The 55,979-nt window shown below is 62.2% G+C and carries 59 protein-coding genes (2 of these 59 running past the window's edge); 28 read left to right on the top strand and 31 right to left on the bottom strand.

The genetic code is table 11. The annotated features are described in order from the left end of the window. On the top strand, nt 1-1,482 hold the 3' portion of the coding sequence (locus M8997_RS19880; protein ID WP_250019778.1) for an ABC transporter ATP-binding protein. It extends 258 nt beyond the left edge of the window; only the last 1,482 of its 1,740 coding nucleotides appear in the window; the start codon falls outside the window, past its left edge; the stop codon is at nt 1,480-1,482. Between the two features lie 24 nt (nt 1,483-1,506). On the opposite strand, the gene M8997_RS19875 is transcribed toward M8997_RS19880, so the two are convergent. From M8997_RS19875 to M8997_RS19850, 6 genes are all read right to left on the bottom strand, one after another. Continuing rightward, nucleotides 1,507-2,334: an ATP-binding cassette domain-containing protein gene (locus M8997_RS19875; RefSeq protein ID WP_250019819.1), complete on the bottom strand. Its 828-nt coding sequence runs from the start codon at nt 2,332-2,334 to the stop codon at nt 1,507-1,509. Between the two features lie 23 nt (nt 2,335-2,357). Then, entirely contained in the window at nt 2,358-3,206 is an 849-nt protein-coding gene (locus M8997_RS19870) for an energy transducer TonB (protein WP_250019779.1), read from the bottom strand. A 5-nt stretch (nt 3,207-3,211) separates the two neighbouring features. Further along, a complete protein-coding gene (exbD, locus tag M8997_RS19865; RefSeq protein ID WP_250019780.1) occupies nt 3,212-3,661 on the bottom strand; it encodes a TonB system transport protein ExbD in 450 nt (149 codons plus the stop codon). A gap of 9 nt (nt 3,662-3,670) precedes the next feature. Then, complete coding sequence (exbB, locus tag M8997_RS19860) at nt 3,671-4,642, bottom strand: tonB-system energizer ExbB (protein ID WP_250019782.1); 972 nt, start codon at nt 4,640-4,642, stop codon at nt 3,671-3,673. A 193-nt stretch (nt 4,643-4,835) separates the two neighbouring features. Further along, nucleotides 4,836-6,026, bottom strand: coding sequence for an RHE_PE00001 family protein (locus tag M8997_RS19855; RefSeq protein ID WP_250019784.1), 1,191 nt, complete (start codon nt 6,024-6,026; stop codon nt 4,836-4,838). A gap of 70 nt (nt 6,027-6,096) precedes the next feature. Next, nucleotides 6,097-6,837, bottom strand: coding sequence for a L,D-transpeptidase (locus tag M8997_RS19850; RefSeq protein ID WP_250019785.1), 741 nt, complete (start codon nt 6,835-6,837; stop codon nt 6,097-6,099). A gap of 262 nt (nt 6,838-7,099) precedes the next feature. On the opposite strand from M8997_RS19850, the gene M8997_RS19845 reads away from it, so the two are divergent. Beyond that, nucleotides 7,100-7,495, top strand: a complete 396-nt coding sequence (locus tag M8997_RS19845) for a helix-turn-helix domain-containing protein (protein ID WP_250019786.1) — start codon at nt 7,100-7,102, stop codon at nt 7,493-7,495. Here M8997_RS19845 and M8997_RS19840 read toward each other — a convergent pair. The 12 genes from M8997_RS19840 to hutI all read right to left on the bottom strand — a co-directional run bounded on the left by M8997_RS19840 (nt 7,489) and on the right by hutI (nt 20,052). After that, nucleotides 7,489-8,262, bottom strand: coding sequence for a phosphodiesterase (locus M8997_RS19840; protein WP_250019788.1), 774 nt, complete (start codon nt 8,260-8,262; stop codon nt 7,489-7,491). The genes M8997_RS19845 and M8997_RS19840 overlap by 7 nt on opposite strands. After that, complete coding sequence (locus M8997_RS19835) at nt 8,262-9,326, bottom strand: LacI family DNA-binding transcriptional regulator (protein WP_250019789.1); 1,065 nt, start codon at nt 9,324-9,326, stop codon at nt 8,262-8,264. The genes M8997_RS19840 and M8997_RS19835 overlap by 1 nt, the downstream gene beginning before the upstream one ends. A gap of 1 nt (nt 9,327) precedes the next feature. Further along, entirely contained in the window at nt 9,328-10,140 is an 813-nt protein-coding gene (locus M8997_RS19830; RefSeq protein ID WP_250019790.1) for an ABC transporter permease, read from the bottom strand. Continuing rightward, the gene (locus tag M8997_RS19825) at nt 10,137-10,958 is read right to left on the bottom strand and encodes an ABC transporter permease (RefSeq protein WP_250019792.1); all 822 of its coding nucleotides are present in this window, start codon (nt 10,956-10,958) and stop codon (nt 10,137-10,139) included. The genes M8997_RS19830 and M8997_RS19825 overlap by 4 nt, the downstream gene beginning before the upstream one ends. A gap of 59 nt (nt 10,959-11,017) precedes the next feature. Next, complete coding sequence (locus M8997_RS19820; RefSeq protein ID WP_250019793.1) at nt 11,018-12,154, bottom strand: extracellular solute-binding protein; 1,137 nt, start codon at nt 12,152-12,154, stop codon at nt 11,018-11,020. 46 nt (nt 12,155-12,200) lie between these two features. Beyond that, on the bottom strand, nt 12,201-13,331 hold the full coding sequence (locus M8997_RS19815) for an ABC transporter ATP-binding protein (RefSeq protein WP_250019794.1): 1,131 nt from the start codon (nt 13,329-13,331) through the stop codon (nt 12,201-12,203). Between the two features lie 110 nt (nt 13,332-13,441). Continuing rightward, a complete protein-coding gene (locus M8997_RS19810; RefSeq protein WP_250019820.1) occupies nt 13,442-14,188 on the bottom strand; it encodes a UTRA domain-containing protein in 747 nt (248 codons plus the stop codon). Between the two features lie 18 nt (nt 14,189-14,206). Next, on the bottom strand, nt 14,207-14,794 hold the full coding sequence (locus M8997_RS19805) for a HutD family protein (protein ID WP_250019795.1): 588 nt from the start codon (nt 14,792-14,794) through the stop codon (nt 14,207-14,209). Next, on the bottom strand, nt 14,794-16,464 hold the full coding sequence (gene hutU / locus M8997_RS19800; RefSeq protein ID WP_250019796.1) for a urocanate hydratase: 1,671 nt from the start codon (nt 16,462-16,464) through the stop codon (nt 14,794-14,796). Before hutU ends, M8997_RS19805 begins: the two co-directional genes overlap by 1 nt. After that, on the bottom strand, nt 16,464-17,267 hold the full coding sequence (hutG, locus tag M8997_RS19795; protein WP_250019797.1) for an N-formylglutamate deformylase: 804 nt from the start codon (nt 17,265-17,267) through the stop codon (nt 16,464-16,466). The genes hutU and hutG overlap by 1 nt, the downstream gene beginning before the upstream one ends. Then, nucleotides 17,264-18,805: a histidine ammonia-lyase gene (gene hutH, locus M8997_RS19790; protein WP_250019798.1), complete on the bottom strand. Its 1,542-nt coding sequence runs from the start codon at nt 18,803-18,805 to the stop codon at nt 17,264-17,266. Before hutH ends, hutG begins: the two co-directional genes overlap by 4 nt. Beyond that, nucleotides 18,802-20,052, bottom strand: coding sequence for an imidazolonepropionase (gene hutI / locus M8997_RS19785; protein ID WP_250019799.1), 1,251 nt, complete (start codon nt 20,050-20,052; stop codon nt 18,802-18,804). Before hutI ends, hutH begins: the two co-directional genes overlap by 4 nt. Nucleotides 20,053-20,138: 86 nt before the next feature. Between hutI and M8997_RS19780 the strand changes: the two genes are divergently transcribed. Then, nucleotides 20,139-21,491: a formimidoylglutamate deiminase gene (locus M8997_RS19780; protein WP_250019800.1), complete on the top strand. Its 1,353-nt coding sequence runs from the start codon at nt 20,139-20,141 to the stop codon at nt 21,489-21,491. A gap of 20 nt (nt 21,492-21,511) precedes the next feature. Here M8997_RS19780 and M8997_RS19775 read toward each other — a convergent pair whose 3' ends face one another. Then, a complete protein-coding gene (locus tag M8997_RS19775) occupies nt 21,512-21,796 on the bottom strand; it encodes a DUF3175 domain-containing protein (protein WP_250019802.1) in 285 nt (94 codons plus the stop codon). 189 nt (nt 21,797-21,985) lie between these two features. Here M8997_RS19775 and M8997_RS19770 point away from each other — a divergent pair, with 189 nt between their 5' ends. Further along, on the top strand, nt 21,986-22,861 hold the full coding sequence (locus M8997_RS19770) for an FkbM family methyltransferase (RefSeq protein ID WP_250019804.1): 876 nt from the start codon (nt 21,986-21,988) through the stop codon (nt 22,859-22,861). 18 nt (nt 22,862-22,879) lie between these two features. Here the strand turns inward: M8997_RS19770 and M8997_RS19765 are convergent, their stop codons facing one another. Together M8997_RS19765 and M8997_RS19760 are read right to left on the bottom strand one after the other, a co-directional pair. Further along, nucleotides 22,880-23,401 carry an SIS domain-containing protein gene (locus tag M8997_RS19765; RefSeq protein WP_250019805.1) on the bottom strand — a complete coding sequence of 174 codons (522 nt, stop codon included), beginning with the start codon at nt 23,399-23,401 and terminating at the stop codon, nt 22,880-22,882. Between the two features lie 18 nt (nt 23,402-23,419). Next, the gene (locus M8997_RS19760) at nt 23,420-24,151 is read right to left on the bottom strand and encodes a GntR family transcriptional regulator (RefSeq protein ID WP_371929616.1); all 732 of its coding nucleotides are present in this window, start codon (nt 24,149-24,151) and stop codon (nt 23,420-23,422) included. A gap of 192 nt (nt 24,152-24,343) precedes the next feature. Between M8997_RS19760 and M8997_RS19755 the strand changes: the two genes are divergently transcribed. Beyond that, on the top strand, nt 24,344-25,357 hold the full coding sequence (locus tag M8997_RS19755; protein ID WP_250019808.1) for an SIS domain-containing protein: 1,014 nt from the start codon (nt 24,344-24,346) through the stop codon (nt 25,355-25,357). Between the two features lie 50 nt (nt 25,358-25,407). Beyond that, nucleotides 25,408-26,220: a PfkB family carbohydrate kinase gene (locus M8997_RS19750; protein WP_250019809.1), complete on the top strand. Its 813-nt coding sequence runs from the start codon at nt 25,408-25,410 to the stop codon at nt 26,218-26,220. A gap of 27 nt (nt 26,221-26,247) precedes the next feature. On the opposite strand, the gene M8997_RS19745 is transcribed toward M8997_RS19750, so the two are convergent. From M8997_RS19745 to M8997_RS19720, 6 genes are all read right to left on the bottom strand, one after another. Further along, nucleotides 26,248-27,000 (bottom strand): amino acid ABC transporter ATP-binding protein, encoded by a 753-nt coding sequence (locus M8997_RS19745; RefSeq protein ID WP_250019810.1) that lies wholly within the window; start codon nt 26,998-27,000, stop codon nt 26,248-26,250. 18 nt (nt 27,001-27,018) lie between these two features. Next, nucleotides 27,019-27,978, bottom strand: a complete 960-nt coding sequence (locus M8997_RS19740; protein ID WP_250019811.1) for an amino acid ABC transporter permease — start codon at nt 27,976-27,978, stop codon at nt 27,019-27,021. Between the two features lie 45 nt (nt 27,979-28,023). Then, nucleotides 28,024-29,307 (bottom strand): FAD-binding oxidoreductase, encoded by a 1,284-nt coding sequence (locus M8997_RS19735; RefSeq protein WP_250019812.1) that lies wholly within the window; start codon nt 29,305-29,307, stop codon nt 28,024-28,026. Between the two features lie 66 nt (nt 29,308-29,373). After that, nucleotides 29,374-30,201, bottom strand: a complete 828-nt coding sequence (locus M8997_RS19730) for a transporter substrate-binding domain-containing protein (protein ID WP_371929612.1) — start codon at nt 30,199-30,201, stop codon at nt 29,374-29,376. A gap of 1,029 nt (nt 30,202-31,230) precedes the next feature. Beyond that, a complete protein-coding gene (gene pepT / locus M8997_RS19725; protein ID WP_250019485.1) occupies nt 31,231-32,469 on the bottom strand; it encodes a peptidase T in 1,239 nt (412 codons plus the stop codon). A 30-nt stretch (nt 32,470-32,499) separates the two neighbouring features. Then, entirely contained in the window at nt 32,500-33,432 is a 933-nt protein-coding gene (locus M8997_RS19720) for a threonine/serine dehydratase (protein WP_250019486.1), read from the bottom strand. A gap of 245 nt (nt 33,433-33,677) precedes the next feature. Between M8997_RS19720 and M8997_RS19715 the strand changes: the two genes are divergently transcribed. The 8 genes from M8997_RS19715 to M8997_RS19680 all read left to right on the top strand — a co-directional run bounded on the left by M8997_RS19715 (nt 33,678) and on the right by M8997_RS19680 (nt 44,193). After that, a complete protein-coding gene (locus M8997_RS19715; RefSeq protein ID WP_250019487.1) occupies nt 33,678-34,670 on the top strand; it encodes a substrate-binding domain-containing protein in 993 nt (330 codons plus the stop codon). Nucleotides 34,671-34,738: 68 nt separating this feature from the next. Then, entirely contained in the window at nt 34,739-35,761 is a 1,023-nt protein-coding gene (locus M8997_RS19710; protein WP_250019488.1) for a galactitol-1-phosphate 5-dehydrogenase, read from the top strand. Between the two features lie 28 nt (nt 35,762-35,789). After that, the gene (locus tag M8997_RS19705) at nt 35,790-37,310 is read left to right on the top strand and encodes a ribulokinase (protein WP_250019489.1); all 1,521 of its coding nucleotides are present in this window, start codon (nt 35,790-35,792) and stop codon (nt 37,308-37,310) included. Beyond that, entirely contained in the window at nt 37,307-38,299 is a 993-nt protein-coding gene (locus M8997_RS19700; protein WP_250019490.1) for a sugar-binding transcriptional regulator, read from the top strand. The genes M8997_RS19705 and M8997_RS19700 overlap by 4 nt, the downstream gene beginning before the upstream one ends. Then, on the top strand, nt 38,292-39,782 hold the full coding sequence (locus M8997_RS19695) for a sugar ABC transporter ATP-binding protein (protein WP_250019491.1): 1,491 nt from the start codon (nt 38,292-38,294) through the stop codon (nt 39,780-39,782). Before M8997_RS19700 ends, M8997_RS19695 begins: the two co-directional genes overlap by 8 nt. Next, nucleotides 39,775-40,782, top strand: a complete 1,008-nt coding sequence (locus M8997_RS19690; protein ID WP_250019492.1) for an ABC transporter permease — start codon at nt 39,775-39,777, stop codon at nt 40,780-40,782. The genes M8997_RS19695 and M8997_RS19690 overlap by 8 nt, the downstream gene beginning before the upstream one ends. Continuing rightward, entirely contained in the window at nt 40,779-41,783 is a 1,005-nt protein-coding gene (deoC, locus tag M8997_RS19685) for a deoxyribose-phosphate aldolase (RefSeq protein WP_250019493.1), read from the top strand. The genes M8997_RS19690 and deoC overlap by 4 nt, the downstream gene beginning before the upstream one ends. Before the next feature lie 10 nt (nt 41,784-41,793). After that, nucleotides 41,794-44,193, top strand: coding sequence for an aldehyde dehydrogenase family protein (locus M8997_RS19680; RefSeq protein WP_250019494.1), 2,400 nt, complete (start codon nt 41,794-41,796; stop codon nt 44,191-44,193). A 47-nt stretch (nt 44,194-44,240) separates the two neighbouring features. On the opposite strand, the gene M8997_RS19675 is transcribed toward M8997_RS19680, so the two are convergent. Continuing rightward, a complete protein-coding gene (locus tag M8997_RS19675; protein WP_250019495.1) occupies nt 44,241-45,029 on the bottom strand; it encodes an IclR family transcriptional regulator in 789 nt (262 codons plus the stop codon). 96 nt (nt 45,030-45,125) lie between these two features. On the opposite strand from M8997_RS19675, the gene M8997_RS19670 reads away from it, so the two are divergent. From M8997_RS19670 to M8997_RS19620, 11 genes are all read left to right on the top strand, one after another. After that, the gene (locus M8997_RS19670) at nt 45,126-45,893 is read left to right on the top strand and encodes an SDR family NAD(P)-dependent oxidoreductase (RefSeq protein WP_250019496.1); all 768 of its coding nucleotides are present in this window, start codon (nt 45,126-45,128) and stop codon (nt 45,891-45,893) included. Then, entirely contained in the window at nt 45,890-46,807 is a 918-nt protein-coding gene (locus tag M8997_RS19665; RefSeq protein ID WP_250019497.1) for a 2-dehydro-3-deoxygalactonokinase, read from the top strand. Before M8997_RS19670 ends, M8997_RS19665 begins: the two co-directional genes overlap by 4 nt. Beyond that, nucleotides 46,804-47,442, top strand: a complete 639-nt coding sequence (locus M8997_RS19660) for a 2-dehydro-3-deoxy-6-phosphogalactonate aldolase (RefSeq protein WP_250019498.1) — start codon at nt 46,804-46,806, stop codon at nt 47,440-47,442. The genes M8997_RS19665 and M8997_RS19660 overlap by 4 nt, the downstream gene beginning before the upstream one ends. 48 nt (nt 47,443-47,490) lie before the next feature. Next, nucleotides 47,491-48,363, top strand: a complete 873-nt coding sequence (locus M8997_RS19655) for an SMP-30/gluconolactonase/LRE family protein (protein ID WP_250019499.1) — start codon at nt 47,491-47,493, stop codon at nt 48,361-48,363. 146 nt (nt 48,364-48,509) lie between these two features. Beyond that, complete coding sequence (locus M8997_RS19650; RefSeq protein ID WP_250019500.1) at nt 48,510-49,013, top strand: ferritin-like domain-containing protein; 504 nt, start codon at nt 48,510-48,512, stop codon at nt 49,011-49,013. Between the two features lie 132 nt (nt 49,014-49,145). Then, nucleotides 49,146-49,454, top strand: coding sequence for a helix-turn-helix transcriptional regulator (locus M8997_RS19645; RefSeq protein ID WP_250019501.1), 309 nt, complete (start codon nt 49,146-49,148; stop codon nt 49,452-49,454). Then, on the top strand, nt 49,451-49,843 hold the full coding sequence (locus M8997_RS19640) for a VOC family protein (RefSeq protein ID WP_250019502.1): 393 nt from the start codon (nt 49,451-49,453) through the stop codon (nt 49,841-49,843). The genes M8997_RS19645 and M8997_RS19640 overlap by 4 nt, the downstream gene beginning before the upstream one ends. Nucleotides 49,844-49,920: 77 nt before the next feature. Continuing rightward, nucleotides 49,921-50,289: a YbaN family protein gene (locus M8997_RS19635; RefSeq protein WP_250019503.1), complete on the top strand. Its 369-nt coding sequence runs from the start codon at nt 49,921-49,923 to the stop codon at nt 50,287-50,289. A gap of 166 nt (nt 50,290-50,455) precedes the next feature. Next, complete coding sequence (locus tag M8997_RS19630; RefSeq protein ID WP_250019504.1) at nt 50,456-51,472, top strand: ABC transporter substrate-binding protein; 1,017 nt, start codon at nt 50,456-50,458, stop codon at nt 51,470-51,472. 15 nt (nt 51,473-51,487) lie between these two features. Beyond that, the gene (locus M8997_RS19625; RefSeq protein ID WP_250019505.1) at nt 51,488-52,336 is read left to right on the top strand and encodes an ABC transporter ATP-binding protein; all 849 of its coding nucleotides are present in this window, start codon (nt 51,488-51,490) and stop codon (nt 52,334-52,336) included. Further along, a complete protein-coding gene (locus M8997_RS19620; RefSeq protein ID WP_250019506.1) occupies nt 52,333-53,115 on the top strand; it encodes an ABC transporter permease in 783 nt (260 codons plus the stop codon). Before M8997_RS19625 ends, M8997_RS19620 begins: the two co-directional genes overlap by 4 nt. Here the strand turns inward: M8997_RS19620 and M8997_RS19615 are convergent. Further along, nucleotides 53,108-53,692: a LuxR C-terminal-related transcriptional regulator gene (locus M8997_RS19615; protein ID WP_256473403.1), complete on the bottom strand. Its 585-nt coding sequence runs from the start codon at nt 53,690-53,692 to the stop codon at nt 53,108-53,110. The genes M8997_RS19620 and M8997_RS19615 overlap by 8 nt on opposite strands. Before the next feature lie 79 nt (nt 53,693-53,771). On the opposite strand from M8997_RS19615, the gene M8997_RS19610 reads away from it, so the two are divergent. Both M8997_RS19610 and M8997_RS19605 read left to right on the top strand, forming a co-directional pair. After that, entirely contained in the window at nt 53,772-54,494 is a 723-nt protein-coding gene (locus tag M8997_RS19610) for a CoA transferase subunit A (protein WP_256473402.1), read from the top strand. Nucleotide 54,495: 1 nt separating this feature from the next. Next, on the top strand, nt 54,496-55,137 hold the full coding sequence (locus M8997_RS19605; protein ID WP_250019507.1) for a 3-oxoacid CoA-transferase subunit B: 642 nt from the start codon (nt 54,496-54,498) through the stop codon (nt 55,135-55,137). Between the two features lie 4 nt (nt 55,138-55,141). Here M8997_RS19605 and M8997_RS19600 read toward each other — a convergent pair whose 3' ends face one another. Continuing rightward, on the bottom strand, nt 55,142-55,330 hold the full coding sequence (locus M8997_RS19600; RefSeq protein ID WP_250019508.1) for a hypothetical protein: 189 nt from the start codon (nt 55,328-55,330) through the stop codon (nt 55,142-55,144). A gap of 260 nt (nt 55,331-55,590) precedes the next feature. On the opposite strand from M8997_RS19600, the gene M8997_RS19595 reads away from it, so the two are divergent. Further along, a complete protein-coding gene (locus tag M8997_RS19595) occupies nt 55,591-55,857 on the top strand; it encodes a helix-turn-helix domain-containing protein (protein WP_250019509.1) in 267 nt (88 codons plus the stop codon). A gap of 63 nt (nt 55,858-55,920) precedes the next feature. On the opposite strand, the gene M8997_RS19590 is transcribed toward M8997_RS19595, so the two are convergent. Next, nucleotides 55,921-55,979 carry the end of an alpha/beta hydrolase gene (locus M8997_RS19590; RefSeq protein ID WP_250019510.1) on the bottom strand. It continues 769 nt past the right edge of the window, so the window shows 59 of its 828 coding nt (coding positions 770-828); its start codon lies off the right edge, out of view; its stop codon occupies nt 55,921-55,923.

The raw sequence follows: 55,979 nt of genomic DNA, 5'->3' as shown, positions 1-55,979 counted from the left end.
ACCGAGATGCGCCGGAAGAGCTTCGATCATCTGCAGAAGCTCTCCTTCCGCTTCTACGACAACCACAAGACGGGCCACCTCGTCGCGCGGGTAACCAAGGATCTCGAGGAAATCGGCGAGGTCGCCCATCACGGGCCGGAAGACCTGTTCATAGCCGTCATGACTTTCATCGGCGCCTTCTGCCTGATGTACTATGTCAATCCGATGCTTGCGCTCATCACCCTGATCGTCGTGCCGATCATTGTCTGGGGTGCAGGGCGCTATGGCGGCAGGATGACAGCGAACTGGCAGAACCTCTATCGCCGGGTCGGTGATTTCAATGTCCGGATCGAAGAGAATGTCGGCGGCATGCGCGTGGTCCAGGCCTTTGCCAATGAAGAGCACGAGCGCCAGCTGTTTGCACGGGACAATGCCCGCTACCGCGAGACCAAGCTTGCCGCCTACTGGATCATGGCGGCCAGCACGTCGCTCAATTATATGAGCATGCGGCTCATCCAGGTGATCGTGATGATTGCCGGCAGCTATCTCGTCATAACGGGACAAATGTCCAATGGCGGCTTTGTCAGCTTCCTGCTGCTCGTCACCGTGTTCGTGCGTCCGATCGAGAAGATCAACGCAGTCATCGAATCCTATCCCAAGGGCATAGCGGGTTTCCGGCGGTATACGGCGCTTCTCGATACCGAGCCCGACATCGCCGACCGGCCCGATGCCGTGACTGTCTCCAAGCTGCGCGGCGATATCGATTATGCCGGCGTCACCTTCGGCTATTCGCTCGACCGCCCTGCCCTGCGCGATGTCAACCTCAAGATCAAGGCCGGCGAGACGGTGGCTTTCGTCGGCTCGTCCGGCGCCGGCAAGACCACATTATGCTCCCTCCTCCCGCGCTTCTATGAAGTGGACGCCGGAGCCATATACATAGATGGCACCGATATTCGCGATATGACCCTCACCTCCCTGCGGAGCCAGATCGGAGTGGTGCAGCAGGACGTGTTCCTTTTCGGCGGAACCATCCGCGAGAACATCGCCTATGGCCGGTTGGATGCCTCGGATTTCGACATAGCGGAAGCTGCGCGGCGGGCGAGGCTGGACGCGACGATATCCGCAATGCCCGATGGTTTCGACACGGTGATCGGCGAGCGTGGCGTGAAGCTTTCCGGCGGGCAGAAGCAGCGGCTGGCGATCGCGCGCATGTTCCTCAAGAACCCGCCCATTCTCATTCTCGACGAGGCGACGTCGGCGCTGGATACCCAGACCGAGCGCGAAATCCAGGCCTCGCTGGCGGAGCTTGCCGAGGGTCGTACGACATTGGTGATCGCGCATCGGCTTGCGACCATCCGCAATGCGGACCGTATCATCGTCGTGGATGAGAGCCGCATACTGGAACAGGGCACCCATACGCAGCTGTTGCAGTCCGGCCGCTTCTACAAGAGGCTGTACGATGCCCAGTTCGGCGAGCATGGCACGCCGTCATTGGCGGGCTAGGGTGTCGGCCCGGCCAGTGTCCGATCAACGAACGAAACTGACCGGAACGCCAGTGGACGGATGTTTGATGACATCCATGTTGATCCCATAGATGGCGGCAAGGCTTTCCGGAGTCATGATCTCGTCGGGCGTACCACGTGCGATCATCTTGCCCGAATGGAGCGCGATGATCTCGTCGCAGTAGCGTGCAGCCATGTTCACATCATGCAGCACCACGACGACGCCCAGCCCCTTTTGCTGGGAAAGGCGATGGACGAGTGACAATATCTCCACCTGATGAGCAACATCCAGCGCGGAAATCGGCTCGTCCAGAAGCAGCCATTCGGCATCCTGCGCGACAAGCATCGCCAACCAGACGCGCTGGCGTTCGCCGCCGGACAGCGTATCGACGAGGCGGTCGGCAAAACCGCGTATATCGGTCAGATCGATGGCTTCCTCGACCTTCTCGCGATCGAGCTTGCTGAACCGGCCGAGTGCGCCGTGCCAGGGATAGCGCCCCAGCGCCACGAGTTCCCGCACCAGCATCCCCTCCGCCTGCGGCGTATATTGCGGCAAATAAGCGACCTTCCGGGCGAAAGCGCGCGCGCCCCAATCGTCGATGGGTTGCCCTTCGAAGATGACCCTGCCGGCACTTGGCGCCTGTTGCCGGGCAAGGATCTTGATCAGCGTCGATTTTCCGGAACCATTGTGACCGATCAAACCGGTGACCTGCCGCGACCGCAACGTCAGCGAAAGCGGACGAAGCAGAACGCGGGCCTCTGCGGAGAAGCTGACATCGCCCAATTCCAACAATGCCCCCGCGGAATTGGATGCGGCCTGCCGATCCGTTGAGCTTAATTCGAGATGATCCATCATCGTCCTTTCAGCCGCGCCGTCTAGTTGATCCGGAACGGTACGGTAAAGCTCTGGCGCGCAACCGACACTTCATCCGGCGCGGAGGGAACCGGCGAGGCATTGCGGACAGTATTGAGAACACTCTGGTCGAGCTGGCTCGAACCCGAACTGCCGACGACGCTGGTAGCGACAATGGAGCCATCGCGCGTCACGACGAAACGGACCGTGACCGTGCCACTGCCATCGGCTCGTGCCCGGCGCGCCTTCCGTCGAAGATAGCTGCTGATGCGATCGCCCCACTTCGCGGCCTGGCGCTCGGCAGCCGCGCTCGATGCGGCCCGTTTTGGCGGCTGTGCAGCCTTCGGCGCTTCGACCTTCGCGATTTCGATCTTCTTTTCGACCCTCTTTTCGACTTTCTTGACGATTTTCTTTTCGGCCGGCTTCTTTTGAGGTTCCGGTTTTTCCGGCTCGGGCCGAACGACCGGCAACGGCACTTCCACCTTCGGCAGTTCCACCAGTTCCTCAGCCTGTTCCGGAAGCGGCTCCACATCTGGTTCAGGCTCGAGCGCGGCCTGTTCTACCGGCTCCACCTGTTCCTCGGGCTCGGGCTCGATCTCTTCCGGCGGAGTGACCTCCTGCTCGGCCACCTCTTCCGGCTCGACCGGCTCGGCGATTTCTTCTACCGGCTTCGCCACGATCGGCGCGGGCATCGGCTCCATGTCGATGATGATGGGCGCCTGTATGTCTCCGGCTGCCTCATCGATATCGGCCTGCTGGATAGCCAGAGCGGCACCGACGTGCAGGCCGGCCACCACGACGCCCGCGGCGGACCAACGCCCGATCTCACGCCAGTCCGTGCCCGAAAATGCAAAGGGGCCTGCGCGCCGCATGGACATTACCCGTTGTTTCCGTTCGATGCCGCCGGTGCGGACTCCAGGCCGACAAGTGCAATCTTGAGATAACCGCTCGACCGGAGGCCATTCATCAGATCCATGAGCGAGCCGTAATCGACAGCCTTGTCAGCACGCAGGAAGATCCGGGTTTCCTTGTTTCCGTTGGTCTGGCGGTCGAGGAAACCGCCCAGCGCATCCGCGGTCAGGACGTCATTGCCGACAGCAATGGATTTGTCTTCCTTCAATGTCACATAGACTGGCTGATCTGGACGCGGGGCGGGCGTCGCCGTCGATGCCGGCAGATCGACATTGATGTCGACCGTGGCAAGTGGTGCGGCAACCATGAAAATGATCAGCAGCACCAGCATGACGTCGATGAACGGCGTCACATTGATCTCGTGGTTTTCCTGCAGATCGTCGTCGGACGAATTTTGCCTTATGCCGCCGGCCATGGGTTTCTCCTATTCCGCCGCTGCGCGAGGCTGCCGCGCTGCGGGCAGATGCGCAAAATCGACGTCGCGGCTGACAAGACGCTCGACGCCGGCAGAGGCGTCCGCCAGGAGCTGGCGATAACCGGTGATCGAACGCGCGAACACATTGTAGATCACGACGGCGGGGATAGCGGCGACGAGGCCGATGGCCGTCGCAAGAAGCGCCTCGGCGATGCCGGGTGCGACAATCGCAAGATTGGTGGTTTGTGACTGCGAGATGCCGATGAAGGAATTCATGATGCCCCATACGGTGCCGAACAGTCCGACGAAGGGTGCGGTCGAGCCGATGGTGGCGAGAACGCCGGTGCCCCTGCCCATGCGGCGCCCGGCCTGCGCTTCGATACGCGAGAGGCGCGACGCCACGCGTTCCTTGAGGCCTTCCGGTCCGACATGCCCGTGAGTGTCGCTGGAGAGGCGGACTTCCTCGCGGGCCGCACTGACGAGCAAGGCGCCGGGTCCACCCTTCCCTTCCAGCGCGCGCTCGGCGTCCTGGAGCGTGCGCGCGCTTCCGATTGCGTTGAGTGCGCGATAGGCCCGCACGCGAGCGCCAGCGAGTTCCAGTGTCTTGGCGAGCCACACGGTCCAGGTTACGAGCGATGCAAAGGCCAATCCCAGCATGACGGCCTTCACCACCCAGTCGGCGGCCATGAACATTCCCCACGGCGACAGATTGTGCGGTAGCGTTCCCGACGCCTGCGACGGCGCAGCGTCAGCGGGAGCCGTAGTCGCGTCCGGCTGGGCCGGTTCTACCGGAGCCGGGGTCGCAGGCTGGACCTGCTGGGGCGTTGTCACCGATGGCTGCGCGAGTGGCGATTGTGTTTCCTGCGCTGAAGCAGGCTGCTGCAGCAGGATCAGCGCAAGGGCAGCGGCGCAGATGAAGCCGAACCTCGAAGTTCGGTTGTCACGGCGGTTTTCGGTCGGTGTTGCGGCTCTTGGTTCCATGTCTGGATATCCCTGTCTTTCCCGTCTGCCTTCAACGAGGCACCGGCTGCACGTACCTGCAGCGGCATTCACGGGCGGGCTTATAATTTATGACTTTAACAATCAAGTATATTCTGAGAAAAATCAACCGCTCAAAGCGCCTAAGGGCTTCTGCACCAGCCGTGCGAACGAGTTCAGCGGACGGAGACCCAGCCTATAGTATGCCCCAGGCGCGGAAGCGGCCTCGCCCGGTGATCTCGCGCATCCCTATCTCGGCAATGAGATTGAGGGCGCCGCGCTGCGATATCTTCAGTTCCTTCGCCACGAGCGCCGCCGATATGATGGGCCGCGCAAGCACGAGGTCGATGAGAGCCGGAAGGCTGGAGGTGGAGCGCCGGTCCTTGAGCTTGCGTTCCAGCTGGACCCTGGCAAGGCTGAGCCGCTCGACTTCCTTGAGGTGAGCAATGCTGGAATCGCGGGCGGCGCCGATGAAGGCGAGCAACCGTGTCATCATATCCCTGGATCGGCGCTCGGCTCTCGGAATGTTTTTCAGCCCGGCATTGAAGGCGCCAAGGTGGATGCGCGTCTTGCCTCTTTCGCGCAACATGGCCGATACCAGCAATGGGCCCAGCCAATGTTGATGCTGCAAGGGTTCGATGGTTTCCCACGCATCCCAAAGGATGGCCGCGGCGAGCAGTGGCGGCAGCGCCCGGGAAACATCGTGAACGCCGAGCCATTGCGTGACGCGGGCGTCCTCGTCCCAGTCGGGATCATAGACGAGCGGGTCGCCTTCCAGCGTGGCGGTGTGGCGGATATCGACGTTCGGCGTGCGCGGCAGGCGTGACCGCGGATGGGCGAGCGTCTCGGCGGACCGCTTCATGACTTCGTCGAAGCGGGCAAGCTCTGTCTCGAATTCGAACTCGGCGGCCGATTTGGCTTCCTCGCTCGCCTGCTCCCCTGCCCTCGCCCCCGGCGTTTCGGCCGGCCTTGCGGGTTCCGATATATACTCGCCATCCCTGCGGCCGCGCAGGCTGGCGAGGCCCTTTGCGCTCAGCGCCCAGGAAGGAGGGTTGGAAGCAATCTGGCGGCGGGCGCGCAGTATGGTGTGCGCGATGGTCAATTCATGTGTCGGCGTGCGAATATCCATCCGCGCATCATGGAGAACGAGGTCCTCGACATGGACGAGTTCGCCGGCGAGCCACATCGCGTTGCATGCCTCGGCGAAATGCGAGCGCTCGATCCAGCCGGTGTTTTCCTTGAGAAGGCCATCCGCGGTCCGGCGGGACGCCTCCCCGGCCTCGGATTTGCGGCTCAGCCGATCATCCAGGCGCGCCAAAGCGTCCTCGGCTTCAACCACCGGTTGGAACAAGGCATTCAACGACAATGCACTAGAATCATAAGTCATTGAATTAAATATAGAGGATGAGGCAAACGGAAGATAGTCTAGCTATAACTTCCGTTGAAGCGGTCGATCGTCAGCCTACAACAACCGTCGCTTTGCCGGGAACCCGACTATAGAGGTCGATAATATCCTGATTGATCAGGCGGACGCAACCGGATGACATCGACTGGCCAATGGACCACCATTCAGGCGAACCGTGAATACGATAACCAGTATCCACGCCATCCTTGAAAATGTAAAGCGCCCTCGCCCCGAGCGGGTTCTGCGGGCCGGGCTCCATGCCGTTCTGGTATTTTACCAGCTCTGGTTTGCGCTGGATCATTTCACGTGGCGGGGTCCAGCGCGGCCATTGCTTTTTGTATTGAATATTGGCGCGGCCGCTCCAGAGGAAGCCATCCTTGCCGATGCCGACGCCATATCGAATGGCATCGCCGCCCGGTTGGACGAGATAGAGAAACCGTTCCTGCAGACGGACCACTATCGTACCTGGCTGCTCGCCCGTCGGGTCGACGACGACCTGCCGTCGGAACTGGGCCGGGATCTTCTGGTAGGGTACCGCCGGCAGCGAATACGGGCCCTCCTGCACCGCCGCATACATGACATCGGGTACAGTGACGTTCCTGTCGACGCTGATCTGCGGGCGGATGCCGTTGGTCGGCATCGGGTCTATGTTCATTTCCGGCAGGCTGAGCGTCGTCTGGGTGCAGCCCGCGCTGCCGAGCAGTGCCAGCGAGCCGGCGCCCCATAGCAATTGCCGCCGCGTGAAATCCGGGGTGGTGTTTGATTTGGCGTTCGACTTCTGGGCTTCGGACAAGGCGGCATCTCGCTGTTTTGCTACGATCCGGAAAGGATAAAAAAATGTGGTTTATAAAGCGTGAATCGCATTTGCCAGTTGACAGCTGTCAACTCTGCCCCAGCCACCGAGTCGTTGACAGGTGTCAACGCGCCCACTTCGCATAGTCCTAAGGTCCAATTTTCCAAGTCGTCCAGTTTGCGTACCGTGCAACCTGGCATTTCATATGAACTTCCGGTGCCGCCTCTGATTGAGCTCAACCGACAATCCTCCTGAGGAGCCCATGTCCAACAGCAATGTTCTCAAGATCGCTGACGCTATCGATACGACAATTCCGCCCGCCCCGAATCCGCTACAGGAGGCCGAGGATTTCATCCAGGCCAATATCACCAAGCCGCTTGCCATATCCGATATCGCCGATGCCGCCGAACTCAGCGTTCGTTCGCTCCAGCGTCTGTTTCGGCGACGCCATGCCTCCTCCCCGCTTCAATATCTGTTGGCGATCCGCATTGCGGCCGCGCGCGACATCATTCTACGCGGAGAGGTTTCAACGGTGCGGGAGATCGCAGCAATGCTGCATTTCAGCAATCCCGGGCGCTTCACCCGGCTGTATCAGCGGAAGTACAAGGAAGTTCCATCCGCCGATCTACGCAGGGTGCGCCACGGCAATGATCAATAGTAAGCTGCCGACCTATCGAGAAAGTCGTGAAAATGCACGATGACATTGTCCTTGTCGATCAGGATGACCGCATAGGCAGGCGGCTCGTGCGTGATGGCGAGATCGCCGCCCGAGAAATCGAGCGCCGTCTGGTGGTTGGTGCTGCGCAATATGCTGATGGGGATGCCGCGCCAACTGCCGCCGACCGGCCGATGCGCGTGTCCGGCAAAAACATGCCTGACATTACCGTGGCGCTTCAGAGCGGCGTGAAGCTCGTCAGCCTCGATGATGCCCATGGTGTCGAGCAGAGGCATGCCGATAGGAAAGGGCGGATGATGGGCGAACAGGTAGACCGGTTCGGCCTTTGCCTCGGCCAATCGCTCATCGAGCCATCGTAGCCTTGCCTGGTCCAGGCGCCCTTCCGGCCTTCCCGGCAGCAGCGTGTCGAGCAGGCACAGAATACCTTCCGGGGTGTGGACGATCTTCTGGACGAAGCCATTTTCCGCTCCCGCTTCCGGAAAGACCTCAAGAAACGCGTCGCGGTCATCATGATTGCCGAGCAGCAGATGATGCGGTGGAACCAGCTTCCGCAATTCGTCTGCCAGGATATGGTAGCTATCCACTGCCCCCGTGTCGCTGAGATCGCCGGTGAAGATCACATGGGCCGCATCCGCATGGCACACATTGATATCGGCGATGCAGGCTCGCAGGCGTTCGAGCGGGTCCAGCCCGCACAGCGTCGCTCCGGCTGCGACCAGATGCAAATCCGTAACCTGTATGATCTTCATCAGGCAGCACCCTCATTTCGCAGCGGCAGGTCCGATACGGGCCGCGTGCTGCTGCGAAGCACCAGTTGCGTCGCCAGGCGCACGTGCATGGGCTTGTGCTCCGGTTCTGCTTCGCGCCGGTCGAGCAGCGCAACTGCCTGCTCGGCCATCTGCCTTGCATCCTGATGGAAGGTGGTCAGTTCATAGGCGCTCCACGACGCCTCGGGTATGTCATCGAAACCGATAACGGCGACATCTTCGGGTATGCGCAGGTTTGCATGGCGTCGCACGTGATCCATGAGGCCGAATGCCACGAGATCATTGACGCAGAACACCGCCTCGGGCCTGTCCGTGCCTGAGAACAACTGCCTGGCGGCCTCCTGCCCTCCCTGATAGTTGGAGTTGGAGCCGTCGCCGCTCATGACGAGCGCCCCATTTTTCTCGGCTTCCTGCCGGAAACCCCTCTCCCGCTCTATCGTCGTCGGCGTGCGTATCGAGGGCGCTGCGAAGGCGAGCTTCCTGTATCCCGCCGCAAGGAAAAGCCGCGCTGCTTCCCGGCCGGCATCCTCATTATCGACGTTCACGTCGTCGGCGCCGGTTTCCGAGCGTCCGAGCACAATGAGCGGCTGGCCATTGCGCCGTGCAAGTTCAACGAAAGACGAGGGTGGTGAGCCGGAAAGGATGATCGTCGCTTCGGCGCGATAGCCGAACAGGGTCTTCTGCGCGGCAGTCAGTTCCTCTTCCGTATGGCCGGTATTGATGACGATAGGGACGCTGCCACGATGGATGAGCGCTTTCGTCAGCGCTGCGACGAGGTGCGAGCGGTAGCCGAGCTCGGGGTCCGTCGCCACGATGCCGACGAGCCTGCTGCGCCGCGCCAGCAGTCCGCGCGCCAGATCGTTGACCTGGTAGCCGAGCGCTTCCGCTGCCGCCAGTATCTTCTCGCGTTTCTTGGCCGAGACGCTGGCGCCGGGCGTAAAAGCCCTGGATACGGCCGAGCGGGAGACGCCGGCTGCCTTGGCGACCTGGACTGCACTTACATAATTGCCGCCGCCCTTGCTGTCTGAGGTCCGTTTGGATTTCATCTCAATGCCCCACTTTGGAAAGAACATCCGCCCGCAAGAATCGCTCGACCACCAACATGAAACCTATCGATGGAATGAGCAACAGCAAGGCGGTTATGGATGCGATCTGGTAATTGCCGCCCGAACTGGCGGTATAGAGGAGGAGGGGGAGGGTCGTCACGTCCGGCGCGCCGACAAAATAGGTCCCTGTGAATTCATCGAGCGATTCGAGAAAAACGAAAATGGCGCTGGCGAGCAATCCCGGCGCGGCGAGGGGGAGGGTAATGTCGCGGAATGCGCGGAACGGCCCGGCGCCGATGGATCGGGCCGCTTCCTCCAGGTCGACGTCCACCGCCGAGAATGCGGCGGTTGCAATCCAGACGGCGTAGACGAGGCCGTGCGTCACATGCACGAGAACAACGCCGGCGATCGTGCCGTTGAGGCCGATCTGGTAGAAGAAGCGGGCGATATTCACATAGACCGGCAGGTTCGGGAAGGCTTGCGGAATGAGGAAAGCCAGCAGGAACAACCCGCGGAAGGGCAGGCGCAATCGCGACAATGCGTATCCGGCCGGGATTGCCAATGCCAGGGAGACCACGACGGTCAGGGATGCGATCACGATGCTCGACCCCAGCGAAACCATCGCATTGCCGCGCGGCGAGAACACCCGCTGCCAGAAACCGAACCCATAGTCGAGCGGCAGCATATGCGGGAAATACCATTTCTCCGCGACCGTCCAGAGCAGGAGGTTGGTGAGGGGGCCGAAGATGATGAACGCCAGCAGCCCGAGCAGCACAGCCCGGGGCAGCCACCAGAGATCGATGCGGGTCGTCATGAGCGCTCCTTGACTGTCTGCCTCAGATAGAGGAACGCCACGCCGGCCGTCATGACGAGCGATATCAGCCCGAGGGCATTGGCGACGCCGTAATCGCCATGGGCGTTGATACGGAATGCGATATCCGCTGTCAGCATCGTCGGTGATTGTGCGTTGATCATCAGCGGTACGGAAAGCACCGACATCATGGTGACGAACGAAAGAATGAGCCCGACGAGGATCGTTGGCGCCACCTGCGGCACGATAATCTCGACCAGAATTCGAAGACGCGACGCGCCGAGGTTTCGGGCTGCCTCTATGGTGCCGCGATCGAGCGAAGCCATGGCCCCGGAAACGAGCAATGTGACGAAGGGCGTCTGCTTCCAGACGAAGGCGATAACGATGCCGCGCCAATCGAGGAAGCCGACGGTCTGGAGCGGGGTCAATAGACCGGCGGAGACCAGTATATTGTTCATGAGACCGTTCTTGGCGAGAAACGTCCGCAGGATCTGCCCGACGACGATGAAGGGTATGAACATCGGCCAACGGTAGAGCCACCGCAGCACGGCGACGGCCAGCGGGTTCTCGCCGAGTGTCAGATAACCGCCGATAGCGATCGAAAAGACGCCGATGAGCAGCGTCGACGCCGAAACGATCAGCGCCGTGAAGATCATGTCGCTGGAATAGAGTTCGAACGACTTGCTGAAATTGCCAAGGCCGAACGCGCCCTCTACCTCGAATGCCCCGATAATGGACGCGAGCAGCGGCACGATGAAGAACACGATTATCATCGCAAGCGCGGGAAGAACGAGGAGGACCGCAAGTAGGCGCTGCTTCATGGGATGCTCCGCTCTCGGCAAAAGGGGAGGCCGACCGTGGCGCGGCCGGCCGCATTTCATTAGTTGGCTACATTCTTTTCATAGGCTTCCAGTATAGCCGAATTATAGGGAGCGATGGGAAAGGGCTTCGCCTTGGTTGCAAGGTCGTCGGGGGAAATATCGACGAACAGCTTATCCCAGCTCGCTTTGTCCAGTTCGGGCTGGACGAATTTGGCGTCGATTCCCGGATACCAGTTGAAGCGTTTGACGATGCCTTCGGCCTGCACCTTGGGGCTCGTCGCCAAGGCCACGAATTTCCGCGCGATCTCCTGGTTCGGGCTCTTGGCTGGAATGACATAGTGCATGGGCTGGCCCGGCATCCCCGGCTCCGGCAGGAAAAGCTTCATTTCCGGCGGCAGTTTTCCGTCGGCCTGCCAGGAATAGAACATGTCCACCCAGACCGGGCCCATTGCGATCTCGCCGCGGCTCAACATGTCGAGCGTGCCGGCATTGCCGGGCGTCAGGGTCGCATTCGTGCTGAATTCCTTCAATTGCGCGAAAGCCTTGTCCCATTTTCGGGTTTCGGCTTCTTCGAACGGTCCGTTCATAAGCTTGTTGGCGTCGCCATCGCCAAAAGCATAGATCCAGCCCATGACGAAGCTGACGCCGGAGGCGCCGCCCTTGATCCCGTTATAGCCGAACTGCTTGGGGTTCTGCCTGGCCCACTCGGCCAGTTCCGCATAGGTCTTCGGCGGGTTCGGGATCAGGGCCGGATTGTAGGCGATTGCCGTCTGGCTCGAGAACATCGGCATGACATAGCCATCGACATTGGTGCCGAGCGCCATCCTGGCCTTGTCGCTCGTCACCATTTCGCCGGACGGTATCTTCGAGCGATAGGCTTCGAGATAACCGGCCTTGACCATCGGGCCGGCGAACTTCTCGTGCACCACGGCCACGTCCGCGTCCCAGTTCTCCACATTGGCCTTTGCCTGTGCGTCGAAGCGCTCCACGATCTTTTGCGAGCCGGCGTCGCCGGGTCCGGTGCCAACGGCACGCACCTTGACGTCGGGATTCTCCTTTTCGAAGAGCGGCCCGAGATAGTCGTTCACATAATCGACCATGTTCTGGTCCCCGGCCGTGAGGACCGTGAGGTCCGCGGCGGCGGCTGGCGACATCGCAAGGCCCAGTAAAATGCCGGTATTGATGAATGTTTTCATTTTCGGTCTCCAGAGCAAGATTGCTGTCTTCTTCTATTACGGAAACTTAGTTGCTGATCGCTTCTGTTTGGCGATCGTTCTCCCCATCGGTACTGGTATTGAAAATAAACAGGGCTGAAGACGGCACATATACTCGCACGTGCTCGTCCTGATTGAATGGCGCTGGCGAATCCACGAGGATTTCCCGCTCGCCGATCCTGACGCCATGGCGGAAGTGTCCGCCGGGATAGCTGACATTCGCAACGGTACCTGTAAGTTCAAGCCCGCCGGCAAGTTCAAGCCCGCCGGCCTGTGCCGGAGGCGACTCGCCCGGCCGAAGCAGGGTAGCCGCCTCGCTCCTGAACCGGATTTCCGCGCGCCCGCTCCTCAGATCCCGATGGTGGGGCATCGCAAGGACTTGCTGTCCGGCCAAATTGATCCGCTGGGGACCCACGCTGACCTCCATGTCGAGGAGGTTCTCCGCGCCCATGAATGCGGCCACGAAAGGCGAAGCAGGGCGGTTATAGACGTCCTCGGGCGTGCCCTGCTGTTCGATCCGGCCGCGGTTCATCACGACGATGCGATCCGCCATCACCATGGCTTCCTCGCGATCATGCGTCACGTGGACGGCGGTGATACCCAGCCGCTTCTGCAGCGCGCGGATTTCATGGCGCACCGTCAGTCGGATCCGGGCGTCGAGATTGGACAAGGGCTCATCCAGCAGCAATATTTCCGGATCGATCGCCAGCGCACGACCAAGCGCGACGCGCTGCCTCTGTCCGCCGGATAGCTGGGCCGGCTTCCGGTCGCCCAGCCCGGATAGGCCGAGCAAGCCTTGCAGTTCGCCGATGCGCGACGTGATCTCCTGCCGACCGCGGCCTTGCAGCTTCAACCCATAGGCCATGTTCTGGGTTACGGTCATATGCGGCCAGAGGGCGTAGGATTGGAATACCAGTGCCATTCCGCGCTTGTCCGGGGGGAGGTGGGTCACGTTTCGGTCAGCGACCCGGATTGCTCCTTTCGCTGGCCTGGCAAAGCCGGCAATGGTCCGCAGCAGGGTGGTCTTGCCGCACCCCGACGAGCCGAGGAGCGCCACGAATTCGCCCTTGCCTATGGCAAGATTCAAGCCGTCCAGTACCGTTGTCGGCCCATAGCCGACACTGATATCCTCGATACTGAGGAAAGCTCCCGCATCCATTTCCGCCCCCACTTGCGCAGCTGTGCATTTTTTCTTGTAATGTCCGTTTATTACACGTCGATGACAAGCGGAAATATCGGCACGGATTTCGGCCGCAGGTGGCGCTATTGCTAGCCCGCGCCTTTCGGGCTGAAATGCGCGACGAGCCGGTATGAATCGCCGGGATAGATCATGCGCACATTGGTGATCGGGCGGTCGTCACGCCAGGTCGAGCGTTCCACCTGAAGGCAGGCGGAACCTTCCTTCAGCAGGAGCTTTGCGGCGAGGTCGGCATCGGCATTGAGCGCGGTAATCCGGTTCTCCGCTTCCGACCATGGTACGTGCGTCCGCAGCCACGTGCCGGGCGGCTCGCTGTCGAAGGCCACAGCCGCAACCTCGGGAACGTTCGAAAGATCGATGAGACGGTCTTCGAAGGAATGCACGCGCTGGCCGGACCAGTGCCTGCAGGCAATCGCCAGTATCGGGCGCGGCCGCTCCACGTCCAGCCGCTTCATGTCCATGCGGGTGCTGGTGCGCTGCCGGTGGGAAAGCACTTCAAGAGTGTAGACCTGGCCCGTTGCCTCGACCTCCGCCCTCACATCGGAAATCTCTATCACGGCGGCTTGCGACAAGGGCCGGGAAACGAAGCTTCCCGCCCTCCGGCGCCTTTCGATCAGCCCGGCCACCGCAAGCGCCGAGAGCGCCTTGTTCACCGTCATCCGGGCGCAATCATATTCGATCATCAATTCCCGCTCGATCGGTATGCGCTTTCCGGGCGGCCATTCGCCAGACATTATCTTGCGTTCGATATCCTGCCTGATACGCGCGGAAAGCTGCCCCTTGGCGCTGTCCGCATCCGTCGCTGGTTCACGCTTCAGGTTTTCCACTGCAGATCCTCAGGCCGACTGCTTGTAAAGCTCGATGAGCAGGGCGTCGCCGGAGCCATGGCAGGCAAGCTCCAATTCCCCGCCTTTCGCGTCATATAGAACCGCGTCGTGTTTTTCGAGCAGTGCCGCATTATGCCCGGTGACCTCGACCGTCACGGCTCCGCCGCTGCAGAACAGGACGACGCAATTTGCGTTTGTCCGAACCGCATGGCGCTCATTGCCGCCGATTTTCGTCACATCGTGGCTCCAGCGGCCGCGGCGGGTCATCACGTTCAAGTCGGTCAGGGCTTCACCCTCGAGGACGGCATCCACGCGGACGTCACCCGGGAAGTCGAAAGGGGGAGAAGCGGGCGACAGACGCACTTTCCGCTGCTCGCCGAAATGAAGCGTCATCGCGGCACCCTCGATGACGGTCAGGGTGCGATCGATCCCGACGAACTCGGAAAAGGCGCCGTCCGACGACACCTGCGCCATGCTGACCCGCCAGTCGAAATCGCTCAAGGCCGCCCCTTCCGGGAACACGATGATCTCGGTCGTGACACCGCCGCCGTTCTTCCACGGCGTCTGCCGATAGGTGCTGGACCGAAATATCCTCATCAGCCGAGTATGCCGGGCAGGTTGAGGCCCTTGTCCCTGGCGCATTCGATCGCGATTTCATAACCGGCATCCGCGTGACGCATCACGCCAGTTGCGGGATCGTTCCAGAGCACGCGGCCGATGCGCTCGGCGGCATCGTCGGTCCCGTCGCAGCAGATGACCATGCCGGAATGCTGGGAATACCCCATGCCGACACCACCGCCGTGATGCAGGGAAACCCATGTCGCGCCGGATGCGGTATTGAGGAGGGCGTTCAGCAATGGCCAGTCGGACACGGCGTCGGAACCGTCGTGCATGGCTTCCGTCTCCCTGTTGGGCGAGGCAACCGAACCCGAATCCAGATGGTCCCGTCCGATCACGATCGGCGCCTTCAATTCGCCATTGCGGACCATCTCGTTGAAGGCAAGGCCCAGGCGGTGCCTGTCGCCGAGACCGACCCAGCAGATACGCGCCGGCAATCCCTGGAACGATATCCGCTCGCGCGCCATGTCCAGCCAATTGTGCAGATGGGTATTCCCCGGCGTCAGTTCGCGGACCTTGGCGTCGGTCTTGTAGATATCCTCCGGGTCGCCGGACAGTGCCGCCCAGCGGAACGGTCCTATGCCGCGGCAGAACAGCGGCCTGATATAGGCCGGAACGAAGCCCGGAAAGGCGAAGGCGTTCTCCAGTCCCTCATCCTTGGCGACCTGGCGGATATTATTGCCGTAGTCGAGCGTCGGAATGCCCTGGTTCCAGAAGGCGATCATCGCCTCCACATGTTCCCGCATGGAAGCGCGCGCCGCCCGCTCGACCGCCTTCGGGTCGCTTTCGCGCTTCTGCCGCCACTCCGCCAGTGTCCAGCCTTTCGGCAGATAGCCGTTGATCGGATCGTGGGCCGAGGTCTGGTCCGTCACGATGTCCGGGCGCACGCCCCGCCTTACGAGTTCAGGCAGGATCTCGGCCGCGTTGCCGAGCAGGCCGACCGACTTGGCCTCGCCGGCCTTTGTCCATCGGTCGATCATTTCCAATGCTTCGTCGATGGTCGATGCCTTGGCGTCCAGATAGCGGGTGCGCAACCGGAAATCGATGGAATCGGGATTGCATTCGACCGCGAGACAGCATGCGCCTGCCATCACCGCGGCAAGCGGCTGGGCGCCGCCCATGCCGCCAAGGCCGCCGGTCAATATCCACTTTCCCTGGAGATTGCCGCCATAATGCTGGCGTCCGGCTTCGACGAAGGTTTCGTAGGTTCCCTGTACGATGCCCTGGGTGCCGATATAGATCCACGAGCCGGCGGTCATCTGGCCATACATCGCCAGGCCCTTCTTATCGAGCTCGTTGAAGTGATCCCATGTCGCCCAATGCGGCACGAGGTTGGAATTGGCGATGAGCACGCGTGGCGCGTTCGAATGGGTCTTGAACACGCCGACCGGCTTCCCGGATTGCACCAGAAGCGTCTCGTCCTCGTTGAGGTTCTTCAACGTCGAAACGATCTTGTCGAAATCGTCCCAGGTCCGCGCGGCCCGGCCGATACCGCCATAGACGACGAGTTCATTGGGATTCTCCGCCACATCCGGGTCGAGATTGTTCATCAACATGCGCAGCGGCGCTTCGGTCATCCAGGTTTTCGCATTGAGCTCGGAGCCGCGCGGGCTGCGGATCTCGCGAATATTGTGCCGTGGATTGTTCATCATCTGCTCCCCAGCTTTATTGCTGTCTGTTCGAGAATTTCCAGAATGTCGCGCAAATGCCGGCGCAGCCGTTCCGCCTTGCCCTCGTCATAGTCGAAGGGCGGCGCTTCGGTGCCGAGATGCGACGATTGCGTCAACTCCATCTGTATGGCGTGCACGCCCTTGTCGGGATTGCCGTAATGGCGCGTGGTCCAGCCGCCCTTGAAGCGGCCATTGATCACCGCGTCATAACCCCGTGCCGCAAACACGATGCGGCCGACGGCGGAGGCGATCTCCGCGGAACAGCTTTTGCCTTCATTCGTGCCGATATTGAAATCCGGAAGTTTTCCCTGAAACAGAAACGGAATATGCGAGCGTATGGAGTGGCAATCATAGAGAATGCACAGGCCGTGCTCCGCATGAACGCGCTCGATCTCCTGCGCCAATGCCTGATGATAGGGCGCATGATAGGTCGCAAGGCGCGCTCTGGTATCGGCCGCCGTGGGCCGTTCGCCGCTGCGCCAGATCGGCTTGCCGTCGAAATCCGTCTCGGGAATGAGCGCGGTCGTATTCTGGCCGGGATAGAGGCTGACGCCTTGCGGATCGCGATTGGCGTCGATCACATAGCGATGAAATACCGCCCGCACCGTCGTGACGTTCGGAAGAAGGTCGCTGTAGAGCCTGTCGATATGCCAGTCCGTATCGGCGAGCAGCCTGCCATTGTCGTTGAGCCGCTCCTGGATATCGGCCGGCACGAAGGTGCCCGTATGCGGAAATCCGAGGATGATCGGCGAAGAGCCGCGTGTCGTCTCGACCATATTCATGGTGCGGTATCCAGTTCTGGAAGGATGCCGGAGGATATTGCCGCGTTGAGGGCGCCTGAAGCAATCAATTCGGAAGCGGCCGCCAGATCGTTCGCCATGTAGCGATCTTCCTCGAGCTCCGGCACTGTATTTCGGATCGCAGTGTGAGCACTGGTCAACTCCGAGCTCGTCTTCAGCGGCGCGCGCAAATCGATACCCTGTGCCGCGGTCAATGCCTCGATGCCGACGATGGCGAAGAGGTTCTCCGTCATCTGCAGCAGCCGCCGCGCCCCATGGCAGGCCATGGAGACATGATCTTCCTGGTTGGCGGACGTCGGCGTCGAGTCCACGGAGGCAGGATGGGACATCTGCTTGTTCTCGGACATGAGCGCGGCGGAGGTGACTTCGGCAATCATCAGGCCGGAATTCAGCCCGGGTTTCTTGGCGAGGAAGGCCGGCAAGCCGTAGGACAGCGTCGGATCGACCAGCAACGCAATCCGGCGCTGGGCGATCGATCCTATCTCGCAGATGGCGAGGGCGATCTGGTCGGCGGCGAAAGCAACGGGCTCGGCGTGGAAATTGCCGCCCGAAACCACCGCACCATCGCTGAGGACGAGCGGATTGTCCGTCACGGCATTGGCTTCGATCTCGAGCGTCCGCGCCGCCATTCGCAGCAGATCGAGGCATGCGCCATCGACCTGCGGCTGGCAGCGAATGCAATAGGGGTCCTGCACGCGCTCGTCGCCTTCGACATGGCTGGCGCGGATCGGCGAACCTTCGAGGAGACGCCGCAACGCCGCGCCAGTGTCGATCTGGCCGCGATGTCCGCGCAATGTGTGGATTTCGGCTTCGAACGGCGCCGACGAACCCATCGCCGCATCGGTCGACAAGGCGCCGGTGATCAGTGCCGACTGTGCGGCACGATGGGCGCGGAACAGGCCCGCCAGCGCCAATGCCGTCGAAACCTGCGTGCCGTTGATCAGAGCCAGACCCTCTTTTGCGGCAAGCACCACCGGCGTGAGGCCAGCCCTGGCGAGACCGTCGCGCGCTGCCATGCGGGCGCCCTCCACGACGACTTCGCCTTCGCCGATCATCGCGGCGGCCATGTGGGCCAGCGGCGCCAGATCGCCGGATGCACCAACCGAACCCTTCTCGGGTATGACGGGAATGACACCCTTCGAAAGCATGTCTTCGATCAGCCGGATCAGTTCCATACGGACGCCGGAAGCGCCGCGGCCAAGGGAGATCAGCTTGAGCACCATGATCAGCCGCACGATATTTTCCGTCAGCGGCTGGCCGACGCCGCAGCAATGCGAGAGAATGAGGTTGCGCTGAAGCGTTGCGACATCCGCAGCCTCGATCTTGATCGAAGCCAGCTTGCCGAAGCCGGTATTGATGCCATAGACGGGGGCGTTCCCCGCGGCGATCTCGGCGATACGGCGCGCGGCAGCTTTGACGCCGGCATGGCAGGCAGTATCGAGCCGGGCGGGAGCGCCGGTCCAGTAGAGCTCGGCAAGAACAGCCAGCGGGACATTGCCGGGTTGAAGTGTGACGGTCATCTGTTGGTCGTCTTTCCTTGAAATATCCGTTCATGCAGGGGATTGAAGCCGATCCGATAGGCAAGCTCTGCCGGCTGCTCGACATTCCAGACCGCGAAATCCGCGGATTTTCCCGTTGTGAGCGTGCCTGTCCGATCGAGAATGCGGAGCGCCCGTGCCGCCTCGCGGGTCACCCCGGCCAGTGCTTCCGCCACGGTCAGGCCGAACAGCGTGCAGGCCATGTTCATCGTCAGGAGAAGCGAGGTGAGGGGGGATGTTCCCGGGTTGCTGTCGGTGGCGATGGCAATGCGCGCGCCGGCATTTCTCAGCGCCGCTACCGGCGGGGCCCGCTCCTCGCGCAGCGCATAGAAGGCGCCCGGAAGCAGGACGGCGACGGTTCCGGCATCCGCCAATGCGCGCGCGCCCTCATCATCCAGATATTCGAGGTGGTCGGCGGAGAGTGCACCATGGGAAGCGGCAAGCTTTGCGCCGCCAAGGTTGGAGAGCTGTTCGGCGTGAAGCTTGACCGGCAGGCCGAGCCTTGCCGCCTCGTCGAATACCCGCGCAATCTGCTCCGTCGAGAATGCAATGCCTTCGCAGAAACCGTCGACCGCGTCGACCAGACCTTGCGCATGCGCAGCAGTCAGGCCGGGGATGACGACTTCGGCGATATAGTCGTCCGCTCTTCCCTTATATTCGCGGGGCGTGGCGTGCGCGGCGAGATAGCTCGTCACTATGCGCACCGGCCGATGCCGCGCCAGGCCACGCGCCACGCGAAGCATCTTCAATTCGGCTTCGATGTTGAGCCCGTAGCCGGACTTTATCTCGACCGTCGAGACACCTTCGGCCAGGAGCGCGTCCAGTCTCGGAAGGGCCTGGGCCGTCAGCGCGTCGTCATCGAGTTCGTTCGTGGCCTTGACGGAAGAGACGATGCCGCCGCCGGCGCGGGCGATCTCCTCATAGCTGGCGCCGTCCAGCCGCATCTCGAATTCGCGTGCGCGGTTGCCGCCATAGACGAGGTGGGTGTGGCAGTCGATGAAGGCGGGGGTGATGAGGCGGCCCTGCACATCGGTGATGGCAGCGTCCTTGGCGAGATCGGCCGGTAGCTCAGCCCTTGGCCCGGCGAACGCGATCACGCCGTTCCTGACCAGCAAGGCTCCGTCTTCTATCGGTTCGGCATTGCCCTCTTCGAGCGTGGCAAGGCGGGCGCCCAGCCACAAATGTCCCGGAACCACCTCAGGATCTGCGCTATTATTCTCTCCACCCATCGAGCTTTGTGCCTTTCCTTCTCCCTCCAATATGTATAGACATAATTAAACCCAACGCAAACGATTTTTCTGTCACGGGAGGAACCATGGCCAGCGTATTTGCAAAGACTCTCCTCACGCCGACCGGCTGGAAGAGCAATGTGCGGGTGTCGTTCGACGATCGAGGCATCCAGTCGCTGGAGCTTGACGGCGTTGCTTCCGCCGCCGACGAACGCCATGAAATCATCATTCCCGGAATGCCGAACCTTCACAGCCATGCGTTCCAGCGCGGCATGGCCGGGCTGGCGGAAACCCGCGGGGCGGGGGAGGACAGTTTCTGGAGCTGGCGCGATATCATGTATCGCTTCGCCCTATCCATGACGCCGGACCATGCGCAGGCCTTCGCAGCGCAGCTCTATGTGGAAATGCTCGAAGCCGGCTTCACCAGGGTCGGCGAGTTTCACTATCTCCACCATGATCTGGATGGAAGCCCCTATGGCGACATTGCCGAAATGGCGGCGAGGATAGCCGGGGCGGCGGCCGAGACCGGCATCGATTTGACGCTGCTGCCGGTATTCTATGCCCATTCCACCTTCGGCGGCGCCGCCCCGAATGAAGGCCAGCGCCGCTTCGTCAATTCGCTGGCGAGTTTCGAAAAGCTCTACGCCCGCTGTGAACGGATAATCGGCGACATGCCGGGAGCCAATCTCGGCGTCGCGCCGCATAGCCTGCGCGCGGTGACGCAAGCCGAGCTTGCCGCGGTGACGCGATTGGCGGGAAACGGCCCGAAGCATATTCATATCGCCGAGCAGGTGAAGGAGGTGGACGACTGCCTCGCCTGGTCCGATAAACGGCCGGTGGAATGGCTGCTCGATCATGTTGCTGTCGATGCCGGCTGGTGCCTCATCCATGCCACCCACATGACCGCCGACGAAACCCGCCGCATGGCGCAATCCGGCGCGGTAGCCGGGCTTTGCCCGGTGACGGAGGCCAATCTCGGCGACGGGATATTTCCGGGCGCGGCGTTCACCGCCGCCGGCGGCGCCTATGGCGTGGGTTCGGATTCCAATGTCCTGATCGGCATAGGGGACGAGTTGCGCCAGCTCGAATATTCGCAGCGTCTGCTGCACCGCTCGCGCAATGTCATGGCGGGCCAGGCGGGTTCTACCGGCCGCGCGCTCTTCGACGGTGCATTGCGGGGCGGCACCACAGCGCTCGGCGCCGAGAGCGGCCTTGAAGTCGGAAGGCCGGCCAGTTTCGTCAGCCTTTCCGCCGATGTAGCGGACGTCTATGCGGGGGATGCGGCACTCGATGCCTGGATTTTTGCCAATGCGGTCAAGCCAGACGATGTCTGGGTGCGCGGCAGGAAGCTCGTATCGGGTGGCCGCCATGTCCATCGCGACGAGATCGAGATGCGCTTCTCGTCGGCGCTGCGGCAGGTGATCTCGGCATCGCAATAGCCGGCGGCAAGCGCGCCTGTCTATGAGGGCTTGCGCCCGTACAATTCCCGCAATTCGTCCTTGGCCCGTTCGAGCACGCGCTTCTGCTTCTGCGGAAGCTTGGTACCGGCCCGATTGACATAGAATGTCAGCATCGACATGGCGGAGCGGAACGGGCTTGATTTCCGCCGGTCGGACGCTTCCGCCGATTTCTTCAACGATCGGGCGATTTTCCTTGGGTCGTCGGCCTCGAAGACATTCTCCTCAAGGTCGAGTGCGTCGCTTTTCTCGGTCACTTCCTGCGACCATTTCTTCTGCTTGGGCATGAAACACTCTCCATTGCGAATTGTGTTGTTGATCAACATGATCAGCCGGAATTTGTTCCTTGCCCGGAAAGCATCGGTTATAGATCATTGACAATGCCGGGCTAGCGAGGGGGCGAGACGCATCACATGACGATTGAAACGACCAGAGCCGATATCGAATATGCTTTCCGTTTGATCTTGGGACGACAGATGAACGAGGAAGAAAGCGGGCATTATGGCTATGCGGGCAAGCCGCTTGAAGACATAGTTCGCATGTATCTGAACTCGCTCGAGTTCCAGAATCGCCGCTTGCTCGACCCGCCCGGCGCGAAAAACCTCGAAAAGGTGTTTCTCAACGATGCGTGGATCTATGCCGATCGCGCCGATCCCGATGTGGGCAGCAATGTTGCCGGTGGCAGCTATGAGCCGAACGTCACGCGGATCGTGAAGGAACTCGTGAAACCCGGCATGCGGGCGCTCGATATCGGCGCCAATATCGGCTATTTCACCATGCTGCTGGCGAAGCTCGTCGGCACGACGGGGCGTGTCCTCGCCATCGAGCCGAACATCGAAAACGGCAGGTTGCTCACCGCCAGCCGCGACGCCAATCAGTTCAGCCAGGTGGAGATCCTGCTGACCGCTGTCGGCGACCGGACGGACGTGCTTTCGCTGAGCGGTTCCGGCTCCAATGGCACGACTGCGACGCTGCAAGCCGGACAGTCACTTGAAATCAAGCGGCTGATACCCTGTGTGCGCCTCGACGGCATCCTGAAGAGCTGGGATCGCATCGATTTCATCAAGATCGATATCGAGGGCGCCGAGGTGAAGGCGTTCAACGGCATGATCGATATTCTCAGGCAGTTCCGGCCCATTATCGTCAGCGAGTTCAGCCCGAGCCTTATCGGCTGGATTTCGAGCGTGACGCCGGAGACCTATCTCCAGATGCTGATCGGTCTCGGATATCGTATCAATGTCATCACCGAGGACGGCGAACTCGTCGATCGCGGCCACGACGTCGAAGCCATCATGAACGATGTGGAGACTGCCGAGGGCGACCATATCGACATAGTCGCGCTGCCTGCCTAGCGGCCCAGCCCTCGGGCGCTATTGCAGATTGGTGTGACGGGCCTGCATGGCATCGTGCTGCCCGTCCGAAAAGGCCAGCGCAATGCTGTCGAGGATGAGCAGGCAGCTCTGTTCGAACAGCGTGCCGCCGAACTGGCGGCTGCCGGCCACCGGCACGAGGATGCGCGGATCGCAATATTGGGCGAGGGTGCTTTCGGCTCTCCCCATCAGGCCCGCAACTTGCGCACCTTCGGAACGCGCGATCCTGGCGAACGCTATCGTGGTGGCGGTTTCGCCCGAGGCCGAGAGGACGATCATCAGATCGCCCGATGCAATCGAGGGAGCGGTTGCCTCCCCGACGAAGTGGACCCGGTAGCCAAGGTGCATGAACCGCATCGCAGCCATCTCGGCCACCAGCCCCGAACGACCTTGCCCGCAGAAGAAGATCCGCCTGGCCGAATCCTGGAACAGGCCTTGCAGCGCCGCAAGGCCGGTCTCATCGATGCGCGCCATCGCCGCATCCAGTTCTTCCCTGACGGTTTGCAAGGGCGGCGGCCGCATGTGCTGCTCCTCCCGCGATTATTTGCGCACGAGGCTGAAGGTGAAATGGCTGCCGCGGTGATAGTCGACGGCGTAGACGACGGGGGCGCCGGCGTCATTATATGCCGTTTCCGTGATCAGCAGGGCAGGGCCGAAATCCCGCAGATCGTGGCGCTCCACGATTTCTTCCGGCAGCGTCACCGCGGTCACCGATGCCGCGGACATGCGCGGGCGCTGCTTGTAGCGTTCCAACAGGTCGAGCAGCGATCCACTCCAGTCGAGATCATAGAGCTTTTCGGGGATGATCGTGCGCGGAACATAGTCGAGGCAATACATGATTGGCGTGTCGCGCTCGAGGCGCAGCCGTTCCAGCCGGATCACCCGCTCGCCGGCATCGAGCTTCAGATGCCTGGCCACGGTCTTGTCGGCGATTTCCTCGCTGATGGAGAGAATGCGGTTGCTGGTGCGATATCCGTATTGCCGCGACATGTCCGTGACGCTCTCGAACACCGTGATGGGCCGGTCCACATGCACGGCGGACATCGCCGAAACGAAGCGCCCGCGCCCATGCTCGACATAGATGAAACTGTCCTGCTCGAGCAGCTTCAGGGCTTCCCTGAGTGCGGGACGGGAGACCTTGAAACGTTCGGTCAGCTGCGATTCGGTCGGCAGCTTGTCGCCGGGGGCGAGGCCCTCCTCGCGGATGAGTTCCGCAATCCGGTCTCTCAAGCGCACCACAAGGGTCCTTGAATCGCGCAACGGTTCTTCCACGGCAATACCTCGCAATTGTTCATTCTTCTTGTCTGACAAATCCTGCGAGGTCAAGCCAGGCATGCGACTGCGGCGCCAGGCTTCCCCGACAAGTGCCGCAATATGCCGAAAAGGCGCTCTACTTCCGCTTGACAAGCTGCGGCCTAGATGTCAGTTGTCTTACAACATTTCAAACCGGGACCAGACATTGTCATGCTAAACTTCGATGAACAGAGATATCTTCGCATTCAGTCGGGCGCGACTGGCTTTGCGGCACGTTTCGATGCCGTCATTGCCGATTGCCTGAACAGAGGCGCGGAGAATGTCTTCTTCCTTGGCACGGGCGGCGCGGCCATATTGATGCAGCCGGCAGCCCAGCTCCTGCAGCGCAGCTCGCGCTTTCCGGCCTATCTCGATCTGCCGGCGGAACTGATCCTCGCCAATTCGGCCAATCTCACCGCCAAGTCCATCGTCGTCATGCCTTCGCTCTCGGGAACGACCAAGGAAAGCGTGGCGATGCTGGCGAAGCTGAAGCAGATCGGCGCAACCGTGCTGACCCTTGTCGGCCATGCCGAGACGCCGCTAGGCAAGGGCGGCGACCACGCCTTCGTCAATTTTGCCGAGGACGACACGTCCTGCGAATCCTTCTACCTGCAATCCTTGTTCGTCGCGCTTTCCATCATGAAACACCGTGGCGAAATCGCCAATTACGAGCAGATCATTGCCGAGATCGCGCTGCTGCCGCAATTGCTGATCGAAGTGAAGCGCGGTTTCGAGCCCCAGGCGCGTGGTTTTGCCGAGGCGATTGCGGCGTCGAACTACCACATCATCGCCGGAGCCGGGAATGTATGGCCGGAAGCCTATTATTACGGCATGTGCATTCTCGAGGAGATGCAGTGGATCAGGACGCGGCCCGTGCATGCCTCGGATTTCTTCCACGGCACGCTTGAACTCGTCGAAGACGATGTCAGCGTCATTCTCTTCAAGGGCGAGGACAAGTTCCGCCCGCTCGCCGAAAGGGTGGAGAATTTCGTGCCGAACTACACGAAGAAGCTGTTCGTTCTCGACACGGCATCCTTCGCGCTTCCCGGCGTCTCGGATGAAGTGCGCGCCCTGGTCTCGCCGGTCGTCCTCGCCGCCGTCCTCGAAAGGGTCAGCGCGCATCTGGAAGTGATCCGCAATCATCCGCTGACCACGCGGCGCTATTACAAGCGCGTCGCCTATTGATTATGGACGCAGTCAGCCCGCATGGTGCTGCATCATGTATTGAGGCCTGAATGAGATCCTTCCAGTTCGCAGCGGTCGGCGACAATTGCGTCGACCGCTTTCAAACACCGGTGCGCGAGGCTTTCGCCGGCGGCAATGCCGTCAATGTCGCCGTCCAGTTGACCGCGCTCGGCTGCCCGACGGCCTATTTCGGCGCCATCGGCGATGATGCCGATGGCCGGCATATCGTCGACGCCTTGTCGGCGAACAGCGTCAATACCGACCATGTGGCCATTCGGCCCGCCGTTACCGCCTTCACCGACATCGACATCACCGAGGCGGGCGAACGGGTCTTTGTCGTCGAGGAGTTCGGTGCGTGCCGGGGCTATGCGCCAGAGCCCGACGAACTCCCAGTGCTGGTGCAGATGCGCCATGTCCATATCGGCTGGCTCGACGATGGCGGCGCCCTTCGGCAGGCGCTGGCGCAAAGCGGCACGAGCGTCTCGCAGGACGTCTCCGTCAATGCCGATCCGCGAAATCTCGACGTGACCGGCCTCGGCATCGTCTTCGCCTCGGCCGGCTCCCCCGATGAAGCGCGGCACATGGCAGCCGAGTTCCACCGGCGCGGCGCCGCCCTGGCGGTGGTGACGATGGGCGCGCTCGGCTCGCTGGCATCCGACGGCAAGGAGATCGTCCAGATCGGCATCAAGCCGGTCGACGTCGTCGATACCACGGGCGCCGGCGACAGCTTCATTGCCGGCTTCATCGCCGCAAGGAGCAGGGAGGGCGGCAATCTGCGCGTCTGGCTTGAGGCCGGGCGCGATGCCGCGGCCGCCACATGCACCCATCTTGGCGGCTTCCGGCAAATACCGCGCCGGCTCTGACCGCCTCGACCTGCCGCCGGCTGGAACCTAGTGCAATATCTGGCTGAGGAACAGCTTGCTGCGCTCGTTCTGCGGATTGTCGAAGAATTCCGCCGGTTTTCCTTCCTCGACGATCCGCCCCTGATCCATGAAGATCACCCGGTCCGCCACCTGGCGGGCAAAGCCCATTTCATGGGTGACGCACACCATCGTCATGCCTTCCCTGGCGAGGGAAACCATGGTGTCGAGCACTTCCTTGACCATTTCCGGATCAAGCGCCGATGTCGGCTCGTCGAACAGCATGATCCGGGGGCTCATGCAGAGCGCCCGGGCAATCGCCACCCGTTGCTGCTGGCCGCCGGAAAGCTGGCCGGGAAACTTGTTCGCCTGCTCGGGAATCCGGACGCGTTCGAGAAAGTGCATCGCCTGGTCGATCGCCTGCTTCTTCGGCGTCTTGCGAACCCATAGCGGGGCGAGGATGCAGTTCTGCAGGATGGTGAGATGCGGAAACAGGTTGAAGTGCTGGAATACCATCCCCACCTCGCGCCGCACCTCGTCGATCCGGTCCTCTTCATCGTTGAGTTCGATGCCGCCGACGACGATCCTGCCCGATTGGTGCGTCTCCAGCCGGTTGATGCAGCGGATCAGGGTCGATTTGCCCGAGCCCGACGGTCCGCACAGGACCACCTTCTCCCGCGGCGCAATCGTCAGGTTTATATCGTCGAGCGCATGATAGCTTCCATACCATTTATGGACGTCTTTCATCTCGATCTCGGCACTTGCAGGAGCAGGCTGGGTCATGAGTTCTGTCGTCTCCGATCAGCGCTTCAGGGAACGGCCGAACCGTTCCTCGATGCGGGCCTGGATGATTTCAAGGGCGATGGACAGCAGCCAGTAGATCATGGATGCGGTGATCAGCATCTCGATGTGGCGGAACTCCTTCTGGCCCATCGTGCGTGCCAGATACATGATTTCCCAGACGCCGACGACGGAGACCAGCGACGAATCCTTGAGCATGGCGATGAACTGGTTGCCCGTCGGCGGAATGATGACGCGCATCGCCTGCGGCAGGATCACCAGGAACATCGTGTGGTTGGGCCGCAGGCCGAGCGCGGTGGCGCCCTCGGTCTGGCCCTTCGGGATGCTCTCGATGCCGGCGCGGAAGATCTCCGTCATATAGGCGCCGTAGCAGAGCGAAAGCGCGAGGATGCCGGCCGGAATGGCGCCGATCACATAGCCGACCTGCGGCAGTCCGAGATAGATGATGTAGATCTGCATCAAGAGCGGCAGGCCGCGGAAGAGCGAGGTGTAAAAGCTGGCGAGGCCGTAGACGACGCCGTTCTTCGACAGTTTGGCGATTGCGCCGATGAGCGCGATGATCGTCGCGATGACGATCGAGATCACCGAAATATATAGCGTCGTCACCACGCCTTGCGTGATGAGAAACCCGATCTTCTTGGCGATGAAGCTGAAACTGAGATTGAACGAATAGAAGAACAGCAGCAGGAGCGCGAATAGCTCGGCCCAGACGGCGCCGACCTGGTAGAGCCGCGGCAGGAGGCCCAGCACCTTCCAGTTCAGCGCGATCAGCAGCGAGATCACGATCGCGGCCGCGACGCGCGACGCCCCGGGGGATTGCAGGGCTCCGGGCAGGAATGGCTGCAGCCAGCCCGGTCCCACGCCCATCCAGTAAAGCATGGCAGCCAAAAGCACGATGGCAACCGATCCGCCGATCCGCTTCGTCGCCTTCGGATGCGACAGGATAAACGTTGCGATCATGAGCGAAGTTTCCTTCTCTTAAGCTCGAACAGGGGGCTCTTGGGCTCAGACATAGGGGCGCTCCCGCCACCAGTCCTGGGCCTGCAATTTCCAGTAGGTCAGCTGGGCGGTGGCGAGCCCGGCGAGGCCGCCGGCCCAGACGAGGCCATAGGGGTTGAAGAGCGTATAGCGGTCGGACTGGCCGAGTATGGCTTCGGCAACCAGCTTTCCGCCGATCGCCGTCGTGTTGAGCCCATGTCCGCCAAAGGCCGTGCAATACCACACATCGGGCTGCAGCCGGCCGATCTGGGGCATGAGGTGGCGCGCATAGGACATCAGCCCCGACCAGGCGACTTCGGTGCGCAATTGCGCCAGCTGAGGATAGGTGGTGGTCATTTCCCGGCGCAGCTCATTGGCGAGGGCGCTGGCGGAAGCCGCCTTGGTGGTGATCCGGCCGCCCCAGAGCAGGCGGCGCCCGCCATCGACCACCCGGTAATAATCGCCCGCCCGCCGGTTGTCGCCGATGGCATCGGTGGTCGCGATGGCGGAAGCGATCAGTTCCGGCGCCTCTTCTGAAAGCATCACATAGGTGGCGATGGGCAGGAAGCTGCGGCCGACCTTCGGTATCAGCGAAGTCGTATAGCCGCCGGTGCTCAACACCAGGCGGCGCGCTTTCACCGTACCGGCGGCGGTGCGCACGACCTTCGAGGCTCCGGAAAGATCGGTCGATGCCGCCGCGCTCTGCTCGAAAATCCTGCCGCCGAGCCGCTCGATCTCGCGGGCGAGCGCACGCAGATAGTTCAGCGGATGTATGTGGAACGCCTGCGGGTCGCGCAGCGCCTGGAAGTAGCGATTGGAGCGCAGGCGCTGGCGCACCTCGTCGCACTCCATGAAATCGACCTTGTAGTTGAAATTCTTCTGCAGCTTCTCGGCATAGGCCTTGAGCCCGTCCGGATCGGGATAGCGCAACACGCTCATGATGCCGTTGACGGGCGCCGCCTCGGCAATCTTCAATTCTGCGATCGTATCGCGGACGAAATACATCCCTTCGACCGAAAGCGCATGCAGCTTGCGGGCAGCATCGGCGCCGACGGCACGCTCGATCGCATCGGCGCCATTGGCATAGCCCGGGCTGACAAATCCGCCATTGCGGCCGGAGGCGCCCCAGCCGATGCGCTGCGCTTCGAGCACCACCACCGACTGGCCGGCTCTTGCGAGCTGCAACGCGGCGGTGAGGCCGGCAAGGCCGCCGCCAACGATCAGCGTGTCGCATTCGATGATGCCATCGAGCTTCGGAAAGGAACGATCGTCCGCAAGCGTCCGGCGGTAAAACGTATCTATATATGTCATTGATCTCTCGCGGCCCACGGCAAGGCGATTGAAAAGGGGCGACATCGGCCGCCCCCTTCAAATGTATCAGTTGGCGCTGTAGTCCTTGCCGTACCATTTGGTGGTCAGCTTGGCCAAGGTACCGTCGGCCTTGATCGCCGCGATGGTTTCGCCGACCTTGGCGGTCCATTCCGGATCGCCCTTTTCGGCGATCACGACCAGCGGTTCGCGGAAGGCATATTCGCCTTCGATGATGCGTACCGGATAGCCGTTCTTGATGGCGTTCTGTGCAGTCTGTTCCGGCGCGATCACCGCGTCGAGGCGCACGCCATCGCCAAGCCGCAGATCGTCGAAAGGCAGCATGGAGTCGGCAAAGGTGCGCACTTCGCCCGGCTCGATCTTGTATTCGATCGGCGGCAGGCCCGGCGCATCGATCTCGAGCTGGCGGCGGATGAAATCCTCGGAGGTCGTCGCCGTTTCGACGCCGATCACCTTTCCGTTGAGATCGTTGACCGAAGCAGCCTTGCTGTCCTTGTGCACGACATAGACATAGGGGCTGTAATAATAGATCGAGGCGAAATCGATGACATTGGCGCGCGCCTTGGTCGGCGTTACCGAACCAACGCCCACATCATAGCGTCCCTGCCAGCGGCCGCCCGTCAGGGTCGCCCAATCCGGCGTCTCGAACGAGACTTCGACGCCCAGGCGCTTGCCGATTTCCTTGGCCATGTCGATGTCGAACCCGACCATTTCATTATTGTCGTCCAGATAGCTCTGGGGAGGCCAGCTGCTGTTCGTGGCGACCACCATTGCCTTCTTGCTCATGACCCGATCGAGCGTCGCGCCGGCGTGGGCCGCCGTCGAGGCCGCAAGAGCCAATGCTCCTGCCACTGCAAATTTGAGAAAACTGTTCACGAGAGACCTCCTTCTTTGGCAACGTCTTCCCCGCATTCTCTTGTGGTTATGTAAGACGTCAGACAATACATTGCGGCGTGAAAAGCTGCGGAGTCAAGAGAGCGGCGCAGCGAAACCACCGTCACTTGTTGTCGAATTCACATGGGATGATGAAGTTCGCACATCGGCGGCAGGCAAAAATCCGGCCCAAAAGAGCCTGCCTTCGATGCCGCAATGTTTGATGCAGTGCTATAAAAAAGCGATTGCACAAACGTTGCTGCGCCCTTCGTGGTTCGACAAGCTCAGCATGAGGGCTCAGGATGAGGGAATTGGGTGTTTGGCAGGGGGATAATTCTGCGAGGTTTCCAACCTGGGCTCCCTGCTTTTCTGCAATCAAATCAATCATCCTCATCCTGAGCCTGTTGAAGGACCCCACAACAGTAATGCAACGCCCGTCCCCTCTGGTGGGATAAATGGAAACTTATCCCACCACTTTGAAACCGGGTTATTCTGTGCAGGTCCTTTCCAGTGGGGGAGCAGCTTCCGGTGCTGTTTCGACAAGCTGGGAAAGGATGGCGTTGCCGGATAGTCGGAAGTGACAACCCCGACTGGCCGGCAAACTGCAGAAGGAAACGGAGGTAGCGCTTCGTTTTCCGGGTTGTTGCGTCTGACAAACGCAGGAACAGCAGGCAAAGACGTCGCGGGCGGTCTTCGGACCTAGACCCTGATACCATATTGACGCGCTGAAGACCGCCCGTCTCCCCCCTTTTCAATGACCAGACGCGATTTTCGCGGGCGTGGTGCGGATTTTCCGTATCCAGCATCTCGAAAAGGGATTGCACCCCACCTCCCTCATGCTGAGCCCCCACCTCCCTCATGCTGAGCTTGTCGAAGCACGCACTATGCTGATGCAACAAAAAAGGGATTGCACCACCGTTGCTGCGCCCTTCGACAAGCTCAGGATGAGGGTTATTGGATTGATTGCAAGAAGGTTGGGCGCCAGAGATTGAAACGTCACAGAACTACCACCCCACCACCAAACCACCGCTCTCAGCCCTCGCTGCGTTCGGCCCAGATCTGTGCGAGTGCCACCAGCGTGGCGACGCTCTTTTCCATGTCCTGCCGGCTCACCCATTCCAGCGGCGAGTGGAAGGCGTGGCCACCGGCGAAAATGTTGGCGCAGGGGAGGCCCATGAACGACAGGCGCGATCCGTCGGTGCCGCCGCGGATACTGCCGCGCACCGGCGTCAGGCCCGCCCGCGCTATCGCCTCGGTGGCGTATTCGACGATCCGGGGATGCTGGTCGAGCACCTGTTTCAGATTGCGGTATTGTTCCTTGACCTCAAAGGTAGAGGACGCGCCGGGATAGGCGGCGACGACCTCGTTCAGCAATGTCTCGAGCAGCGCGGCGCGCTGCTTGAGAAGCGCATCGTCGAAATCGCGGATGATAAAGCCGAGTTCGGCCTTTTCCATCGACCCGGTGATGCCGGTCGGGTGGATGAAGCCCTGCCGCCCCTCGGTCGTTTCAGGCGCCTGGTCGGCGGGAAGCCTGTCCAGCAGCGCGGCCGCGATCTTGATGGCGTTCTGCATCCGGCCCTTGGCAAAGCCCGGATGAATGGCGACGCCGGATATGGTGATCTCCACGCCGTCGGCCGAGAAGGTCTCGTCCTCGATAGTGCCCGCCGTCGAACCATCGACCGTATAGGCGAATTCGGCGCCGAGCCTGGCGAGGTCGACCTTGTCGACGCCGCGGCCGATCTCCTCATCCGGCGTGAACAGGATCTTGACGGTCCCGTGCGGGATCTGCGGGTTCTGCACCAATGTCTGCGCGGCGGTCATGATCTCGGCGATGCCGGCCTTGTCGTCCGCTCCGAGCAGGGTCGTGCCGTCCGTGGTGATGATGTCGTTGCCGATCTGGTCCGACAATGCCTTGTGTTCGCTCGGGCGGATGATCCGGCTGGAATCCCCCGGCAAGGGGATATCGCCGCCGCCATAATTGCGCACGATCTGCGGCTTGACATTGGCTCCGCTGAAATCGGGCGCCGTATCCATGTGGGAGCAGAAACATATGACCGGCACCGGCCTGTCCACATTGGACGGGATGGTGGCGTAGACATAGCCATGTTCGTCGAGATGGGCGTCGGAAAGGCCAAGTTCCAGCAGTTCCTCCACCAGAAGACGGCCGAGATCCTTCTGCTTCTCCGTCGATGGCTGCCTGGGCGATGTCGGGTCGGACTGCGTATCGATCACCACGTAACGCAGGAAACGTTCGACGACAGTCTGGTTCATTGCTCTTCCTTTCAGACCATTCGGCCGCTATCAGCCGAAATCGACGGCTGTCGTATTCGACCCGCAGACGAGCACGGCGACGCGCTCGTCAGGACCGGGACGATAGGCGCCCGACAGGATGGCGGCAAGGGCGGTGGCGCCGCCCGGTTCGGCCACGACGCGAGCGCCATTCCACAGCGCCTTCTGCGCGGCGATGATCGCATCATCCGTGACGAGGACCGATTCGGCGACATGGTCCCGTGCGATCGGAAACATGAGCTGCCCCACCTGGCGCGGGGCGAGGGAATCCGACGCGACGCTGCCCGCCGGCGCTTCGACCGGTTTGCCGGCCCGCAAGGCATCGTGCAGCGTCGGGGCGCCGTCGGGCTCCACCGCCACGATCCTGATGCGGCTGGCATACCAAGCGGCTATGCCGCCGATGAGCCCGCCGCCGCCAACCGCCACCAGCAGCGTCGTCACCTCGGGCAAATCCTCTTCGATCTCGTGGCCCAGCGTACCCTGGCCGAGCAGGGTCTCCATCTGGTCATAGGCATGGACGGCGAGCGCGCCATGTTCGGCAATGAATGTCTCGCTCGCGGCCAGCGCATCGGCGTAGCGCGCCCCACCGATGACGATATCGGCGCCATATTGCCGGATCAGCGCGATCTTCGCCGCCGAGGCAACTTCGGGCACGAAAATGGTCGCGCGGATGCCGAGCTGCTTCGCGGCATAGGCGACGGCCGCGCCATGATTGCCGCCCGAGGCCGCGACGACGCCGGCGGCGGGAATCTCGCGCGTCAGCAGATTGGCGAAAGCGCCGCGCGCCTTGAACGAGCCGGAATGCTGCAGGCATTCGAGCTTCAGGTCGAGCGGCAGCGCCGGACCGCCGAAATCGGCCAGGTCGGTGCGCAGGACAGGCGTTCGGCGCACATGGGGACGGATCAGCCGCGCGGTGTCGGCCATGGTCTCGCTTGTGATGAGCATCGGGAGAATCTCGCAATGGGGGAGCTGCCAGCTTAGGACCATCGCCGGGCGTCGCGCAAGCACCTTCGCAGCGCATTGCAGCACTGAGGTGCGCAGGATGCAGATGCAAATCTCCATGGGCCATTGCAAATTTTCAGTGAGGTTGACACCGCCATGAGCATCTGCTTATTTTCAATTTAACAAATGAGCAGAAATTGCACTTTTGTTGTTCGCTCTGAAAATCTGGGTCAATGGGGAGGAAAACCATGCTCAACCGTCGTCGTTTTTTGTCGAGATTCGTTCTGGCCGCGTCTGCCGTTGCGCTCGCGGCAGGTATCGGGCTAACCGCGCCAGCCCATGCGGAGGGATTGAAGATCGGCTTCAGCCAGGTGACGCTGCAGTCGCCATTCTATGTGCAATTGAAGACCGGCGCCGAGGCAGCGGCCAAGGCGGGCGGCGATACGCTGATCTTCCTCGATGCCAATGGCGATGTGAGCAAGCAGAACAACGATATCCAGGATCTGATCACCCAGGGCGTCAACGCGCTCATCATCAATCCGGTCAATCCTGATGCGGTCGTGCCTTCGCTCGAAGCCGCCGTTGCCGCAGGCATCCCGGTCATCACCGTCGACCGCAGCGTCAATGGCGAGGGCGTCACCGCCCATATCGGCCGCGACAACAAGAAGATGGGCCAGATGGTCGGCGAGGCAGTCGTCGAAAGGCTGAAGGCCGATGGCGTGGAGAAGGCCAAGATCATCGAGATCCAGGGCGATGCCGGCGGCGCGGTCATGATGGATCGCCGCGACGGCTTCCACAAGGCGATCGAGGGTTCCGGCCATACGATCGTCGAGGGACCCTATGCCGAATATATCCGGGCCAATGCCGTTACCGCCATGCAGGATCTCCTGCAGGCAAATCCGGACGTCAAGCTGGTCTATGCCCATAATGACGACATGGCTCTCGGCGCGCTGCAGGTGCTGAAGGAAAACAACCGCAACGACGTGCTCGTCGCCGGCGTCGATGGGCTTTCGGAAGCCCTCGGCATCATCGCCGATGGCGGCAATTACATCGCTTCCGCGCTGAACGATCCGAAATATCTCGGCGACGTGACCATCCAGGTGGCGCGCGAGGCGGCGGCGAAGAAGCCGGTGGCCAAGTTCGTCGATGCCGGTTCGACGCTCGTCACTGCCAAGAATGTCGCGGATTTCCCGCGTGAAGGCCTGTTCGCCGAATATCGCCCCGAGGTTCTGGGCAAATAACCATATTGGCGGGGCCGGTTCTGCCGACCCCGCATTGTTTCCTATCCATACGCAGTCAAGGATCCATCATGCGCGCAGCAGTACTTTACGCCCCCGGTGATATACGCCTCGAAGAGGTTCCCGTTCCGGATGTGCTTCCGGGGCATGTGCTGCTGCGCGTTGCCGCCGTCGGTGTCTGCGGCTCCGACCTGCCGCGCATGCTGATCAAGGGCGCGCACAAGATGCCGCTGATCTGCGGCCATGAATTCTCCGGCCATATCGCCGAACTGGGCGAGGGCGTCGAAGGCTTCACCAAGGGCGAACTCGTGGCCGTGCCGCCCATGCTGCCCTGCTACAAATGCGACCAGTGCCAGAAGGGCCAGTTCTCGCGCTGCCGCGACTATGATTATTTCGGTTCCCGCCGCGATGGCGCCTATGCGGAATATGTCTGCGTGCCGGTGTCCAATCTCCTGAAGACGCCGGAAGGCATCGATCCAAGGGCCGTCGCCATGACCGACCCCGCCTCGATCGCACTCCACGCCATCTGGAAGGCCGGCGGCATGACCATGGGCCAGCGCGGCGGCGTCATCGGCTGCGGCCCCATCGGCCTGTTCGCCATCCAGTGGATGCGGCTCATGGGCGCCAGCGAAGTCGTCGCGGTGGACGTGTCGGAAGAGAAGCTGGAACTCGCCCGCCGGGCCGGCGCCAAGCACACGTTCCTTTCCGGCAGCGACATACCGGCCGGTCTTCTCTGCGATACGATCGTGGAGGCAGCGGGGCATCCCTCGTCCATCAACATGGCCGTAAAGATGGCGGCGCCCAGCGGCCATGTGGTATTCATCGGCATTCCGGTCGGCGAAGTGCCGCTCGACAACAAGACTTTCCAGCATTTCCTGCGGCAGGAGATTTCCCTGCATGGGTCGTGGAATTCGTTCGGCGCGCCCTATCCCGGGCCGCAATGGACGGTCACGCTGGAGAAGCTCGGATCGGGAGAACTCGAATGGGAATTCATGCTGACCCATGACCTCGACCTTGCCGAACTGCCGGCAATGTTCGGCAAGTTCCAGAATGACAGGTCGATGTTCTTCTCCAAGGTGATGTTCCGCCCCTGATCGTGGCGGGACAGGGAGGATTTAGAGGATGACACTCGTCCTTAGCTTCGATCTTGGCACGGGAGGTGCCAGGGCAGGCGTCTATGATGTCGAACGGCGCACCATGCTGGCCACGTCCGAGGCGAGCTATGCGACCGCGCATCCACGCGCCGGCTGGGCGGAGCAGCAGCCGGAAGAATGGTGGGCCGCGGTGCTTGCCGCCGGCCGCGATGCCATCGCCCAATGCGGATCGAACGATATCGCCGCCGTCTGCGTGGCGACTACCGCGTCGTCCGTGGTGATCTGCGACAGGGAAAGCGCACCGCTCTATCCGGCCATCCTGTGGATGGATTGCCGGGCGGCCGCCGAAGCGCGCGCAACCGAAGCCGTGTCCCATCCCGTCATGGCCTATAGCGGCGGCGGCGATGCAGCCGAATGGCTCGTTCCGAAGGCGATGTGGCTGGCGGCCAACGAGCCGGAAGTCTTCGCCAGTGCCGATATTATCTGCGAGGCGCTCGATTTCATCAATTACCGGCTGAGCGGCATCTGGGCCGGCTCGCGCATGAACGCCGCCTGCAAGTGGAACTATGATTCCAGCGCCGGCAGCTTCGTGCCCGAGATCTACGAAGCCCTCGGCATTCCCGGCCTTCACGGCAAGCTGCCCGCGACCATCGTCCCGGTGGGCGATCCTGTCGGGGCCTTGCTGCCGGAAGTGCGCGATGCACTCGGCATTGCAGGGCCGGCGATCGTCGTCCAGGGCGGCATCGATGCCCATATCGGCATGCTCGGCGCCGGCACGGTCGCCGCCGGCGTCATGCTGATCATCGGCGGCACATCCGTCGTCCATCTCACCCATCTCGCCGGACAGGGCGATGTGCGCGGCTTCTGGGGTCCCTATCCGAATGCGCTGGTCGACGGGCTCTGGCTGGTGGAGGCGGGGCAGGTCTCCGCCGGCTCGATCCTCAACTGGCTCAGCCGCAAGATTTTCGGGCTGGACGAGGCCGGCCATGCCGATCTCATCCGCGAGGCCTCGTCCGCCGCGGCCCGCAATTCCGGCCTGCTCACCCTCGACTACTGGATGGGCAACCGCACGCCTTACCGGGATGCCGACCTGCGCGGCGCCATTCTCGGGCTCTCCCTCGGCCATGGCCGGGCGGACATATATTCGGCGGCCGTGGACTCGATCGCCCTCGGCTCGGCCAATGTGGTCGATGTGCTTGAAGAACGCAGCGTATCGGTCGATCGGATCGTGGTGGCGGGCGGCATCTGCAAGAACCCGCTCTGGTTGCAGGCCACCGTCGATGCACTCGGCCGGCCGGTGCAGGTGGCCTATGGCGACAATCTCTCGCTCATCGGCACGGCGGCGTGCTCGGCCCATGCGCTCGGCCTGTTTCCGGACCTGATCAGCGCCTCGGAAAGCTGTGCCGCGCCGACGCGCGAACTCCTGCCCGATCCCGCCGCCAGCAGGCGCTATCGCAACATGCTGGAACTTTATAGAACGGCAACGGAATCATTGACGCCGGTGCTCCACGATCTCAGCGCGCGGCAAAGAGCGGGAACCGAACAATGACCGATGCGCGGCTGACTTCCTCCACCAGGCTTCCTTCCGACGAGCAGCGCGAGCATCTGATGGTGCGCGTGGCCAAGCTCTATTACGACCTCGACAAGACACAGAGCGAGATCGCCAAGGAGCTCGGCCTGACGCGCTGGCAGGTCGGCCGGCTGATGACGGAGGCCAAGGAGCTTGGCGTCGTGCGGATCGAGATCACGCCGCGCGCCCAGCGCAAGACCGAACTCGAAGTGCGGCTGCAGCAGGAATTCGGCCTCAACGATGCCGTCGTCGTTCCTTCCGGCGGCACGGCGGATTCCGGGCTGCTGATCGAGAGCGTCGCCCAGGCCGCGGCCCGCTACCTGACGGGCCTGACGCCGCGGGCCGATCTCGTCGGCGTATCCTGGGGCCGCACCATGTCGGCGGTGGCGCGGTTCCTGCCGACGAACTGGAACCCGGGCGTGCATGTGGTGCTGGTCAATGGCGCTACCAACCTGCGTTCCTCGATGACCCATACCAGCGCGGTCGCGGAGGAATTCGCCAAGGCCGGCAATGGCACGGCGACGCTCCTGCCGGTGCCGGCCATCGTCGGCAAGAAGAGCACGCGCGAAGTGCTCGAAGAAGACCCGATCATCGAGCGCGTGCTCGACCTTGCCATGCAGGCGGAGGTGGTCTGCTTCGGCATGGGCGGCATCACGCATGAATCGGTGCTTCTCAGCTCCGGCTATCTCGACGAAGCCGACATAGACCGGCTGAAGGACGCCGGCGCCGTCGGCGACATACTCGGCCGCTTCGTCGATGGCGACGGCAATATAGTCGACCGCGCCATTGACGACCGCACCGTCGGGATGCGGCTCGAATTCCTGAAAACCAAGAAGTGGTCGATCGGCGTCGTCGCGGGCGAGGAGAAGTTCCGCATCGCCGCGTCGGCGCTCAAGGCCGGCTATGTTTCGGTCATCGTTACCGATGAAGCAACCGCACGATATGCGCTGAGGATGTCGGATGCCTGATAATGTTCTAACCGTTCGCAATGTCTCGAAGATCTTCCTGCCCAGCATCGTGGCGCTGGAATCGGCGTCGCTGGAAGTGCGGCCCGGCGAGGTCCATTGCCTGCTTGGTGCCAATGGCGCCGGCAAGTCCACCCTGCTGAAGATCATCGCCGGCGCCTTCCGCCCGACGGGCGGCGAACTGGCCATCGGCGGCCAGCCGGTGGAACTGCGCTCGCCCGCCGATGCGGCGCGCCACGGCATTTCCATGATCTACCAGGAGCTGGATCTCGTGCCGCAGCTGACCGTGGAGCAGAACCTGTTCCTCGGCCATGCGCCGACGCGGATGGGCATCATCGATCATGCGGAGCGGCGGCGGCGCGCGAACGAGGCGCTGGCGCGCGTGGGCGCCCGCTTCCGGCCCGATGCCCGCGTCGAGACGCTCTCGGTCGCCAACCAGCAGCTGACCGCCATTGCCCGGTCGCTGACCATGGATGCGAAAGTCATCATCATGGACGAGCCTTCCGCATCGTTGAACGAGACCGAGCTGAAATCGGTGTTCGAGGTGATCCGCGAACTCGTCAGGCAGGGCGTCGCCATCGTCTATGTCAGCCATCGCCTCGGCGAACTGCGCGAGATCGGCGACCGCGTCACCGTATTGCGCGGCGGCCGCACGATCGGCACCTACAGCATAGAAGAGACAAGCGACACGGCGCTGGTCGAGGCCATCATCGGCAAGCAGAGGTCCCTGATCGAGCGCAAGCCGCGCAAGCCCGTCACCGGCGATACCGCCCTGCGGGTCAACCGCCTGCGCGGCGCGGAAGGCCTCGACATTGCCGGCCTCGAGGTTCGCTGGGGCGAAGTCGTGGGGCTGACCGGCCTCAATGGTTCGGGGCGCACCTCCTTCCTCAAGGCGCTGTTCGGCGCACATCATTTCGACGGCGAGATACTGCTCGAGGACAGGCCGTTTCATCCGCGGCATCCGGCGGATGCCATTCGCCGCGGCGTGGGCCTCGTGCCGGAGAACCGCAAGACCGAGGGTCTGGTGCTCCATGCGCCGATCTACAAGAATGCCACCCTGCCGTCGATGCGCAGCAGCTGGCTGACGCGGCACAAGCTGCAGAAGGAGCGCACGGTGCCGGTCCTGAAGAGCCTGTCGACGAAATACGGCAAGCCCGAACAGGCCGTGGTGCAGCTTTCCGGCGGCAACCAGCAGAAAGTCGTGCTGGCGAAGTGGATCATCAACGGCGCGCGCATCCTGCTGCTCGACGAGCCGAGCCGCGGCCTCGATATCGGCGCCAAGGCCGACCTCTACGATCTGGTGGACAAGCTGGCGGAGGATGGCGCAGCCGTCATCGTCGCCAGCAGCGAGCTCGAGGAGCTCTATGCCGCCTGCGACAATATCTGGGTCTTCCACGAGGGTCGCAACATCGGCCGCTACGACCCTGCCAACACTGACCGCGATGCTATCCTGCGCGCTACAATATTGGGTGAACAACATGTCTAAGACCGCAACGCCTTCCGTCGAAGCGCCCTATCCGCCGATTGGCAAACGTCTTGCGGATATGGCGATCGAATATAATTTCATCGTCATCTTTCTGATCGTCGTCGCCGTCGCGACCATGCTTTCGGACAATTTCCTGACGTTCGCCAATGTCGCCAACCTGTTCCAGCAGGCGGCGGTGGTCGGCGTCGTCGCCATCGGCATGACCTTCGTCATCCTCACCGGGAATATCGATCTGTCGGTCGGCAGCGTCGTCGCCCTGTGCGGCATGCTGGTCGCGGTGCTGATGCAGAACGGCTTCGATCCCTTCGTGGCGGTCGCGATCACCGCCCTGATCGGAACCGCCTGCGGCGCGGCGATGGGCGCGATCAGCGCGCTCGCCCAGGTGCCGAGCTTCATCGTGACGCTCGCCGGTCTCGTCTCGTTTCGCGGCGTAACCTATCTGCTGACGGACGGCGTGCCGGTCAGCGGCCTGCCGAAAGGCTTCTCCGCCATCGGATCGACCATGGTTCCCGTGTTGCCGGGCTTCGCCATCTCGTCGATGGGGCTCATCTTCATCGGATTGTGCATCATCGCCGGCATCGTGCTCCGCCTGACGGTCTTCGGCGAATATGTCTTCGCCACGGGTGGAAACCCGCAGGCGGCGCGGCTTTCCGGCCTGCCGACCCGGCTGATGATCACCGCCGTCTTCGCGGTTTCCGGCTTCATGGCCGCGCTTGGCGGCATTCTTCTAACGTCGCGCCTGCGCATCGGTCAGCCGACCGCCGCGCAGGGACTGGAACTCGATGCCATAGCAGCTGTCGTACTCGGCGGCACCAGCCTTTTCGGCGGCCGCGGCGGCATTCTCGGCACCTTCTTCGCCGTGATGCTGCTGCAGGTGCTGCGAAATATATTCAATCTTCTCGGCTTGGGTTCCTTCTATCAGATGACTGTGACAGGTATCATCATCGTTGCAGCCATCCTGCTCAATCGCTTTATCGATCATAGGAAGGGTCGGGAATGAACCGCCAGGAGATATTGGTGACAAAAGGAACGGAGTTGCTGGTGCAACCGGATCATGGACGCAACGGCGGCACCAGGCTGAAGCCGGAATGGTTCGAGGACATTGCCGTCAATCGTTCGGCGACGGAACGGCGCGCTGCGACGCTGCCGACGCGCCGGACGGTGAAGAAGGAATATCAGGCCGCCTGGCTCGTGAAGGCGATCACCTGCATCGACCTGACCACCCTGGCCGGCGACGATACGCCGGGCCGCGTGCAGCGCCTCTGCGCCAAGGCGCGCCGGCCCGTCCGGGCCGATATTCTGGCGGCGCTCGGCCTCGAGAACGAGAACATCACCACCGGCGCGGTCTGCGTCTATCCGACCATGGTGCCGCATGCGGTGAAGGCGCTGCAGGGGACGAACATCCCCGTCGCCTCGGTCGCCACCGGCTTTCCGGCCGGGCTGACGCCACTGCCGCAGCGCCTCGCCGAGATCGAATATGCGGTCGGGGAGGGAGCCGACGAGATCGACATCGTGATCACGCGCGAACATGTCCTGACCCAGAACTGGAGCGCGCTCTATGACGAGATCGCGCAGATGCGCCAGGCCTGCGGCAAGGCCCATCTGAAGGCGATCCTCGCCACCGGCGATCTCAATACGCTGCGCAATGTCTACCGCGCCTCCATGGTCGCCATGCAGGCGGGCGCAGACTTCATCAAGACCTCGACCGGCAAGGAGGACGTCAATGCGACCCTGCCGGTCAGCCTGATCATGCTGCGCGCCCTGCGCGATTATGGCGAGCTTTCGGGCCAGACCGTCGGCTTCAAGCCTGCCGGCGGCATGAAGACCGCGAAGGACGCCATGAACTGGCTGATCCTGATGAAGGAAGAACTGGGCCTGCCGTGGATGCAACCGAACCTGTTCCGGCTCGGCGCAAGTTCGATGCTCGGCGATATCGAGCGGCAGCTGGAACATTATGTAACGGGCCGCTACGCCGCGTCGTCGCGCCACGCGCTCGCTTGAGGATCAGACAATGGGACAGATCAAGGATATTCTTCGCACCATGGATTACGGCCCGGCTCCGGAGAGCAATGTCGACGTGCAGAACTGGCTCGATGCCAATGAAGGCGGCTTCGGCCATTTCATCAATGGCAGGTTCGTCAGCGCCGAAGGCCGCAAGACCTTCGCGGTTCATAACCCCGCCAATGAAAGACTGCTCGCCCGGGTGACCGAGGGCAGCGCCGAAGACGTGGACGCAGCAGTCAAGGCCGCGCGCGCCGCCTTCGGCAAATGGTCGGCCTTGCCGGGCCATGAGCGCGCCAGATATCTCTACGCCATCGCCCGCCATATCCAGAAGCGCGAGCGCTTCTTCTCCGTGCTGGAGACCATGGACAATGGCAAGCCGATCCGGGAAACCCGCGACATCGACATACCGCTCGTCGCCCGGCATTTCTACCATCACGCCGGCTGGGCCGAGATGGTCGAGAGCGAGTTCGAAGGTTTTTCGCCGGTCGGCGTCTGCGGGCAGGTCATTCCGTGGAACTTTCCGCTGCTCATGCTGGCCTGGAAGATCGCGCCGGCGCTCGCTGCGGGCAATACCGTCGTGCTCAAGCCGGCGGAACTCACGCCGCTCAGCGCCATCGCCTTCGCCGAGGTCTGCCATGAGGTGGGCCTGCCGGCCGGCGTCGTGAACATCGTCCATGGCGACGGTGCGACGGGCGCTGCCATTTGCGGCCATGCCGGTGTCGACAAGGTAGCCTTCACGGGCTCGACCGAAGTCGGCCGCATCATCCGCGACCAGATCGCCGGTTCGGGCAAGAAGCTCTCGCTCGAGCTCGGCGGCAAGTCGCCCTTCATCGTGTTCGAGGATGCCGACATGGACGGCGCCGTCGAGGGCGTCGTCGATGCCATCTGGTTCAACCAGGGCGAGGTGTGCTGCGCCGGTTCGCGCATTCTCGTGCAGGAAGGCATCGCACCGCGCTTCTACGAAAAGTTGCGCAAGCGCATGGAGACATTGCGCGTCGGCGATCCGCTCGACAAGACGATGGATGTGGGTGCGCTCGTATCGCCCGGCCAGTTGAAGCGCGTTGCCGGCCTGGTCGAACAGGGCAAGGTTGAAGGCGGCACCCTGTGGCAGGCTCCGGTGACCCTGCCGGCCAAGGGCAGTTTCTTCGCCCCGGCCTTCTTTACCGAGGTCGATCCCGCATCGACCGTCTGCGAGGTCGAAATATTCGGACCCGTCGCCACCACGACGACCTTCCGCACGCCGGACGAGGCGATAGCGCTGGCCAACAATACCAGATACGGGCTTGCGGCATCGGTCTGGTCGGAGAACATCAATCTGGCGCTGGACATGGCGGCGAGGGTCAAGGCCGGCGTGGTGTGGATCAATTCCACCAACCTGCTCGATGCCGGCGCCGGCTTTGGCGGCTACCGCGAAAGCGGATTCGGCCGCGAAGGCGGCAAGGAAGGGCTCTACGAATATCTCGTCGCGGATTGGGAAAAGGCGCTGCCGCTGGCGAAATCCGAAAAGCCGTTCAAGCCTTCCGCTGCGCCGGACGGCGATGCGAAGATCGCAGCCGGCGGCGGTATCGACCGCACGGCGAAGAATTATGTCGGCGGCAAGCAGGCGCGGCCGGATGGCGGATATTCCTATTCGGTCGTCGGCAAGGGCGGGCAGGTCATCGGCCAGGCCGGCATCGGCAATCGCAAGGACATCCGCAATGCCGTCGAGGCCGCTGCCAAGGCGGGCTCCTGGGGCGGCGCGACGGCGCATAACCGCGCGCAGGTTCTTTATTATCTCGGCGAGAACCTCGATGCCCGGCGCGGCGAATTCGAGGAATTGCTGCAGGCGAGCACCGGCATCGGCGCCAAGGCCGCCACGGCCGAATTCGACCTCAGCCTGCGCCGTATCTTCTACTATGCCGCGCAGGCCGACAAATATGACGGCGCCGTGCATGCCACCAAGTCGCGCCATGTGACGCTGGCCATGAACGAGCCCTGGGGCGTGATGGGCATCCTCTGCCCGGACGAAGCGCCGCTCCTCTCCTTCGTGTCGCTGGTGCTGCCGGCGATCGCCATGGGCAACAGGGTCGTGGCGGTCCCCTCGACGCGGCATCCGCTGCTCGCCACCAATTTCTACCAGATCCTGGATACGTCCGACGTTCCGGGCGGCGTCGTCAATATCGTCACCGGCGAAAGGGACGTGCTGGCGAAAACGCTCGCCGATCATGATGAGGTGGATGCCATCTGGTATGTCGGTACCGTCGAGGGCAGCGCCATGGTGGAGAAAGCCTCCAGCGGCAATCTGAAGGCGGCATGGGTCAACCATGGGCGCCAGCGCGACTGGGCCAGCCAGCAGCAGGGCCAGGGCCGCGACTATCTGCGCCGCGCCGTGCAGGTCAAGAATATCTGGGTGCCATACGGCGAATAGGCCGCCGCAACGCTTCCCCGGTGCAAGCCGGGGGAGCAGGTCCGGGCTCAGCTGCGCGGTGCAAGCCCCGCCGCAAGGTCGTCCATGATCGCTGCCGCCGCCTTGCGCGTGACCTCGACATAGGAGGCCAGCACCTGCCAGGTCAGGCGGTAGGACGGCCCGGTGACTGATATCCCCGCCGCGCCATTGCTCAGATGGATCGGCGCCGCGACGCAGGCGATACCGACTTCATGCTCCTGCCGGTCGAAGGCGACGCCGCGTTCCCTTACCTCCTTCAGATGGCGGTAGAGCGCCATCTTGTCCATCAGCGTCTGGCTCGTATAGAAGCGGAAACGGATCTGCTTGACGAGAGCGTCGAGTTCCGCCTCCGGCAATGCCGAAAGCGCCGCCTTGCCGACGCCGGTGCAATAGGCCGGGGCGGTATTGCCGATCTGCGAAACCATGCGCACGCTCTGGCGGCTCTCGATCTTGTCGAGATAGACCACGTCGACGCCGCGCAGCACGCCGAGATGCACCGTTTCCCCGGTCGCTTCATGCAGCTTCTGCAGATGCGGGGCGGCGATGAGGCGAAGATCGTTGCGCGACCATGCCTTGGCCGCGAGCTGCATCAGCCGCATGCCCAATCCATAGGAATTGTCGCTGTTGAGGACGAGAAGACCTTCTTCGAGCAGATTGGCGATCTGCCGGTGCAGCGTGCCCCGTGGCTGGTCCGCCAGCCGCAATATATCGGTGAAGCGCAGCGGCGTATCGGCCCGCGCCACGATGTCGAGGACATCGACGGCCTTTCCAAGCGTCCCGGTCTCGGCTCTTGCGGCTGGCTTCGGCGCTGTTTTCAATCGGTTCTCCACCTTGACTTCTGCGACCGTAAAAGCAAAATTCTACATAGTCAAACACAGTTCCGAATAGTGGAACTCCTTCGCGAGTCTTCAATCATGATGCCTTCTGCCATTTTCCCCGATCTCAAGGGTCGCTCCGTCCTCATAACCGGCGGCGGCACCGGCATCGGCGCCTCCCTCACCGAAGGCTTCGTGCGGCAGGGTTCCAGGGTCGCCTTCATCGACATAGCCGAGGCGCCGTCGCAGGCGCTGGCCGAGAAGCTCGCTGCCGACCACGGCAATCGGCCACTCTACCTGAAGGCCGACCTGCGCGATGTCGAAGCGCTCAAGGCCGCCGTCGCGACAGCCGTGGAGGCCAATGGACCGGTCACGGTTCTCGTCAACAATGCCGCCTGGGACGACAGGCACGATGTCGACGACGTGACGGTGGAATATTGGGATCTCAACCAGTCGATCAACCTGCGGCCGCAATTCTTCGCGGCGCAGGCCGTATTGCCGGGGATGCGCGAAGCGGGCGGCGGTTCGATCGTCAACTTCACCTCGACCTCTTTCATGATCAATCATGGCGGTTTTCCTGCCTATACGGCGGCAAAGGCCGGCATTGTCGGCTTGACCAAGGGTCTTGCCGGTCGCCTCGGACCTGAAAAGATCAGGGTCAACGCCATCGCTCCGGGCTGGGTCATCACCGAGCGCCAGCGCGAGCTATGGGTGACGAGCGAGGGGCTGCAGGGCCATATCGACCGCCAGGCGCTGCGGGAGGAAATCGAGCCGGGCGACATGGTCGGCCCCTGCCTGTTCCTCGCTTCCGACGCGGCGCGCATGCTGAGCGCGCAGGTGCTGATCGTCGACGGGGGCTACCTGTGAGCGCTGCACCGGTCTTCGCGCTGTGCGACTGGGGCACCTCGCGCTTTCGGCTGTGGCTGGTCGATGGCAATGGCGAGGTCCTTGCCGAGCGGCGCGCCGATGACGGCCTCGATGCCTCGCGTGAAAAGGGCTTCGCGAAGACGCTGGAATCCCACCTTGCCGCCCTCGATGCGCCGCGCGACCTGCCGGCTGCGATCTGCGGCATGGCAGGATCGCGGCAAGGCTGGATGGAAGCCAATTATGTCGCGGTTCCGGCCGATCTCGCGGCTATCCTCTCCGGCGCGGTGAAGATTGCCGACATCGACCGCGAGGTGCGCATCATACCCGGCCTGTCGCAAGGCGGCACCGAACGGGCAAATGTCATGCGCGGCGAGGAAACCCAGCTTCTCGGGGCGATGCTGGCGAAAAGCCTCATGGATGGCGTCGTCGCCATGCCGGGCACGCATTCGAAATGGGTGCATCTCGTGGGCGGACGGGCGCAACGGTTCTCGACCTACATGACGGGCGAACTCTACGGGCTGCTCTCGGGCCAATCGATCCTGCGGCACTCGATCGGCGATGCGGCCGCTGCTGCCGATCATCCGCAATTCGCCGAAGCCGTGAAGGAAATGCTGGCCGGCGGGTCGATGCTCGGGCATCTGTTCAATATAAGGGCGGCGATGCTGCTCGAGGGGCAATTGCCTGAGGCAGCGGCCTCGCGCCTTTCCGGGCTCTTGATCGGCGCCGAGATCGCGGGCGCAGGGGCACCCCGAAACATCATCCTCGTCGCTTCGGGCGCGATGGCCACGCTTTATGGCCGCGCGCTTGAAATCGCCTCGATCGACTTCCAGCTGGTCGATGCGGACGAGGCAGTCCGCAAGGGTCTTTTTGCCGCCGCTTCCGCCATGTGGCCAATCCAAGGAACAATGCCATGACATCTCCGACCATCGCCTGGCCGAAGTTCAAGCGCGATCTCATCGCCATCCTGCGCGGTGTCCGGCCCGATGAAGTCGTCGCCATCGGCGAGCAGCTCGTCGAAGCCGGCATCGAAATCATCGAAGTGCCGCTGAACTCGCCCGAGCCGTTTCGCTCCATCGAACAATTGGCGAAATCCATGCCGGCGTCGGTGCTGGTGGGGGCGGGAACGGTCCTCGAGCCTGCGGACGTGGCGCGGCTGAACGATTCCGGCGGGCGGCTGGTCATCAGCCCCAATGTCGATCGCGCCGTGCTCGAGGCGGCGGGCAAGGCCGGAATGGTGACCATGCCCGGCATTTTCACGCCAACCGAGGCATTTTCGGCGTTGAAAGCCGGCGCTTCCGGGTTGAAATTCTTCCCGGCCAGCGTTCTTGGCCCTGACGGGTTGAAGGCGATCAGCGCCGTGCTGCCGAAGGGCACTGTGATCGGCGCTGTGGGCGGCGTCGACGAGACGAGCTTTGCGGCCTATGCGAAAATCGGCGTGCGCACCTTTGGCCTCGGCTCGAGCCTCTACAAGCCCGGCGCCACGGCCGCGGCGGTCGGCGAGAGGGCAAGGACAAGCGTCGCAAGCTATGATGCGGCCTTTCCGGCCTGACGGCGCCAAGGACAAGGAACGCGCCCGGCGGGCAAGGAGGAGGAAACGATGACGGACGAGATCGGCATTTTTCACGACGAGGCATGCGAACTGGGCGAGGGGCCGGGCTATGATCCGCTGACCGGCAATGTCTGGTGGTTCGACATCGTCACGGGCCGCCTTTTCGAGAAACCACTGTCCGGTGGCGCGGCAAGCGTGCATGAGCTTGGCCAGATGGCGAGCGCGCTGGCCATAGTCGATGCAAACCGCCAGTTGATATCCACCGAGACCGGCCTTTTCCTGCGCGACAGGCGCTCCGGCGCCCTGACGATGCACCAGCCTATCGAAGCCGACAATCCGTCGACCCGCTCCAATGATGCGCGCGTTCATCCGGCCGGTGCGTTCTGGATCGGCACGATGGGCAAGAAGGCGGAAAAGGGCGCGGGGTCGATCTACTGGTACAGGCAAGGCGAATTGCGCAAGCTGTTCGCGGACATGACGATCACCAATTCCATCTGCTTCGCACCGGATGGCCGCACCGCCTATTTCGCCGATACGGGGAGGAATATCATCTGGCGCGTCGAGACCGATGCCGAAACCGGCCTGCCGAGCGGTGAACCGGTGGTCTTCCATGAACACCGCGAAAAAGGCGGTGTCGATGGAGCCGTCGTCGATGCGGAAGGCAATCTGTGGAACGCCTGCTGGGGGCGGTCGGCTGTCGATATCTACGCACCGACGGGGCAGCGCATCAGGACGATCGACCTGCCGGTCCAGCAGACCTCCTGTCCGGCATTCGTCAGCGAAACGAGCGGCGATATCATCGTCACCACCGCGTTCCAGGATATGAGCGCGAATGCGCGCCGCGGCGATCCCGATGCGGGGAAAACCCTTCTGGTGAAGACGGAAGGCAAGGGCCGCCTCGATCCTCCGGTACGACTTTAGCCCTCCGCGTTTCCCGCATCGCGCTCAGGAACTATTCCGCCCGCCTCTCGTTGATATTCCGTCACTGCCAAGAAGCACATGCTGCGACGGATTCCCGCCGGGAGCCGCCGATGGCTGTTGAATTTCCGATGCGAAGGAGGAATGACATGGGATTCTTTTCCAAGGACATCAAGTCGATGGACGATCTGTTCGTTCATACGCTGCGCGACATCTATTACGCCGAGAACCAGATCGTGAAGGCGCTGCCTGAAATGATCGACAAGGCTTCCAACCAGGAATTGAAGAGCGGCTTCGAAAAGCATCTTCAGGAGACCCAGATGCAGATCGAGCGGCTGGAACAGGTGTTCAAGCAGCATGGCGTCGACGTCAGCGGCGTCAACTGCCCGGCGATCGACGGCATTCTCGAGGAAGCCGACGAGGTGGCCGGCGAAGTCGATGACGACCAGGTGCTGGATGCGGCGCTGATCGCGGCCGCACAGGCGGTCGAACATTACGAGATCACCCGCTATGGCACGCTGGTGGCCTGGGCCAATCAGCTGGGCCGCCCCGATTGCGCGGCGCTGCTGCAACAGAATCTCGATGAAGAGATGAAGACCGACAAGACCCTCACCGGCCTGGCCGAAAGCCACGTCAACGCCGCCGCTGCCTGATCCGGCGGCCGGGCGAAACCGACAGGCTTCCACCATCATGGCGGCAGCGGTTCTGATCGCTGCCGCCATTGTTGTTTTCGGGGCTGTTTTCGGGCGCTTGACATGCAATGATTTTATTGCATATTGGACCCCATGAACGATGATGAACTCGATCGCGTCTTCAAGGCGCTGGGCGATCCCACGCGCCGCAGGATCATCGATCGGCTGAGGGAGCGTCCGAACCAGTCATTGTTCGAGATCTGTGCAGCTTCCCATGCGGAAGATGGAGCGGGACTGTCCCGCCAGGCGATAACGCAGCATCTCGACATGCTGCAAAGAGCCGGCCTCGTCCGCGTCGAATGGTCGGGGCGGACCAGAATTCATTCCTTTGAGCCGGGGCCGATGCGCGAGGCGTTCGACGCGTGGCTTCGCAGCCGACTGCAGAAAGGGAAAAGACGATGAGGATCTATATTTCGAGCGTCTTCGTGGACGACCAGTCGAAAGCGCTGGATTTCTATACGCGCGTTCTCGGGTTCCAGGTGAAGCACGACATTCCGATGGGCGAACATCGCTGGCTGACCGTCGTCTCGCCCGAAAACCCGGAAGGGACGGAACTGTTGCTGGAGCCGGGCGATCACCCGGCCGTGCAGCCGTACAAGACCGCGCTGGTGGCGGACGGCATCCCGGCGACGTCGTTCCAGGTCGACAATATCGATGCCGAATATGCCCGGTTGCGCGCGCTCGGCGTGGCGTTCACCCGCGAGCCGATGGATGCCGGTCCGGTCCGGATGGCGGTGCTGGACGATAGTTGCGGCAATCTCATCCAGATCATCGAGATGAAGGCTGCCTGAGCATGGCCGTCATTCCCCCTAGCTGACAAGGCGGCCACAAGCATATAAAGCTTGGCCGGCATGGTGGGATATCGATGATGGGAAGAACGAAGCGAACCGTCTATTTCGTCGTTGGCTGGATAATGGTTGCGCTTGGTTTCGTCGGTGCCTTGCTGCCCGTCATGCCGACCACGATCTTTCTCATCATCGCGGCCTGGTGCTTCAGCCGCTCGTCGCCGCGCTTCGAGAATTGGCTGCTGACCCACCCCGTTTTTGGCCCGACTCTGGTCAAATGGCGCCAGAGCGGCGCTATACCCGGCAGAATCAAGCTCATCGCCCTTGCCGGCATGGCGTTCGGCTTCGGCTCCTTCTACTATTTCGCGCGTCCCACCCCGGCGCTTGCCGGCTTCGTCGCGCTGTTTTTCATCGCCAGCGCCGTCTACGTGGTCACGCGGCCAAGCGTCTGAACTGGAGGTGCTTTTCTTGCTGGGGACCGAGCCAGGTTCCGTGGCTGCAATGCCTTGCACTGCCAAAACCCTGATGCTAACTTTTGCAAAACAGATAAAACAATTGCACATTTGTCTCGTGCGCCGGATGGCGGTCGGGACCTGTGTGGAGGAAAGGGAGATCTCCATGGAACGGCGGCAATTTCTTGCGGGCGCGGCGGCGCTATCTGTGCTCGGCGTGTCCGGCAGGCCGGCACTGGCGCAGGCGGGCGCACTCGAAAAGACCAGCGTGACGCTTGGCGTCGGTGGCAAGCCGCTGCTTTATTATCTCCCGCTGACGATTGCCGAGCGCAAGGGCTTCTTCAAGGAAGAGGGCCTCGACGTGGCGATCAACGATTTCGGCGGCGGCGCGAAATCGCTGCAGGCGCTCGTCGGCGGATCGGTCGATGTGGTGACCGGAGCCTATGAACATACGATCCGCATGCAGGCCAAGGGCCAGGATATCCGGGCGCTCTGCGAGCTTGGCCGTTTCCCCGCCATCGTCATTGCCGTGCGCAAGGAACTCGCAGACAAGGTGAAGACGCCTGCCGACCTTGCGGGCCTCAAGATCGGCGTGACCGCGCCGGGGTCCTCCACTGCATTGACGGTGCAATATGCGATGGTGAAGGCCGGGCTCAAGGCCAGCGATGCGCCGCTGATCGGCATTGGCGGCGGTGCGAGCGCGGTCGCGGCGATCAAGCAGGGCCAGGTGGATGCGCTGTCGCATCTCGATCCGGTGATTGCCAAGCTCGAGGCGGACGGCGATATTTCCGTGCTGATCGACACCCGCACCGAGGAAGGCACCAAGGCGCTGTTCGGCGGATCGAACCCGGCAGCGGTCCTTTATGCCAAGAAGGAATTCGCCGACGCCAACCCGAATACGTCGCGGGCGCTGGTCAAGGCCTTCGTCAAGGCGCTCGACTGGCTGCACAAGGCGACGCCCGAGGAGATAGCCGATACGGTGCCGGCGGAATACCAGCTCGGCGACAAGGGGCTCTACCTCAAGGCGGTTGCCAATTCGCTGCCGACCTATTCGCTCAATGGCGTGCTGACCATGGAAGGCATGCAGTCGGTTCTCAACACGCTGAAGGTGCTGGACCCCGAATTTGCGCAGGCGAAGATCGATCTTGCCGCGACTTTCGACGACCGCTTCATCAAGGGCTGAGGTTAAACATACCGCATGACAATTGCGCCCAAGCATGCCGCCGGTTCCAGCGGTCCGGCCGATAGCCGCGCTGTGGAACTGCAAGGCGTCCGCATCGCCTTTCCCATGGCCAATGGCACCGCCTATGAGGCGGTCGGCGAAACCAATCTCGAGGTCAGGGACCGGGAATTCGTCGCCATCGTCGGGCCGACGGGCTGCGGAAAATCGACATTGCTGAACGCCACGGCGGGCCTCATCAAGCCTGCCGCCGGCAATGTCAGGATCTTCGGCAAGGCTCATACCGGCATCAATGCCCATGCCGGCTACCTGTTCCAGCAGGATTCGCTGATGCCGTGGAAGACCGCCGTCGACAATGTCGCGATCGGGCTGGAAGTCGCCGGCGTAGCGAGGCGCGAAGCGCTGGAGCGGGCCCGCGAATGGCTGTCGCGGGTAGGGCTCGCAGCCTTTGCCGACCGCTATCCGCACATGCTTTCCGGCGGCCAGCGCAAGCGCGTCGGCCTCGCGCAGGTATTGATCCGCGATCCGAAGATCATCCTCATGGACGAGCCTTTCGGGCCGCTCGACGCACAGACCCGCCTGATCATGGGCGATCTCCTGCTCGACCTGTGGACGGCGGATCAGAAAGCCGTGATGTTCGTCACCCATGATCTCGACGAGGCGATCGGCCTCGCCGACCGCGTCATCATCATGTCCGCCGGCCCGGCGTCGCGCATCATCGGCGATTACACCATTCCGCTTGCCCGCCCGCGCAACATGGCCGACATCAAATCCGCCCCGGAATTCCACGAAGTGCACCGCGAAATATGGAATGCGCTGAAGGAGGAGGTCCTGAAGGGCTACAAACAGGCGGAGAAACTGTCATGAACCGCGCGGTCCTGCTGACGCTGCAGATATTGGTGGCCGTGGTGACCATCGCCCTGTGGCATGTGGCCACCACCACCACGCTGCTCGGCAATCCGAAGACGATAAGCTTCTTCTTCGGCGAGCCGATCCTGGTGGCGGAGCGGATCGTCAGCTGGGTGCAGGAAGGCTCCATCTGGTACCATCTCGGCATCACCCTGACCGAAGCCGCGCTCGCCTTCGCCATCGGTTCGATCGGCGGCGTCGTCATCGGCTTCTGGTTCGCGCGCCGGCCCTTGCTCGCCGCCGTGTTCGATCCCTATGTGAAGGCAGCCAACGCCCTGCCGCGAGTCGTGCTCGCCCCGATCTTCGCGCTCTGGCTGGGGCTCGGCATCTGGTCGAAAGTCGCGCTCGGCGTCACGCTGGTGTTCTTCATCGTGTTCTTCAACGTCTATCAGGGCGTCAAGGAGGTCAGTCCGGCGGTGCTTTCCAATGCCCGCATGCTGGGCATGAACGGGCGGCAGCTGCTGCGCCACGTCTATCTTCCCTCCGCGCTGTCCTGGATGTTCTCGTCGCTGCACACATCGGTGGGCTTTGCCGTCGTCGGCGCGGTCGTCGGCGAATATCTCGGCTCGGCGGCAGGGCTCGGCTATCTCATCCATGAGGCGGAGAGCGTATTCGACGTCAATGGCGTCTTTGCCGGCATGGTGGTGCTCACTTTCTTCGTCATCCTGGTGGACTGGATCGTGACGTTGGTGGAGAACCGCCTGCTGGTATGGCGCCCGAAGACCAGCGCTATCTGAGATTGGAGAACCAGGCGATGAGCTCGGCGCTGTTGCGCAGCGAATGGGCGCGCATGAGCCGGGCGCGGTGGGCCTCGATGGTCCGTTGCGACAGCCCGAGTTCCAGCGCGATCTCGCCATTGGTCTTGCCCTGCGATACGAGCGTCAACACCTGTTTCTGGCGATCGGAAAGCAGGCTCGCATCGCCGGCGGGCCTGTTCATCGGCTCGAAGCAATAGAGCGCTTCGGCGAAGGGATCGGAATGATTGCGGCTGCGGCCGCGGACCTTGCACCAGAAGCTCGTTCCGTCGCGCCGGCGCATCAGCCGCTCGTCGTAATAGACCTTGCCGCCGGCGAAATTGCTCCGCCACATCTCGCCCGTGCGGACGAAATCGCGGATCTTCGGGTAGAGCCGGCTGAAGCTCTGGTCGATGAGTTCCGCCTGCTCATAGCCGAAGATGGCGGCGAATTCCGTATTGCAATCCCTTATGATACGGTGCGTGGCATAGACCATCGGCACCGGCAGGTCGGCCAGCCCGAATCTGGCGCTGCCCTCGGCAGAAGTCCTCGATGGATCTGATGGTTCGCGTGGCGACATGCCGTATTAATACGACTACCTGCCCCCCATGCACAAGCCATACCGTGGCGAACGGACGGAGGATCATGGGAGACTATCGTTGAAAAAACTTCAATCGAACGTAACCGATGCCCTGGAAGGCGTGCTGTTCGACGGCATGACCATCATGGCAGGCGGATTCGGCCTTTGCGGCATTCCTGAAGCGCTGATTCATGCAATACGCGATTCAGGCGTCAAGGACCTGACGGTCATTTCGAACAATGCGGGCGTCGATGGCATCGGCCTCGGCGTGCTGCTGGAGACCAAGCAGATTCGCAAGATGATCTCGTCCTATGTCGGCGAGAACAAGCTGTTCGCCCAGCAATATCTGTCGGGCGAACTCGAGCTGGAATTCAACCCGCAAGGCACGCTGGCCGAACGCATCCGCGCCGGCGGCGCAGGCATTCCGGCCTTCTTCACCAAGACCGGCGTCGGCACCATCATTGCGGAGGGCAAGGATGTGCGCGAATTCGACGGTGAGTCCTATGTGATGGAACGCGGCCTCTTCGCCGACCTGTCGATCGTGCACGCCTATAAGGGCGATACGGAAGGCAATCTCGTCTACCGCAAGACGGCGCGCAACTTCAACCCGATCATGGCGACGGCGTCGCGCTTCACGGTTGCGGAAGTCGAACATATCGTCGAAGCCGGCGAAATCGACGGCGATCACATCCATACGCCGGGAATTTTCGTCAAGCGGATCGTGCACGTACCCGATCCCGTCAAACATATCGAACAGAGAACCACGCGCAAGCGTCCGGTGGCTGGCAGCGAGGTGAACTGAGATGGCCTGGACACGCGATCAGATGGCGGAACGCGCCGCCAGGGAACTGCAGGACGGTTTCTACGTCAATCTCGGCATCGGCATTCCGACGCTCGTTGCCAATTACATTCCGGCCGGCATCAATGTTCAGCTGCAAAGCGAGAACGGCATGCTCGGCATGGGACCCTTCCCCTATGAAGGCGAGGAGGATGCCGACCTCATCAATGCCGGCAAGCAGACCATCACCGAACTGCCGACGACGAGCTATTTTTCCGGCGCCGACAGTTTCGGCATGATCCGTGGCGGTCATATCGACCTGTCGATCCTCGGCGCCATGCAGGTGTCGCGCAGCGGTGACCTCGCCAATTGGATGGTGCCGGGCAAGATGGTCAAGGGCATGGGCGGCGCCATGGATCTCGTTGCCGGCGTGAAGAAGGTCGTCGTCGTCATGGAGCATGAGGCCAAGGGCGAGGCGAAGCTGCTCGAAGAGTGCAGCCTGCCGCTGACGGGCCAGCGCGTGACCGATCTCGTCATCACCGATCTTGGCGTTTTCACCTTCGAGCGCCGCGGCGAGCCCCGCATGACGCTGATCGAGATTGCGCCGGATGTGAGCCTCGACGAGATCAGGGCGAAGACGCAGGCGAAGTTCGAGGTCGGCCTGTAGCAGGCTACTTCGTTCGCTCGACGACGCAAACCGATCCGCGTTCCGGCTGGCGCGGATCGGCATCGGCGCATTGCGCTTCATAGCGGAATGTTCCGTAATAGACGCGGGCACAGCCGCCAAGCAGGGTGCCGGATATGGCGAGTGTCAGAAGGATCAGGGTGAAATATTTCAAGGTCGAAGGGTTCCCTTTCATGGTCGCGCTTCCTATATAGGTCGTGCTGCGAGTGTCACAGCGGCGTATCAATCTGCTGATATTCTTCAGCAAATGTGTATTCAACAATCGGAACAGCGAACCATCTTAGACAGATCCGGCGCCTTATTATGGCGGACCTGAAACAACAGTTTCGATCACGTTTTTCGTGATGGAGCACAAAAAGGTTGATCCGGAACGGTGGGCGTATAAGTTCTGCCTTCCGATTTGTTAACCAAACCATTCACGTTAGGAGCAAAGCGATGAACAAAGCCGTCAGGGATTATTCTTTGCCAGAATCCATTTCCACAGCAATTGCCAATGGTACCAATATTGTGAGGGCATTCCGCGAGCAATTCGGCTATTCGGTCGACGATTTGGCGGTGTCTTGCGGATTGACATCCCTTGAAATCGAAACCATCGAAAGCGGCCAGAATGCCGACCCCAGCAAGCTGGAGCGTATTGCTCATGCGCTCGGCCTGCCTAGCAATGCCATGATCATCGAAGATTCCAGCCGCCTCAGCGCATAAACCCAAGACAGCCTGCCTCGTTCCATAACCGGGCAGTTCCCGGACGCGGCGACCATCGGACCCCTAGAGGCATAAAAGCCTGTGAGTCAGCGGATGGGCCGCGTCTGCCAACCCCTCGATAA

It is taken from the genome of Phyllobacterium sp. 21LDTY02-6 (genome assembly GCF_023554255.2).
In the GTDB taxonomy this organism is placed as follows: Bacteria; Pseudomonadota; Alphaproteobacteria; order Rhizobiales; family Rhizobiaceae; genus Phyllobacterium.
This window is presented reverse-complemented; position numbering and strand designations above follow the sequence as displayed.

Bases quoted from the DNA above. Each gene is read 5' to 3' on its own strand.
- M8997_RS19875 (WP_250019819.1), bottom strand. From the start codon at position 2,334: ATGGATCATCTCGAATTAAGCTCAACGGATCGGCAGGCCGCATCCAAT.
- M8997_RS19870 (WP_250019779.1), bottom strand. From the start codon at position 3,206: ATGCGGCGCGCAGGCCCCTTTGCATTTTCGGGCACGGACTGGCGTGAG.
- exbD (WP_250019780.1), bottom strand. From the start codon at position 3,661: ATGGCCGGCGGCATAAGGCAAAATTCGTCCGACGACGATCTGCAGGAA.
- exbB (WP_250019782.1), bottom strand. From the start codon at position 4,642: ATGGAACCAAGAGCCGCAACACCGACCGAAAACCGCCGTGACAACCGA.
- M8997_RS19855 (WP_250019784.1), bottom strand. From the start codon at position 6,026: ATGACTTATGATTCTAGTGCATTGTCGTTGAATGCCTTGTTCCAACCG.
- M8997_RS19845 (WP_250019786.1), top strand. From the start codon at position 7,100: ATGTCCAACAGCAATGTTCTCAAGATCGCTGACGCTATCGATACGACA.
- M8997_RS19840 (WP_250019788.1), bottom strand. From the start codon at position 8,262: ATGAAGATCATACAGGTTACGGATTTGCATCTGGTCGCAGCCGGAGCG.
- M8997_RS19835 (WP_250019789.1), bottom strand. From the start codon at position 9,326: ATGAAATCCAAACGGACCTCAGACAGCAAGGGCGGCGGCAATTATGTA.
- M8997_RS19830 (WP_250019790.1), bottom strand. From the start codon at position 10,140: ATGACGACCCGCATCGATCTCTGGTGGCTGCCCCGGGCTGTGCTGCTC.
- M8997_RS19825 (WP_250019792.1), bottom strand. From the start codon at position 10,958: ATGAAGCAGCGCCTACTTGCGGTCCTCCTCGTTCTTCCCGCGCTTGCG.
- M8997_RS19820 (WP_250019793.1), bottom strand. From the start codon at position 12,154: ATGAAAACATTCATCAATACCGGCATTTTACTGGGCCTTGCGATGTCG.
- M8997_RS19815 (WP_250019794.1), bottom strand. From the start codon at position 13,331: ATGGATGCGGGAGCTTTCCTCAGTATCGAGGATATCAGTGTCGGCTAT.
- M8997_RS19805 (WP_250019795.1), bottom strand. From the start codon at position 14,794: ATGAGGATATTTCGGTCCAGCACCTATCGGCAGACGCCGTGGAAGAAC.
- hutU (WP_250019796.1), bottom strand. From the start codon at position 16,464: ATGAACAATCCACGGCACAATATTCGCGAGATCCGCAGCCCGCGCGGC.
- hutG (WP_250019797.1), bottom strand. From the start codon at position 17,267: ATGAATATGGTCGAGACGACACGCGGCTCTTCGCCGATCATCCTCGGA.
- hutH (WP_250019798.1), bottom strand. From the start codon at position 18,805: ATGACCGTCACACTTCAACCCGGCAATGTCCCGCTGGCTGTTCTTGCC.
- hutI (WP_250019799.1), bottom strand. From the start codon at position 20,052: ATGGGTGGAGAGAATAATAGCGCAGATCCTGAGGTGGTTCCGGGACAT.
- M8997_RS19780 (WP_250019800.1), top strand. From the start codon at position 20,139: ATGGCCAGCGTATTTGCAAAGACTCTCCTCACGCCGACCGGCTGGAAG.
- M8997_RS19775 (WP_250019802.1), bottom strand. From the start codon at position 21,796: ATGCCCAAGCAGAAGAAATGGTCGCAGGAAGTGACCGAGAAAAGCGAC.
- M8997_RS19770 (WP_250019804.1), top strand. From the start codon at position 21,986: ATGAACGAGGAAGAAAGCGGGCATTATGGCTATGCGGGCAAGCCGCTT.
- M8997_RS19765 (WP_250019805.1), bottom strand. From the start codon at position 23,401: ATGCGGCCGCCGCCCTTGCAAACCGTCAGGGAAGAACTGGATGCGGCG.
- M8997_RS19755 (WP_250019808.1), top strand. From the start codon at position 24,344: ATGCTAAACTTCGATGAACAGAGATATCTTCGCATTCAGTCGGGCGCG.
- M8997_RS19750 (WP_250019809.1), top strand. From the start codon at position 25,408: ATGAGATCCTTCCAGTTCGCAGCGGTCGGCGACAATTGCGTCGACCGC.
- M8997_RS19745 (WP_250019810.1), bottom strand. From the start codon at position 27,000: ATGACCCAGCCTGCTCCTGCAAGTGCCGAGATCGAGATGAAAGACGTC.
- M8997_RS19740 (WP_250019811.1), bottom strand. From the start codon at position 27,978: ATGATCGCAACGTTTATCCTGTCGCATCCGAAGGCGACGAAGCGGATC.
- M8997_RS19735 (WP_250019812.1), bottom strand. From the start codon at position 29,307: ATGACATATATAGATACGTTTTACCGCCGGACGCTTGCGGACGATCGT.
- pepT (WP_250019485.1), bottom strand. From the start codon at position 32,469: ATGAACCAGACTGTCGTCGAACGTTTCCTGCGTTACGTGGTGATCGAT.
- M8997_RS19720 (WP_250019486.1), bottom strand. From the start codon at position 33,432: ATGCTCATCACAAGCGAGACCATGGCCGACACCGCGCGGCTGATCCGT.
- M8997_RS19715 (WP_250019487.1), top strand. From the start codon at position 33,678: ATGCTCAACCGTCGTCGTTTTTTGTCGAGATTCGTTCTGGCCGCGTCT.
- M8997_RS19710 (WP_250019488.1), top strand. From the start codon at position 34,739: ATGCGCGCAGCAGTACTTTACGCCCCCGGTGATATACGCCTCGAAGAG.
- M8997_RS19705 (WP_250019489.1), top strand. From the start codon at position 35,790: ATGACACTCGTCCTTAGCTTCGATCTTGGCACGGGAGGTGCCAGGGCA.
- M8997_RS19700 (WP_250019490.1), top strand. From the start codon at position 37,307: ATGACCGATGCGCGGCTGACTTCCTCCACCAGGCTTCCTTCCGACGAG.
- M8997_RS19695 (WP_250019491.1), top strand. From the start codon at position 38,292: ATGCCTGATAATGTTCTAACCGTTCGCAATGTCTCGAAGATCTTCCTG.
- M8997_RS19690 (WP_250019492.1), top strand. From the start codon at position 39,775: ATGTCTAAGACCGCAACGCCTTCCGTCGAAGCGCCCTATCCGCCGATT.
- deoC (WP_250019493.1), top strand. From the start codon at position 40,779: ATGAACCGCCAGGAGATATTGGTGACAAAAGGAACGGAGTTGCTGGTG.
- M8997_RS19680 (WP_250019494.1), top strand. From the start codon at position 41,794: ATGGGACAGATCAAGGATATTCTTCGCACCATGGATTACGGCCCGGCT.
- M8997_RS19670 (WP_250019496.1), top strand. From the start codon at position 45,126: ATGATGCCTTCTGCCATTTTCCCCGATCTCAAGGGTCGCTCCGTCCTC.
- M8997_RS19660 (WP_250019498.1), top strand. From the start codon at position 46,804: ATGACATCTCCGACCATCGCCTGGCCGAAGTTCAAGCGCGATCTCATC.
- M8997_RS19655 (WP_250019499.1), top strand. From the start codon at position 47,491: ATGACGGACGAGATCGGCATTTTTCACGACGAGGCATGCGAACTGGGC.
- M8997_RS19650 (WP_250019500.1), top strand. From the start codon at position 48,510: ATGGGATTCTTTTCCAAGGACATCAAGTCGATGGACGATCTGTTCGTT.
- M8997_RS19645 (WP_250019501.1), top strand. From the start codon at position 49,146: ATGAACGATGATGAACTCGATCGCGTCTTCAAGGCGCTGGGCGATCCC.
- M8997_RS19640 (WP_250019502.1), top strand. From the start codon at position 49,451: ATGAGGATCTATATTTCGAGCGTCTTCGTGGACGACCAGTCGAAAGCG.
- M8997_RS19635 (WP_250019503.1), top strand. From the start codon at position 49,921: ATGGGAAGAACGAAGCGAACCGTCTATTTCGTCGTTGGCTGGATAATG.
- M8997_RS19630 (WP_250019504.1), top strand. From the start codon at position 50,456: ATGGAACGGCGGCAATTTCTTGCGGGCGCGGCGGCGCTATCTGTGCTC.
- M8997_RS19625 (WP_250019505.1), top strand. From the start codon at position 51,488: ATGACAATTGCGCCCAAGCATGCCGCCGGTTCCAGCGGTCCGGCCGAT.
- M8997_RS19620 (WP_250019506.1), top strand. From the start codon at position 52,333: ATGAACCGCGCGGTCCTGCTGACGCTGCAGATATTGGTGGCCGTGGTG.
- M8997_RS19615 (WP_256473403.1), bottom strand. From the start codon at position 53,692: ATGTCGCCACGCGAACCATCAGATCCATCGAGGACTTCTGCCGAGGGC.
- M8997_RS19605 (WP_250019507.1), top strand. From the start codon at position 54,496: ATGGCCTGGACACGCGATCAGATGGCGGAACGCGCCGCCAGGGAACTG.
- M8997_RS19600 (WP_250019508.1), bottom strand. From the start codon at position 55,330: ATGAAAGGGAACCCTTCGACCTTGAAATATTTCACCCTGATCCTTCTG.
- M8997_RS19595 (WP_250019509.1), top strand. From the start codon at position 55,591: ATGAACAAAGCCGTCAGGGATTATTCTTTGCCAGAATCCATTTCCACA.